We start from the raw sequence: 52,661 nt of genomic DNA on the forward strand, positions 1-52,661 counted from the left end.
CCGCAGGTGGGCATCGGTCATGTTGATCACCGCCGACAGGGCATAACGCGCCTGTTCGAAGCCGTGATGGATAATATCGGGCGGATGGCTCATGCGGCGCAGTATAGCGCAGGTACGGTATGGGCTGGATAAGGGGGTGGAGAGACGCCGTCTGGGCCTCAGGGGGCGGTGGGCACGAGGATGGCGTCGCCGGTAGCGACCAGCTTCTCGACGTCGGCCTTTACTGCAAACAGTTCGGCAGACGTAAAGACCTGCTTGCGGCCCGCTTTCACCACCCGTCCGCGCGCGATGAAGCGCTCGCCAATTGCTGGGGCAAGGCAGTTGACGCTGTAGCGGGAGGCGAGGACGGGGCCGGACAGGGTGAAGGCGGCAAAGCCGCAGGCCGTGTCGATAAGCGCGCCAGCCAGGCCGGCATGGAGAAAGCCCGCATACTGACCGAAATCATCGCGCCATGTGAGGGTGAGATCAATTTCGCCAGGCGCGGCGCGCGCGACGGTGAAGCCTGCCCAGCGGTTGAAGGCGGCGCTATCATTGACGGCGCGGAGTGTGGCGAGGAGATCGGTGGCGGTCATGATGCAGGCGCCTTTTCTGGCATGAAGGCACGGAACGTGGCGTTTGCGCGGGCGCAGAGCGTGTCGTCTGCCTGAACGGTGGCGCTGCAGAAGGAGAGGTTGCGCCCGGATTTCAAGACGACAGGGCGAATTTCGAGCCATTGGCCGAGCCGGGCGGTGGATAGGAAGTCGACCGAGAGGCCGACGGTGACGAGTCCCGACGCGCCGTCCAGCGCGAGGCCACAACTGAGCCCCATCGCATTGTCGGCGAGGGCGGTGATCACGGCCCCGTGGACGAAGCCACGCGAATTGGCATGGGCCGGACCGGCGCGGAGCCCGATAACAATCGCGTCGCCGGTATTACGCGAAAAGAGCGGCTCCCAGGGATCGGTCAGTCCGCTTTTGCGGAAATGGGGGGCAAACCCGTCTGGAACGCCATGGTTCATGGTGTGACCTCACTCTCTGTTAATGGGGCCGCTATAGACGAGTAATGTAGACCGGTCTATATAATTTGTTCGATTGCCGAGGAATCTCCATGCCCGCTCCGCGTAAACACCGTGACGCCATTCTCGCCAGCGCCGTGAAACTGTTTCGCCGGCAGGGCTATGCTGCGACGGGACTTGCCGAGATATTGAACGATAGCGGCGCGCCGAAAGGCTCGCTCTATCATTACTTCCCGGCGGGCAAGGCCGAGATCGGGGCCGAGGCGGTGGCGCTGGCTGGGGCAAAGGTGACGGCGACGCTGCAGGACCTGGCGGCCGAGGCGCAGGATCCGGGCGAGCTCATCGCGCGCTATCTGACATTGTTGGCGGGGTGGATGCGCCAGTCGGGATTCCGGGATGGTTGCCCTATCACGACGACGCTGCTGGAAACCGTGCCGGAGCAGGATGCGATTCGCGCGGCGGGCGTTGCGGCGTTCGCGGGTTGGTCAGACGTGCTGGAAGTGTCGGCGCGGAAGAGCGGGATCGCACCGGAGCGCGCGGCCAAGCTGGCCCGTTTCTCGATCGCGGTGTTGGAAGGCGCGCTGATCCAGTGCCGGGTAGCGGGAGATGAGTCGCCGCTCGCCGAAGCGTCGGCAGAGCTGCGCGCATTGTTCGACGCGGCGCGGCCCTGACCACACTTGCAGGTTCCTATGCGCGCGGCAGGTTCGGGGCCGTTTGGCCTGAGGTCCCGGCGTTATGGCAGATCCGCGAAGTCGGACAGGAGTGCGTGGTAGACGATGTCGTTCGACAAGGTTTGAACTTCCTTAACCGGCGGTACGCTCTGGATCATGGCGATGAACACGATGTCGTTTAAAGGATCAATCCAGAACCAAGTGCCAGCGGCGCCGCTCCAAAAGATGGTTCCGACAGGTGGCCCGTTTCGCCGCATTGTGGGTTCGGTGACAGCGCCGATGCCCAGAGCATAGCCGCGCCCGCGTCCCGGCCCGGAAAACTGGCCGCCGCCTGTCTTGATGGCTGCCGTCGCAAGGTCGCCGAACATCAGGTCGATCGTTTCGGGCTTCAGGAGCGTAACCCCGTCCAGTGTGCCCCGTCCGAGGAGCATGTGGGCGAACCGGTCATAGTCTTTCAAGGTGGAAAGCAGACCGGCCCCGCCGGACGGGAACCTGGTTTCGTGGCTCCGTATCCGTTGGTCACGTGGCTCGGCCAGTGCCAGCGTGTTCGGCTCAGCAGCTTTTCGGGTGATGTCGGCGAGTCGGCCGATGTCAGATTCGTCGATCGAAAAACCCGTGCTTTGCATATCCAGTGTCTGGAATATTCGGGTTTCGAGGAAGGCCTCAAACGTCATGCCTGAGACGCGTACGATCAAGGCGCCCTGAATGTCCGATGCTATTGAATACTCTCAGCCTTCCCCGGGCTGATAGCGTAGCGGAATGCTTCCAACGCGTTTAAGCAGGGTATCAAAATCGGGCGCCCGCTCGACGTTTTTTTTCCGGTACTGCTGGTTCACATAATCGTCCGTCGTGAAGCCGTAGCCGAAGCCGGCGGTGTGGCTGAGCAGTTCACGTACGGTTGGAGCATGGGTGACGGGTGCGAGACCTCGTTTGTCGGCCGCATCTGTTCCCGCGAAGACTTTCAGGGAACCCAGCTCAGGCAGGTACTGGCTGACGGGCGCATCAAGATCGATCTTTCCGTCCTCAGGGAGCATCAGGACCGCGACAGCCGTCACCGGCTTGGTCATGGAATAGATCCTGTAGATCGTGTCTTGGGTCACCGGGTCGCTGCCCGCCGGCGTGCGTATGCCGTGAAACCCAGATGCCTCGACCTGACCGTCTTTCGACAAATGGTAGGCGATATTCAGCAGCCGGCCCTGCGTGACCGGTTTCGACAATTCGCTGTCCAGTCGGCCGATATCGAAACGATCAAAAGCCGGCTGGCGGGCTTCCTCAATGGTGTTGCCCGTTGCCGCGATGGTTGAGCCGGATCGGGCGGGGCTGTCTTTGCCGCATGCGCTCAACGCCAAGGCCATCAAGCCAGCCAAGCCAATAATGACTTTCTTCATTCCCATTCCCCCCGAAGTTTGCGGGTAGAATTATGTGGGTCCTCGCGCCTGTTCAGGCTCTAATCGTGTGGAACGGGCGGCGCTTCGCCGATTGCAACTCACGGCACCCTGTTTGGGCGGGATGACGCCCGGCAGGATCGGCGCTAAGCCGTGCGCCATGCCTGTTGCCCGGATTCTCTTTGTCCTGCCGCTGCCCGAACCGTTCGATTATGCGGTGCCGGAGGGGATGGATGTGCGCGTCGGGAGCTACGTCACGGCGCCGCTGGGGCAGACCGAGCGGCTGGGGGTTGTGTGGGACCTGCTGGGCGATGAAGCGGCGGAGGGGCGCGAGTTGAAGCCGGTCCTGTCTGTCCATGATGTGCCGCCAATGCCGACCGCGATGCGCGAGTTCATCGGCTGGGCGGCGAAATATACCGTGTCACATCCGGGCCATGTGCTGGGCATGTCGCTGCGGGCGCGCGGCGGGCTGTTGCCGTCGCCCACCGAGACCGTGTTCCACCTGACGGAGGAGCAGCCGAAGAAACTGACCGATACGCGGCGGCGCGTTCTGGATGCGGCCGAGGAGGTGGGCGCGGCGAATGCGGCGACGCTGGCGGCGGCGGCAGGGGTGTCGAGCGGGGTGGTGAAAGGGTTGGTGAGTGCGGGGGCGCTCAGGGCCGAGGAGATGGCGGCGGATGCGCCGTTTTCGGTGCCGCAGCCGGACCTGCCGGGCGCTGTCCTGACCGGTGAGCAGGCCGAGGCGGCGGATGCGCTGAAGGCGGCGATGCGGGCCGGGGGCTTTGCGGCCTTCCTGCTGGACGGCGTCACGGGTTCGGGCAAGACGGAAGTGTATTTCGAGGCGATTGCCGAGGCGCTGCGGGTGGACCCCGACGCACAGGTGATGGTGTTGCTGCCGGAGATCGCACTGACGCAGGCGATCCTGTCGCGGTTCGAGGAGCGCTTCGGGGCAGCGCCCGCGCCGTGGCATTCGGGCCTGTCAGATAAAGAGCGCCGCCGGACCTGGCGCGAGACGGCGCATGGGCGGGCGCGGATCGTGATCGGGGCGCGCTCGGCGCTGTTCCTGCCTTATGCCAACCTGAAGCTGATCATTGTCGATGAAGAACATGACGGCAGTTACAAGCAGGAAGACGGCGTCACCTATCATGCGCGCGACATGGCGGTGATGCGGGCGAAGCTGGAGGGGGCAGGCGTGGTGCTGGCCTCGGCGACGCCGGCGCTTGAGACAGTGGTGAATGCCGAGGCCGGGCGCTATGCGCGGCTTATGCTGGCGGCGCGGCCGGGCGCGGCGCGGTTGCCGGATGTCGAGCTGGTGGACCTGCGCAGGGCGCCGCCAGAGAAGAATCACTGGCTGTCGCCGCACCTGATCCATGCCATGCGGGACACATTGGCGGCAGGCGAGCAGACGCTGCTATTCCTCAACCGGCGGGGCTATGCGCCGCTTGTGCTGTGCAAGGCGTGCGGCGAACGTCTGAAGACGCCGGGCACCGAGAACTGGCTGACCGAGCACCGCTATAGCGGGCGGCTGGTGTGCCATGTGACCGGGTATTCGATCCCGAAGCCAACCGTGTGCCCGAGTTGCGGGGCGAAGGATTCGCTGATCGGTGTCGGCCCGGGGGTGGAACGGGTAGCCGAGGAGGTGCGCGTGCTGATGCCGGAGGCGCGGATCGAGATATTCTCGTCGGACACGGCGATGGGCGGCGATGCGACGCGCGGGATTATCCAGCGGATGGAGACGGGTGAGATCGACGTGCTGATCGGCACGCAGATCGTGGCCAAGGGGCACAATTTCCCGAACCTGACGCTGGTCGGTGTGGTCGACGCCGATTCGGGCATGAAGGGCGGCGACCTGCGGGCCGGGGAGCGGACTTACCAGTTGCTGAGCCAGGTGGCAGGCCGGGCCGGACGGGCGGAGCGGCCGGGGCGGGCGCTGGTGCAGACCTATGCGCCGGACAATCCGGCCATGATGGCGCTGGCCGACGGGGACCGGGATGGCTTCTTGCAGATCGAACGGGATGTGCGCGCGGAGCTGGGCCTGCCGCCTTTCGGGCGGCTGGCGGCCCTGATCGTGTCGGCGCCGAGCGCGGAGATGGTGGAAGAGGCCTGCCGCGATATATCTCTGGCAGCGCCGAACGGGGCGGGAATCGAGCTGTTTGGCCCGGCCCCGGCACCGATCACCGTGCTGCGCGGACGCCACCGGCGGCGATTCCTTGTAAAAAGCCCGAGAAACATTGATCTTTCGGCCTATATGGCGGCCTGGATGGCCCGGCTGAAGCTGCCGCGCCCGGTAAGGGTATCGGTGGATATTGACCCATACTCGTTCATGTAAGCGGCGTTCTGCCTGTCACGTGCCATTCCGCCGCAGAAATTGGCGCTGCGGTCGTGTTGTCAGGGTGATTTTCTGGTGCTAAGCGGCGCACAGATCAATGGGGCGCGCGTGTCGGGCACGCTGTTCCTTTAATATAATTCCGGGCCTTACCCGCCCCGACAAGCAACGGATTCTGGACCCTTGGCGGCATCGACACCTACACATGCGAGTGAAGCTGCCCGGCGCTACGCGCGGGCACTGTTCGAACTGGCACAGGACAAGGGCCAGCTGGCCGAGGTCCACAGCGATTTCAAGGCATTCGTCGAGATGGCGAAAAGCTCGAAAGACCTGACCATCCTGCTTGATTCCCCGGCCTTCTCGCGCGGCGAGAAAGTCGACTCGCTGGCCGCGATCATGGCCAAGTCCGGTCTTGGCGCCCTGATGTCGAATTTCGTCGGCGTGATGGCAACGAATGGCCGATCGGGCGAGATTGCACAGGCGCAGATCGCCTTTGACGAACTTTACGCGAAGCAGCGCGGCGTCCAGCGCGCCGTTGTGCGCACCGCAAAAGACATGACGGGCGACCAGCGCGCCCGCATCGAATCGATCCTCGCCAAGGCCGTTGGCGGCGAGGTTGAACTTACAAGCGAGGTTGATGCCTCGCTCATCGGCGGCATCCAGCTGCGCATCGGGTCGAAACTCGTTGATGCCAGCATTGCCGCCAAACTTGATCGCATGAACACCGCCATGAAGGGAGCATAGTCAGCTCGATGGATATCAGCGCAGCAGAAATTTCGGGCATCCTGAAAACCCAGATCGAAAACTTTGGCGTCGACGCCGAAGTCTCAGATGTCGGCCAGGTGCTTTCAGTCGGTGACGGTATTGCCCGCATCTACGGCCTCGACAGCGTGCAGGCTGGCGAACTCGTCGAGTTCGACGGCGGCATCAAGGGCATGGCCTTGAACCTTGAAAGCGACAATGTCGGCGTCGTGATCTTCGGCAGCGACAGCGCCATCAAGGAAGGCGACACCGTCAAGCGTTCGGGCGAGATCGTGTCTGCCCCGATCGGCATGGGCCTGCTGGGCCGCGTCGTTGACCCGCTGGGTGAACCAATCGACGGCAAGGGCCCGCTGAAGGACCTCGCCGGTCGTTCGCGCGTCGACGTCAAGGCGCCGGGCATCATCCCGCGCAAAGGCGTGCACGAGCCGATGATGACGGGCATCAAGGCCATTGATGCCATGATCCCGGTTGGCCGTGGCCAGCGCGAACTCGTCATTGGTGACCGCCAGACCGGCAAGACCGCTGTCTGCATCGATACGATCCTGAACCAGAAGCAAACCAATGACGCGGCCAAGTCCGACAAGGACAAGCTGTTCTGCGTCTATGTCGCCATCGGCCAGAAGCGTTCCACAGTTGCGCAAGTTGTGAAGACGCTCGAAGAGCGCGGCGCGCTGGACTACACGATCGTTGTTTCCGCCACGGCCTCCGAGCCGGCTCCGCTCCAGTACCTTGCGCCGTTCACCGGCTGCACGATGGGCGAATGGTTCCGCGACAATGGCATGCACGCCCTGATCATCTATGATGACTTGTCCAAGCAGGCTGTGGCGTATCGCCAGATGTCGCTGCTGCTTCGCCGTCCTCCAGGCCGTGAAGCCTATCCGGGCGACGTGTTCTACCTTCACTCGCGCCTGCTCGAGCGCGCGGCGAAGATGGGTGATGCGGCTGGTGCCGGTTCGCTGACGGCCCTGCCGATCATCGAAACCCAGGCCAATGACGTGTCGGCCTATATTCCGACGAACGTGATTTCGATCACCGACGGCCAGATCTTCCTGGAAACCGACCTGTTCTACCAGGGCATCCGCCCGGCCGTGAACGTCGGCCTCTCGGTGTCGCGTGTGGGCTCTGCTGCCCAGACCAAAGCGATGAAGAAGGTTGCCGGCTCGATGAAGGGTGAACTCGCCCAGTATCGTGAGATGGCCGCCTTTGCGAAATTCGGTTCCGACCTGGATGTCGCCACCCAGCGCCTGCTGAACCGTGGTGCACGCCTGACCGAACTGCTGAAGCAGCCGCAATACTCGCCGCTGCTGATGGAAGAGCAGGTCTGCGTGATCTATGCCGGTACGCGCGGTTATATCGACAAGGTGCCGGTCAATGACGTGACCCGTTACGAGAAGGAACTGCTGGCCCATATGCGCGGTGCCAAGAAGGACCTGCTCGCAACGATCCGTGACGAGAAGGCCGTGTCTGACAAGTCCGAAGCGCAGCTGAAAGCTGCGTTGGAAGACTTCACGTCGAAATTCGCCTGATCCCGCCCGTCCTGACGCACCGTTTGAACAACCAGAAGGCCTGACATGCCCAGCTTGAAGGACCTCAAGAGCCGGATCGCCAGCGTGAAATCCACGCGGAAGATCACGAAGGCCATGCAAATGGTGGCCGCGGCGAAGCTGAAGCGCGCGCAAGACGCCGCGACGGCCTCGCGGCCCTATGCCTCGCGCATGGCGTCGGTGCTGGCGAACCTGTCGGCATCGGCCGGTGCGGGCGGACCACGCCTGCTCGCGGGTACCGGTGATGACAAGACGCACCTGATCGTCGTGATGACCGCCGAGCGCGGCCTGGCTGGCGGTTTCAACTCCTATGTCGTGAAACTGGCCAAGCTGAAGATTGGCGAGCTGCGGGCCGAAGGCAAGACGGTCAAGATACTGACTGTCGGCAAGAAGGGCCGTGAGCAGCTGTCACGCGACTATGGCGACATGTTCGTTGGCCATGTTGACCTGGCCGATGTAAAAGGCGGCAATTATACCAAATCCGCGATCGGCCTTGGCCTTTCGCTGACCAAGCGTTTCGATGATGGTGAGTTCGACGTTGCAACGCTGGTCTATTCGCAGTTCGAGAACGTTCTGACCCAGGTGCCCACCGCGCAGCAGATCATCCCGGCATCCGCACCAGCCGATGCCGAGACCGTGGACCTCAAGGGTGCGATCTATCGCTACGAGCCTTCGGAAACCGAGATCCTCGAGACACTGCTGCCGCGCTATATCAATACCCAGATCCTGTCGGCCATGCTGGAAAGCGCAGCCGGCGAGCAGGCCAGCCGCATGACCGCGATGGACAATGCCACGCGCAATGCCGGTGACATGATCGATTCCCTTTCGCTGCAATATAACCGCGCCCGTCAGGCGCAGATCACCAAGGAGCTGATCGAGATCATCTCCGGTGCAGAGGCGGTGTAGGAAACAAGATGAGCTTCTGGATCTACGAAAACTTTGGCAGCAAGCGGGCTCGTATCCACGCGTCCGACTGCCGCTATTGCAATAATGGCGCTGGCGTTGGTGGCGATGCCACGAACGACGACGACAAGTGGCATGGGCCCTTTGCCGCGTTCGCTGACGCCGATGCCGGCGCCAAGGCGCTCGGCCAGAAAGACACCCGCGCGTGCGGCGTCTGCAAGCCTGCCCAAGCCAAGACATCATCTTCACCCGCTGCCGCGCCCGTCCCGGCTGCAGCCGCCCCCGTTTCAACACCCAAGACGACATCCGCTCCAAAGGAGACGACCCGCATGAGTACTCCAGCAAACGCAACAGGCCGCGTATCACAGGTCATTGGCGCAGTGGTCGACGTCGAGTTCGACGGCGAGCTGCCAAGCATCCTCAACGCGCTTGAGACCGACAATAACGGCAACCGCCTTATTCTCGAGGTTGCCCAGCACCTCGGCGAGAGCACGGTCCGCACGATCGCCATGGACTCCACCGAGGGCCTGGTTCGCGGCAATCCGGTGGCTGACCTTGGTCGCTCGATCATCGTGCCGGTTGGTCCTGCCACACTTGGCCGCATCATGAACGTTATCGGCGAGCCAATTGACGAGCGCGGCCCGATCGATACCGACATGCGGCGTTCGATCCACGCAGACGCGCCTCCGTTCACCGACCAGTCGACCGAGTCCGAAGTGCTCGTCACCGGTATCAAGGTGATCGACCTGCTCTGCCCCTATGTGAAGGGCGGCAAGATCGGCCTGTTCGGCGGTGCCGGCGTGGGCAAGACGGTCCTGATCATGGAACTGATCAACAATATCGCGAAACTGTTCGGTGGCTATTCGGTGTTTGCCGGTGTCGGCGAGCGGACGCGTGAAGGTAACGATCTCTATCACGAGATGATCGAATCCAAGGTTATCAACCTGGAAGGCGAAAGCCGCATCGCGTTGGTCTACGGCCAGATGAACGAGCCTCCGGGTGCACGTGCCCGCGTCGCCCTGACCGGCCTCGCCCAGGCAGAATATTTCCGCGATGAAGAAGGCAAGGACGTCCTGTTCTTCGTCGACAACATCTTCCGCTTTACGCAAGCCGGCGCCGAAGTATCGGCCCTGCTCGGCCGTATTCCTTCGGCTGTGGGTTACCAGCCAACACTGGCCACCGACATGGGCATGCTGCAGGAACGGATCACATCGACCAACAAGGGCTCGATCACCTCGGTCCAGGCCGTGTACGTGCCTGCAGATGACTTGACCGACCCTGCGCCTGCCACCTCGTTTGCCCACCTTGATGCGACCACGGTTCTGAACCGCTCGATCGCTGAAAAAGGCATCTATCCGGCTGTGGATCCGCTCGACTCGACCAGCCGTATCCTTGATCCGCGCATCGTTGGCGAAGACCATTACAACATTGCGCGCGGCGTGCAGGAAATCCTTCAGAAATACAAGGAACTGCAGGACATCATCGCTATTCTTGGCATGGACGAACTGTCGGAAGACGACAAGCTGGCCGTGGCCCGTGCCCGGAAAGTGGAACGCTTCCTGTCGCAGCCGTTCGACGTGGCTGAAATCTTCACCGGTTCGCCAGGCGTGCAGGTGAAACTCGAAGACACGATCAAGGGCTTCCAGGGCCTCATCGCCGGCGAGTTCGACCACCTGCCAGAGCAGGCCTTCTACATGGTCGGCAATATCGACGAAGCGAGAGCCAAAGCCGCCAAGATGACGGCAGACGCAGCTTAAGACACAGGATCAGCCTTATGGCCGACAAACTGCACTTCTCTCTCGTGTCGCCCGCCAGGGAACTTTTCTCTGGCGAGGTCGACCATGTGATCGCGCCGGGTACGGACGGCGAATTCGGCGTGCTGGTGAACCATGCACCGTTCATGACGACGCTGAAGAACGGGGTCGTGCGCGTTCTTGAAGGCGACGCGGTGAAGATGCGTATCTTCGTGCGCGGCGGCTTTGCCGACATCACGCCTGACGGCCTGACGATCCTCGCCGAAGAAGCGCGCGACCTTGAAGGCGTGAAAGTCGAAGAGGTCCAGGTGGAAATGAATGCAACGCTGCTGAAGATCCAGGCGCTCGACAAGGATGACTCGGCAAAGGCTGCACTTCAGGAACATTTCGACTATCTTGAAAGCCTGAAAGCCGTGCTGGTCCACTAGGACAGCCAGGCCAACCTACCCAAAAATCGCAATCGTCTGGCGGCCGATCACCATCGGTTCGCCAGCTGTGTTCCAAAGGGTCATGGCCTGGCTGGAATAGCCGTCGCGTGCCGTCTCGGCCACGTGGCGCGCGAGGAACCAGCCATCTGTGGTGGTGATCTCGTCGGTCAGGAATTCCGCCATCCATGTCATCGAGCTGATGCGTGCTGGTGCGGTGAACATGGACATCGCTGCCGGAGGCGGTGCGTCGGCAATGGCGAGCAGCGCCACGGCGTCGGTTGGGGCCGCCGGATCGGCATGGCGCATCCAGATCGACACGTCGCCCCTGTTCGATCCCGAGATAGGCCGTGTACCCGCAGCCAGGCGCATGTTGAAATTGCGCGTGAAATTGGGGCGGTTCGGATTATCCCCGAAATAGCTTGCCGTCTCTTCCGGCGAGGTGACGTCGGGAGCCGGCAGGTCTGCGAACCGCAGCGCCGACTCGCGGGCAACACCGAACGCGAAAATGGCCTCGGCGGCCACGCCCTCGGTGCCGATCATGCGGACGGACACGAAAACGGTGTTCTTGCCCCGACGCAGCAAGGTTGGCGTGCAGGTCACTTCGCCGCCAACCGGTCCGACAAAGGCAACCTGCGCCGACCGGATGGGCATGCCGGGTGCCAGTGGCCCAGCGGCCTCGAGACAAAGCGCAGCGGTTAGGCCGCCATAGGTCGTGCGACCCTGCATCCATGTGTCCGGAATGACCACAGTGGCAGCGTTCGCGGCATCATGTGTGATGCCGGCGAGGAGATCTGTATAGGCGGCCAAAGACTAGTGCTGGCTTTCCGGCGTCGTGACCTTGAGGCCGTCGAGTGCATCGGAGATCGTGATCTGGCAGGACAGGCGCGAGTTTTCCTGAACGTTCTCGGCAAAGTCGAGCATCGACTTTTCCATTTCCTGCTGCTCGCCGACCTTGTCCATGAACGAGGCGTCTACATAGACGTGGCAGGTTGCGCAGGCGCAGGCGCCGCCGCAGTCAGCATCAATGCCGGGAATGGAATTTTTCACGGCTGCTTCCATGACGGATTCGCCATTCGTGGCCTCGACGACGCGTTCGGTGCCGTTATTGTCTACATAAATAATCTTGGTCATGGGCTGTATTGTCTCCTTCAGGCGGCAAGGGCTGCCGCTGCAATGTCTTTCATGGATATCGATGTATCGCCAAGCACGTCAGGCGCAAGCTTTGCCCCTGACATGATGAGCTTTTTCGAGGCGAGGAACTCCGGCGGGCTGTTGATGGCATCCACTGCAATCAGGGTGCCATTGCGCAGGTAGAAGGCGGCAAACTTGCGGTCCTTCGGGTCGCCGCGCACGACGATCTCGTCATAGTCCTGGTTGAGGCCCGCGATCTGGAGCTTCAGGTCGTACTGGTCTGACCAGAACCACGGGCAGTCTTCAACCGGGCGCGGCTTGCCCAGGATGGCAGCGGCGGCGAGCTTGCCCTGTTCGATGGCATTGTGGACGCTTTCAAGCCGACCGGAGCGACCGTAATGCACGAGCGGGCGGCTAGCGCAGTCGCCGGCCGCGAACACGCGCGGATCGGAGGTGCGGGCGTCGCGGTCGACCAGGATGCCATCATTGCAGGCGATGCCGGCGTCCCTGGCCAGTTCCTCGTTGGGGAGGATGCCGATGCCGACGAGCACGATGTCGGCGTCAATCCGGGCGCCGTCAGCGAGTATGGCGGCGGTGACTTTGTCGCCGTCGCCGTCGAGATGGTCAAGGCGGGCGCCGGTGAGAATCTGCACGCCCTGGGCGCGGTGTTCGGTTTCGAAGAAATCGCTCATTACGGGGCTTGTGACACGGGCTAGCACACGCGGCGCCATTTCCAGCACCGTGACGTCGAGGCCCATCTGGCGGGCAACGGCGGCCGCCTCAAGGCCGATATAGCCAGCCCCGACAATCACCATCTTGCGGCCGGCGATCATGTTCGGGCGGATGCGTTCGACATCTGACAGGTCGCGCAGGTCGTGAACGCCGTGAAGTGTCGCGCCTTTGGTCGGCAGGACGCGGGGGCGCGAACCGGTCGCGATGATCAGCGCGTCATAGTCGAGGTGGCCGCCATGAGCGAGTTCGACCGTGCGATTGGCCCGGTCGACCCTTTTGGCGGGGGTCGAGAGGATGACTTCGATATTCTGGTCCTGATACCACGGAGCCGGCCGGAAATAGAGGCGCTCCTCGGTCATTTCGCCCTTCATGTAGGCCTTGGAGAGCGGCGGGCGCTGGTAAGGTAAAGCAGGTTCATCGCCGACGAGCGTCAACGCCCCGGCATAGCCGCCCTGGCGCAAGGACTGCAAAGCCTGCGCGCCAGCCTGGCCGCCGCCGATGACGACGATACGTGATGCGCCTGTCAGGTCCAAAGTTCCGCTCCAAATTCGGTTCGTACAAATTATGACGCCTGCGTCAACTTTGCAATACTTTCTCGCACTGGAGTTCCAGCCGCAGGGCCGGGTGTCAAGAACTGCCCCGACGCGCACCGGTAAATGACGATAGCGAATGCGGCCTTATCCTCTATATACCCCGTCATGGAACACGCATTCACCCTTGCGGACGATGCGGCGACGCGGGCTCTCGGCGCGGCGCTGGCCGGCCTGCTGAAGGCGGGAGATGTGATCGCGCTGCATGGCGAACTGGGTGCCGGCAAGACGACCCTGACGCGGGGCCTGATACAGGCGCTGTGCGGCGCGGATGAGGACGTACCGAGCCCGACCTACACGCTGGTGCAGGCCTATGATGGTCCCGGTTTTCCCATATGGCACTTCGATTTGTACCGTCTGAACAGGCCGGATGAGGTGCAGGAGCTTGGCTGGGACGAAACGCAGGCGGGCGTGGCCCTGATCGAGTGGCCGGAACGTGCAGGGCGGCATTTGCCGACGGTGCGACTGGACCTGACGCTTGAAATGCTTGGGGAGCAGCGCCTGGCAAGGCTGGAACCGGTCGGCGAAGACTGGCAGAAGCAGCTGGATGGATTTCGATTCTCGTCACCGTAACGCGCTGATCGATACCTTCCTGGCGAGTGCCGGGTGGGGCGATGCCGTGCGCACGCCGCTTGGACAGGATGCCTCGACACGCCGCTATATCCGGCTGGTGCGGCCAGATGCCGCGCGGGCCCTGCTGATGGATGCCCCGCGCATCGAGGCCGATCCCTGCCCGCCGGACGCCGATGAATCAGTTCGCAACGCCATGGGCTGGAACGCGCAGACCCGTCTGGCGGCCTCGCGGGTGGACGCGTTCGTCCTGCTGGCCGGGCATCTCGCATCGCTGGGTTTTCACCCGCCACGCGTGCTGGCGCACGATACCGAAGCGGGCCTCGCTCTGATCGAGGACTTCGGGGACAGCAGGGAACTCGCCCGCCAGATCGAGCGCGGACTGGTCGATGAGACCGAAGCCTATGTCGCCGCCGCCGACGTGCTGACGAAACTGCACGCCCTTCCCGTGCCGGATCGGCTGGAAGCGCATGGCGAGGTCTGGCCGATCCTGGAATTCGACCGGCTGGCGCTGGCGACCAATGCCGACCTCTATGCCGACTGGCTGCCGCAACAGGCGGGCGGGGCTGCGTTGACGGGGCCGACGCGGGCCCGCTGGGAGCGCGAGCGCGATGCCCTGATCGAGCAGGCCATGGCCTTCCCCCGCACATTTACCCTGCGCGACTTCCACGCCGAGAACCTGCTCTGGCTGGAGGGCGGACGGATCGGCCTGCTGGATTTCCAAGACGCGGTCAAAGGCTGGGATGCCTGGGACATGGCGATGCTGACGCAGGATGCGCGCAGGGCCGTATCGCCTGAGGCGGCGGAGGCGGCGGTCCGGCACTATCTCGACCGGACCGGCAAGTCTCGCACCGAATTCGATGAGCGGCTCGCAGTGATCGGCGCGCTGAATGCCCTGCGCATTGCGGGCGTGTTCGCGCGGCTGATAATCCGTGATGGCAAGCCGCGTTATGGCGATTTCCAGCCGCGGCAACTTTCCATTCTCGCCAGGAACCTGTCGCACCCTTCGCTTGAAGGCATGTCTACCTTTGTGCGCGAGACCACGCCCTTCGTCTTCGAGGCCAAGCCATGAGTGTTCCCGTTCCACACACCGCCATGGTGCTCGCCGCCGGTTTTGGCACCCGCATGCGGCCGCTGACGGATGAGATTCCCAAGTCGCTGATCGCGGTGGCAGGCAAGCGCCTGATTGACCGGATGCTGGATCCGCTCGCCGCCGCCGGGGTCAAGCGGGCGATCGTGAACGTGCACTACCTTCCCGAACAGGTGGAGGCGCACCTGGCGGCGCGGACGGACCTTGAGATCGTGATTTCGGACGAGCGCGGCGAGGTGCTGGAAACAGGCGGGGCGCTGGCCAAGGCGCGGCCATTGCTCGGCGACGACCCGGTCTTCGTGATCAACACGGATGCCTTCTGGGCGCCGGAATCGGGCGCGCCGCTTGTCGCGCTGGCAGACGCGTTCGATCCGGAATATGCAGACGCCTTGCTGATGGTGGCCGATACGGGGCGATGCCTTGGCTTTGACGGCGCGGGCGATTTCTTCCTTGGCGAGGACCACCGCATGGTGCGCCGGGGCGATGCCAATTCGGCACCCTGGGCCTATGCCGGTGCGCGGATCATCAAGCCGGAACTCTATGATGCCGAACCGGTCGAGCGCTTTTCGGCGCTGCGGGTCTGGGACCGGTTGATCGCGGAGCGCCGCTTGATGGGCTGGCCGCTGGACCGGTTCTGGCTGCATGTCGGCGATCCCGGCGCGCTGAAGGATGCCGAGATGTGGCTGCGCTGCCATGGCGAATGAGGCGCAGGTCTTCGGTGCGGGGCGCCCGAAAGTCTGGTCGATCCCACCGGGTGCGAATTTCCTGCGCGTCCTGGCGGAAACGCTGGCGCGAGAGACGGGCCTCTCTGACCGGCCCGATGCCCTGAGTGAAGCGATCATCTATGTGCCCAACAGCCGGTCGGCGCGGGCGCTGATACTTGCCCTGTTCGACGCGGCGGGCGGCAAGCCGATCCTGCCGCCGGACGTGCGTACGCTGGGCGATCTCGAGAGCGAGGAAGCGCCGCCGAACGCGGAGACGGCGCTGGCCGGCCTGCCACCTGCCATGTCGCCTGCGCGGCGGCTGGGCGCGCTCGCCAGCCTCGTGCGGGGCTATTATGCGGCAAGGTACAGGATCGACCTGCCGCCTGCATCGGCGCTGGCGGCGGCGCGCGAACTGTCGCGCCTGCTGGACCAGGCGGCGCTCAGCGAACAAGTGGACTGGTCGAAACTGGACGGACTGGTCGCGGAATCCGATCTCGCCGCGCACTGGCATGGCTCGGTTGAATTCCTGAAAATCATTACCGAGGCGTGGCCGGAATGGCTGGATGCCAACAATGCGATGGACCCTTTCGCCCGGCGTCTCGCTGCGGCCAAGGCGCTCGCCGCAGACTGGGCGGCCAAGCCGCCTGACGCGCCGGTCGTGATCGCGGGTTCGACTGGTGCCACGCCTGCCGGGCGGGTGCTGATGAAAGCGGCGCTCAAATTGCCCAAGGGGCTGATCGTTCTGCCGGGACTCGACATGGATGCGAATGACGCTGCGTGGGACGCGATCCGCGGGTCGGTGAGCCACCCGCAGAACTCGCTGATTGATGCCCTGGACCAGTTGAACGTGCCGCCCGGTGACGTCGGAATCTGGCCCGGCATTTCGCAGAGCGCGATCGATGCCGCCCGCCGCCGGATGATCCACGAGGCGCTGGCGCCTGCCGACGCGACGGCGGACTGGCGCGACACGCTGAAGACGCTGGCCGAATCTACAGGCTCCACGGTTCCCGGATTTGCGACAGATGCGCTGGACGGGGTGGTTGTGATCGAAGCGCCGGACGAGGCCGCAGAGGCCGAGGCCGCCGCCCTGCTGATGCGCGAGACGCTGGAAACGCCGGGCGAGTCGGCAGCGCTGGTCACGCCTGACGCGGGCATGGCGCGGCGTGTGTCAGCCCTGCTGAAGCGCTGGGGCGTGGACGTGCCGCCGTCGGCGGGTGTGCCGCTGGGGCGAACCCCCGCAGGCAGTCTGATCGGCCTGTGCGCGACATGGGCCATCGATCCATCAGAACCGGTCGCGCTGACCTCCGCGATGAAACATGATTTCGTGAAGGACCGCGAAGGGCTGGCGACGCTGGAACGGCATTTCCTGAGAGGGCCACGGCGCTGGCGTGACCTGTCAGGCCTGCGGGAGAGTATCGATACGCGCAACCAGATCGAGCCCTATCCGAGTTTTGACCGCGCCGATCAGGAAAAGGCGATTGCCCTTGTCGACCGTTTGATTGCGGATTTCGCCGAGACAGGCGCGGATTTGTCCGAACAGGCCGAAGTCGATGGCAGTGACGCAGCTGCGCGAATTGCTGCGCTGGCGGGGCGGATCAGCGAAGCGCCGCTGCCTTGGGCGGGCGAGGATGGTCGCAAGGCGTCCGACCTGTTCGTCAGTATAAGGGAAATCTCCGAACAGTTGGGGCCGATGCCGCCGCATGCGCTGGTCGAGCTGATCCATGCGCAGAGTGCGCAGGTTACGGTCAGCGCCGGACTTGTGGAACATCCGCGCCTCGCGATTTGGGGCCCGCTGGAAGCGCGCCTGCAATCGGCCGGCAGGGTGATCCTGGCTGGCCTCAACGAGGATGTGTGGCCACATCGTCCGCCACCCGACGCATTCCTGCCGCGGCGGTTCCGGGCCGAACTTGGCTTGAACGATCCGGAAGACCGCCTCGGCTTGTCGGCGCATGATTTCGCGCAGCTGGCCTGTGCGCCGAAGGTCGTGATGTTGTACGCAGCGCGGCGCGATGATGCGCCAGCGGTCGCCTCGCGCTGGGTCTGGCGTCTGAAGACGCTCGCCGAAGGCGCGTTGGAGGACAAGGCCGCTGCCGCACTGGCACCGGATAATGGGCACCCTTTGGAATGGGTCTCCGCGATGCAATTGCGCGGCACGGGCAGCCTGCCGGCTGAATTCTCTGCCGAACCCAAGCCGACGCGGCACCCGGAAGGGTGGCCGAAGCGCCTGTCCGTGACCCGTATCGACCTGTTGCAGCGCGATCCCTATGCGATGTGGGCTGAGAATGTGCTTGGCCTGTCGCCGCTTGATCCGATGAATGCACCGCTCGGCCCTGCGCCGCGTGGCACGGCGATCCACCATGCGCTGGAATTGCTTGAGGGAGACGGTACGCCCAAGACGGCGGCGCACCTGATGGTGCTACTGGAGCAGGAACTCGCCCGCGTCGGCGAGCCGGAAGAAGACTGGGCCGCGCGCCGCGCCGTGTGGCAGAAGACGGTCGACTGGTACCTGACCTGGCGGGCCGGGCGCGACACAGGCGGGGCCAAGCCGAAGCTGGAAGTGAACGGCCGGCTGGAATTCGACATTGCAGGCTATCCGTTCACGCTTTCGGCCAATGCCGACAGGATTGAGCGCACAGCTCATGGCGAACTGGTGATCGTGGATTTCAAGACAGGCAGTCCGCCATCGGACAAGGAGATCGCGACGGAGCTGAGTCAGCAGATGCCGCTTCAGGCGCTGATCGCCCGCGAGGGCGGCTATAAGGGCATTCCGGCAGCGACCGTCGCTGCGCTGGAATACGTGGCATTCAAGGCCAAGCCGGATGCAAGGCTGGTGGGCGTGTCCAAGGCGCTGACCGCGACGCCGGGAGAACTCGCGGACAAGGCGGAAGCCGGGGTCAAACGCCTGATCGCCAATTATCGCCAGCCCGACACGAATTTCCTGTCGGCGCCGCGCGTGAAGTTCGTGAAATATGACAATGGCTTCAACCGGCTGGCGCGGCGCGCCGAATGGGCGGGCGACACCGAAGACGGGGAGCGCGACAATGGCTGATCCCTTCGAACCGGTCTTCGAAAGCGACGAAGCCGACGCTTTCCTCAGCGCAATTGGCGTACAGGCCGCCGTGGCCAATCCGGCCATCCCGGCCTTCGTGTCGGCCAATGCGGGCAGCGGCAAGACCAAGGTCCTAATCGACCGGGTGGCGCGGCTGCTGCTGCGCCGAGAGGATGGGCGGCCCGGAGCCGCGCCCGATTCCATTCTCTGCATCACCTATACCAAGGCAGCGGCGAGCGAGATGCTGTCGCGCCTGTTCAAGACACTCGGCCGCTGGTCGGTGATGAAGGATGAGAGGCTTCGCGAGGAACTGGCCAAATTGGAAGGGCGGACCGACGCCGCCTACAAGCCCGACGATTTGAAAGCGGCGCGCGCGCTGTTTGCCCGCGCGCTTGAGTCGCCCGGCGGCCTGCGCATCGAAACCATCCATGCTTTCTGCGCACGCATCCTGAGACGGTTCCCGCAGGAAGCGGGCGTGCTGCCAGGCTTTACGGAGATCGAAGAGGATGAGGCCGCCGTCCTTTGGCAAACTGCACGCGGCCGCGCCGTGCTGCAGGCCCGGGACGCGTCGCCTGCGCTTCTCGACCTGCTCGCGCTGGAGGGCGGACATGATGGGGCGATGGCAAGCCTCGACATGCTGCGCTGGTCGGCCAGCGCTGTGCTCGACTTTGTCGAGGCGCACGGTTTTGATTTCGATGCGATGGATTTCGCGCTGCGCGAGGGCCTCAACGCGCCGGAGGTCAGTGCAGTGGAAATGCTGGACCTGGCGATGGGCGAGGCGATGCCGGTGGATGACATCAAAGCGGCCATTCCGGTTCTGCTGGCTGGCGGGGCGACGGACCAGAAGACAGCCGAGGCGCTGATCGCGGTTCTCGAAAGCACCCAGCCGGAAGACCGGTGGGAAATCTATCGCGGCATCTTCACCACGGGAAGTGGCGACTATCGCAAGTCGAACCCGTACACGGCAGCGAGCGTGAAGCAGTCGCCGCTGATCGCCGACCTGTTCCAGATGAAGGAGGGTGAAGGCCGGGAAGTGGCCCGCGTGCGCCAACTGGCCGAATTGCTCGCCCGCGCGAGTGCATTTGAGCGTACGTCAGCCCTGCTGCGCGTCGGCGTTCCAGCCCTGCAAGCGTATCAGCAAGCCAAGGCCGCGCGCGCAGCGCTCGACTTTGACGACCTCATCCATAAGACGCGCCTCCTGCTGACACAGAACGGGATGTCCGACTGGGTGCTCTACAAGCTCGACGGCGGTCTAAGCCATGTCCTGCTCGACGAGGCGCAGGACACGAGCCCGCCACAATGGGAGCTGATCACGGCGCTGACGGAGGAATTCTTTTCCGGGATTGGCGCCGAGCGTCAGCAGGATCCGCGCACCTTGTTCATTGTGGGCGACGAGAAACAGTCGATCTACTCGTTCCAGGGCGCTGACCCGTCAAAGTTCCGGGACAAGGCGCAGGAACTCAGCCTGCGCTCGTCCGATATGCTCCAGCTGTCGATGGACATGTCGTTCCGGTCGTCGCCACAGGTGCTGGAATTCGTCGATCAGGTCTGGAACAGCGCGCCGCCGATTGATGCGGCGCATGCGCCGTCGGCGCCCCTGACAGCCGATATCGTGATGCATACCGCGCGACGGGCGAGCCAGCCGGGCTGTGTCGAGCTGTGGCCGATCGAGCCGATGGCCGAGGATGTTCCCGAGGATGCGTGGGACCGGCCCGTGAATGCGATGCGCTCAGCCTCGCCCAAGGCGCAGCTGGCCAGGCACCTTGCGATCCAGATCAGGGACATGATCGACAGTGGCGAAACGATCTGGGCGGAATTGCCGGACCGGTCATGGGTGCGCCGGCCGATGGAGCCGCAGGACGTTCTGGTGCTGGTGCGCGGACGGACGGGCGGCCTGTTCGATGCGATGATCGGGGCGCTAAAATCGGTTGGCCTGCCGGTTGCGGGCGCCGACCGGCTGAAGCTGCTCGACCATATCGGCGTGCAGGACTGCCTGAACCTGTTGCGGTTTGCCGTGTTGCCGGAGGCGGACCTGACGCTGGCGGAAATCCTGCGGGGGCCGTTCCTCGGCCTGGTGGATGATGATCGCTATCTCTATCCACTCGCTGGCGAGCGCGACAAAGGCGTGTCGCTGTGGCGTCGTATACATGACAGCAAGGATCCCGACATACAGGCAGCAGCTGATTTCCTGAGCGGCCTGCTGGAACGGACGCATCTGCCACCCTACGAATTCCTGTCATCCGTGATGGACCAGGCCGGTGCGGACGGCCAGACAGGCTGGGAAAAGATCAATGCGCGGCTGGGGACCCCGGCGCGCGATCCGGTCGAGGCGCTGATGTCACGGGCGCTGCAACATGATTCGGTGGACCCGGCTTCGCTGCAGGGCTTCCTCGCGGCGATGGAGGCACATGACGCTGAAATAAAACGGGATTTGGCGGCGCCGGAGCGCGAAGTGCGGGTGATGACGGTGCATGGGGCCAAGGGCCTGCAGGCGCCGGTCGTGGTGTTGCCGGACACGACGGCGGGGCCACGTGGCGGTTCTGCGCGCATGTTCGATCTGGACGGCGTACCGGTCTGGTCACCGCGCAAGGATGCCGACACGCCGGAGCTTTTTGCTGCACGATCTATTGCAGATGCCAAGGCGGAGGAGGAGCACTGGCGGCTGCTCTATGTGGCGCTGACACGGGCGCAGGACAGGCTGATTATCGCCGGGCACTGGCATGGCGGCGGCAAGGAAGGCCATCACAAGAAATCCTGGTATGCGCTCTGTGCCGACGCGATGAATGCGTTTGCGCCAGAGGAAAATGAGGGTGTTCGTCGGCATGGGGTGCCGGGGCCTTTGAAGGGTGATGAGGGGGCGGCAAGGGTTCGGCAGGGGGGCGTTCCGGACTGGGCGCTACGCCCGCCGCCAGTCGATGGCCCGGCGCGGCGCCTGAGTGCGCCGACCGGTCTCCTGTCGCGCCGTACGCCTGTGCTGGCCCCGTTCGGCCCGCACCGTGAAGCGCAGATGAAGCGCGGACGGCTGATCCACTCCTTGCTGCAATACCTGCCGGAACTTCCCGAGGCGCGACGTGAAGATGCGGGACGGGAATTCCTCGGGCGGGATGTTGAACTTGACGATGCTCAGCGGACCGAGATGCTGGGCGCGGCGATGGGCGTGCTGGAGGACCCGGCCATGGCCGGGGTATTCGCGCCGGGCGGGCGGGCCGAGGCGGCGGTGATTGGCACAGATCCGGAATTGCTGGGGAATACCATCATCAATGGCCGGGTCGACCGCCTTGTGGTGACGCCCGACCGGGTGCTGGTCGTGGACTTCAAGACCGACCAGCCAGCGCCGGACAAGGTTTCGGAGGTCGCGGCCACGTACATGACCCAGATGGCGGCCTATTGGGCCGTGCTGAAACAGGCTTATTCCGGCCGAAAGGTGGTGGCGGCGCTGTGCTGGACGGACGGGCCGAAACTCATGGTCTTGCCGGAGTCGGACCTATTAGCGGCGCTAAAGCATACGCAGAGTGAGGTTTGACTTCGGCCCTGAGTCCCTATGTATCATCCAGTCAAGCAAGATAGAGGAGCCTGTCATGGCTGCAATTAACGTGACCGACGACGAATTCGACAATGTGATCGCGACGTCCGACGTGCCTGTCGTGGTGGATTTCTGGGCGGAATGGTGCGGCCCGTGCAAGCAGATGGCACCGCATCTCGAAGCCGTATCAGTTGATATGGCCGGCAAGGTGAAAGTCGCCAAGATCAATGTCGACGAGAACCCGATGGTTGCCTCCAAGTATGGCATTCGCGGCATGCCGACCCTAATGGTGTTCAAGGACGGCAAGGTTGCCGCGACCCATCTCGGCGCGATGAGCAAGCAGGCCATCACTGACTGGATCAAAGCGAGCGTCTAGGCCGTCTCCGGCTCACGGGTCAGCGACAAGAACACATCTTCCAGGTCGGGGGCTTCGGTAACGAGGTCCCCGATACTGATTCCAGCGCTGCGGACCTGTTCGAGCAGTCGGCCAATGCCCGTCTCGCTGGTGCGGAACGTGACCGCCAGCGTGCCGTCCGGGCGGATCTGGGCGTCGAGGCCTGCAAGGCTTGCCGGCACGGCGCTGAGTGCTTCTTTCGGGGTTATAACCAGCGTCTTGTAGTCGAGGCGAGCGAGCAGTTTCGATGTCGGTTCGCAGGCGACAATTTCGCCATGGTTCACGATGGCGATCGAATCGCAGAGCTCTTCGGCTTCTTCCAGATAGTGAGTCGTCAGGATGATCGTGGTGCCGCGATCATGCAGTTCGCGTACATAGGTCCAGAGCGAGCGGCGCAGTTCCACGTCGACACCAGCCGTCGGTTCATCGAGAATCAGGACAGGCGGATTGTGGACGAGCGCCTTGGCGACCATAAGCCGGCGCTTCATGCCGCCAGACAGCTGGCGCACATAGGCGTCGGCCTTGTCGTCGAGGCCGAGGGCGGTGAGGATTTCCAAGCTTCGGCGCTCTTTCTTCGGCACACCATAGAACCCGGCCATCAGCTCCAGCATCTCCATGGGCGTGAAGAAAGGGTCGGCGACGATTTCCTGGTTCACGACACCGATGGCGGCGCGGCTCTGGCGCGGATGCTTGTCAATATCGAGGCCCCAGATGCGCGCGGTACCGGATGTCTTGTTCACGAGTCCGGCGAGGATGTTGATGAAGGTCGACTTGCCAGCACCATTGGGGCCCAGCAGGCCGAATACCGAGCCGCGCGGGATGCGCAGGCTGATATCCTGCAGGGCGTGCTTTTCAGGCATCTTGCCGGACGCATGATAGATTTTCTCAAGGTGTTCGACTTCGATGGCGTATTCGGGGGCGGTTGTCGCGTCAGTCATTCGGGCCTCAATGCTATAGCAGGGCGATCTTGCGCAGCGCGGCCCTGCGGACTAGTTAAGTCGATGAAGCAGCGCGAACAAGGACTCGCGCCGTAAACTCCATGGAAAGCCGCGACCGATGGAAAAACCCCGTGATGTCTTCAGCCCACCTGAAATCGTGCTGGCGACCAGCCGCAAGGTGTCCTGCAATGGCGGCGGCGGGGCCCTTGGCCACCCGAAAGTGTGGTACGAGATGGGCGATGAGGACTTTGTCGAGTGCAAGTATTGCGACCGGCGATACATCCTGCTCGGAGGCAAGGAAGATCGTCGTAAAACGCCCAGATGAGGCTCGGCCATGAAAATCCTGATTGCAGGGGGCGGTATCGGGGGACTGACGGCCGCACTGGCGCTCACGCAATTCGGGCATGGTGTAACGGTCCTGGAGCAGGCTGATTCGCTGGGCGAGGTCGGCGCAGGGCTTCAGATCAGCCCCAATGGCATGAAAGTGTTCGAGGCGCTGGGCCTGTCCGACCGGATTGCCGAAAATGCGTTCCAGCCGGAAGGCATCGAAATGCGTCTCGGCGAGAGCGGCCGTGTCGTCTTCGATATCCCGCTGGGCCTGGCTGCGGCTGACCGCTGGGGCGGACCCTATCTCCACCTTCACCGGGCCGACCTGATCACCGCGCTGAGCGATGAACTGGCCGAGCGCGCCCCGAAGGCCGTGAAGCTGGGCGCGAAGTTGGCCCGTTACGTCAAGGATGAAGACGGCGTTACGGTCGAACTCGAAGACGGGACGCGCCTCAGTGCGGACGTGCTGGTCGGGGCCGATGGTATACATTCTGTCGTGCGAGAGCAGATGCTGGGGCCGGACATGCCGCGTTTCACCGGTAATGTCGCGTGGCGCGCCGTTGTGCCGATTGACCTACTGGGCAAGGACCTGCCGCCGCCGACCGCCTGCGCGTGGGTCGGCAAAGGCCGCCATGCCGTGACCTATCGGTTGCGCAGCGGATTGCTCGCGAATTTTGTCGGCGTTGTCGAGCATGATGGCTGGCAGGTGGAATCCTGGTCCGGCGAAGGCGCGAAAGAAGACGCGCTCAACGCCTTTGCCCAATTTCATCCCGTGATCCTGAGCCTGATCCGGAACGCGACCAAGCTGAACCGCTGGGCGCTCTATGATCGCGCGCCGCTGACCCGCTGGAGCGACGGCCGGGTCGTGCTGCTGGGTGATGCCTGTCATCCGATGCTGCCATTCCTCGCCCAAGGCGCTGTGATGGCGGTGGAGGATGCCTGGGTGCTTGCCGCGCGACTGTCCGAGGGAACCGATATCGCAACGTCTGTCGCGGATTACGAAGCGGACCGACAGAGGCGGACAAGTGCTGTGCAGGCGGGCGCACGGGCGAATGCGAAACTGTTTCATCGGCACAATCCGCTGACCCAACTGGCGACGTATGGCCCGATGTGGCTGGCGGGTCGTGCTGCGCCGGGCTTCGTGCAGTCACGCAATGACTGGATCTATGGCCATGACGTAACGGCCACCCAGCGCAGGAAGCCCTTGCCTTAGTAAGCGGCAACGGGCAGGCATTGTCCTTCCTGCCAGCCATTTACGGGCATATTCATGCTTTCGGTCCTCGATCTCTTTCGTATCGGCATTGGCCCGTCGAGCTCACATACCGTGGGGCCGATCCGGATAGCCAACCGATTTGTGGCGTCGCTGAGTGAGGCAGGCGTGTTGGGGCAGGTGGCGCGGATCGAGGTCGAGCTCCAGGGCTCGCTCGCGCTGACCGGTGTGGGGCATGCGACGCCGAAGGCAGTGGTGCTGGGCTTGCTCGGGCTGGAACCAGAGACGCTGGACCCGAATACCGCCGACGCGCAGGTGGCAGACGTCTATACCGGTAAACGCCTCCCTCTCGTCGGTGGGAGACCAATCGATTTCGATCCGGAGGCGGATATTGTATTTGCCTATCATGTGTTGCCGAAATTGCATCCGAACGGGATGAGGCTGCGCGCTTTTTCGGCGAGTGGCGACGTGTTGCAGGATGAGACCTTTTATTCCACCGGCGGCGGATTCATAGCCACGGCAAAACAGCTAAAGGCCCCGCCAGCCGACGATATCGTAAAGACGGGTAATGAGGTTCCGCATCCTTTTGCGTCGGCTGCAGACCTTCTGTCGATCTGCGCTGACAGGAGCGTTTCCATTCACGATGTTATCCTCGCCAACGAAGATGCGATGCGGCCGCGGGTCGAGACGGAAGCGGCGCTCGACCGGATTGCCGATGTCATGCTCGATTGCATCGAGCGAGGGCTGACGCGCGAAGGCGTGTTGCCGGGTGGCTTGAAAGTGCGGCGCAGGGCGCCTGAGATATGGAAGAAACTACAGGCGTCGCCGCAGTCCAATGAGCGCGAGCAGATATTTGACTGGCTGAATGTCTATGCCATGGCGGTGAATGAAGAGAATGCCAGCGGCGGCCAAGTGGTCACAGCGCCGACCAATGGGGCAGCCGGGATCATTCCATCCGTGATCAAACATTATTGCGTCGATGCGGAAGACGCCGCAGTGCGACTGCAAAAATTCCTGCTGACAGCGGGTGGCGTGGGCCTTTTGTACAAGCAGCGCGCCTCCATTTCCGGTGCCGAGATGGGATGCCAGGGAGAAGTGGGCGTGGCGTGCTCCATGGCGGCTGCCGGGCTGGCTGCGGTATGGGGGGGCACGCCGCAACAATGTGCCAATGCTGCCGAGATCGGCATGGAGCATAATCTCGGACTGACCTGCGACCCGGTTGGCGGGCTGGTGCAGATCCCCTGCATCGAGCGCAATGCGATAGGCGCGGTGAAGGCGGTCAATGCCGCACGGCTCGCGCTTCATTCGGTGGAGCAGACCAAGGTGTCGCTCGACCAGGTGATCGAGACAATGCGCCAGACCGGTCTCGACATGTCATCCAAGTACAAGGAAACGAGCCAAGGCGGATTAGCGGTCAACGTCATCGAGTGTTGAGCCTCAGGCCTTGGTGAACATGCCCTTGAGGCCGCCGCTGGTCAGGATGGCAACATCGCCGAGGGCGATGGGCAGGGAGAGGCCCGCCGGGGCGACGAGGTAGAGCGGCTCCCAATCGGGATCGAATTTCTTCTTGTAATTCCTCAGCCCTTCGAAGCCGTAGATCTTGTTGGCGTGTTCATAGACGAAGGCGCCAAGCTTGGATGTGAGCGTTGCGAGGCGATGGCCTTCAAGTCCGGACAGCGGCGCCATGCCGAGGTCGAAAGCCCGCACGCCTTTTTCCTTGCCCCAGAGCATGAGTTCGATGAACAGGAAGTCCATGACGCCCTTGGGCGCCGCATGACCGTATCGCATCAGGTCGATGGCCATCTCGCGCCCGTCAGAAGTCGACATCAGGTTGGCGAAGGCAACTATGTTGCCATCAAGACGGGCGACCGCGATGGGGAAATTGCGGATATAGTCAGGATCGAACCGCCCCAGCGAAAAGCTTTTTTCTGCGCCGCCATGGATGTCGAGCCATTCGTCGGAGATCGTGTGCAGCGTAGGCAGCATGTCGTCGCACGCGCCTTGCGAAATGACGTCGAACGAGAGGCCGTCGCGTAGTGCCCGCTTGTGGCTGGCGCGTAAGCCGGACCGGGCAGGCCCTTCGAGCGAGAATTTCGCCAGCGGCACAAGCGCAGTCTCACCGATCTTTTGCGCCGTGAGGCCAAGGTCGAGCGCGAGCGGGAGGAATTCTTTCCGGACAGAGTAGAATACCGGATCGGCGCCATAGAGGTCTGCCTGCTCGCGGAATGTCCAAAGCAGGGGGGCGATCTCGTCGCGCTTGCCGACCGGTTCGCTCATCGCGATCCAGTGGCGTCCGCGCACACCATACATGATGAAGCTCTGGCCGCTCGGGCTCATCAGGAACTGCTTGTCGCCCAGCAGGGCAAGGGCGCCATCGGAATAGCCGAATTCGGCCGTGGTAAGAATCTGCTTCAAGGTGGCGGGATCGACGGGGTCCGACGGAATGCCTTTGCCGATGGCAGGTTGGAGCCAGCGCCAGAGCGAGACGAGCAGGAGGACGATGGGCAGGGCCGCCGTAGCGCGGAGAAACCGGGACGTCTGGCCGTTGACCGAGAAGCTCCACCAGAGTTCGTCGCGATAGGCGACGTGTTCATAGGAGAAGAAGCCGAGCCAGACAGCCGCGCTAATGGCGCCAAGGATGGCCAAAACCCAAGGCAAGTTGAGTCGGGCCTGGCTGAGCGGAGTCTTGCGATAGAACGCCTTGCGCGATGTTGCGAGGAGCCCGAGCGACACGGCGAGCAGGACCGCCTCGTGTGGGTCGGCACCTTTGAGAAGTGTCAGGCCAATACCGAGCACGAGCAGGATCATGCCGATGGTCCAGGCATGGTCGAGCTTCTGGCGCAGGCCCAGCGCCACGATGAGGAGCAGGACGCCGACAATCGAGGCGAGGAAGTGGGAGAGCTCGATCACCGGCAGCGGCAGGATGCGGCCGGCGGCTTCGAGCGGACCTGCCAGCGTCGGAGTTGTGGCCGAGATCAGCATGAAGGCCCCTGCGACGAAGGCGATCACCGAGAACAGGGTCGGTGCGAATATCTCGGTGATGTCCTGCGCCCTGGCGGCGGCGCCTTTCAGCTGGGCGCCGGCTTGCGGCACCTGATGCATGGCGAGCAGGGTGGCGGCGACGCCCAGCGGGATCAGGTAGTAGAGGACACGGTAGGCGATCAGGCTCGCGGCGAGGGCTTCGTTGCTCTGCGTCGGCACCATCAGCAGGATGACCGCCTCGAACACGCCGACGCCGCCCGGCAGGCCGCTGATGCCGCCGATAAAGCAGGCGGCCACGAAGACTGGCAGGAAGGCGAGGTAGGACAGGCCGGTGTCGGGCGGCAGGACGGCGAACAGGACGAGGCTCGCCCCGGCCCAGTCGGCCATGCTGACGAGGAGTTGCCCCGTGGCGACAGGCAGGCCCGGCGTGGTGAAATCGACCGAGCGGATGTGACGTGTCCGTCCTCGTTGCCCGGCCAGCAAGAGAAATGTGCACACAGCAATGAGGCAGGCGGTGCCGAGCAGGTAGGCCAGCGCGGCCGGGATGTGGAACACGGTTTCGAACCGTGCGGCTTCGACAAGCAGCCCCGTGCCACCGATTGCGAGGGCGCCGACATAAAGTGTGACGCCGGTGATGACGGCAAGGACCCCGATCTCCTGTCCGGTGAGACCCCAGCTTGAATAGAGGCGATAGCGCACGGCACTGCCGGTCAGCAGCGGCAGGCCCAGCGTGTTTGAAAGGGCGTAGGAGGTGAAGGAGGCAAACGCCGTCCTGGCATAGGCGAGCGGTTTGCCGGCGTAGCGAAGGGCCAGCGTGTCATAGCCGGTCACCGCCAGATAGCTGATCGCGACCCCGGCCAAGGCGAGCAGGATCTGTTCTAGGGATAGCGCGCGTAGTTCGGCATAGATCTTGTGCACCGACAGGTGGTGGATTTCGGTGTGGATCGCGACAATTGCGAGAACGAAAAGGACGGCAACCACGGTCAGTATGGCATGGCGCTTCCAGGGCGGGAGAGCTGGCTTGGGTGAGGCGGAGATGAGCGGTGTGGTGGGCTCAGACATCCTTGTGTGCGCCGTCTGTCGATGCGGCAGACAGCTTTTCCAGCAGGGCCAGTTGCGCGGCCTGCGATTCAAGGAGGCTGGTCAGCTGGGTCTGCCGCATCTCGTCCAGTTTCTCGTGAAGCTGCAGGATTTCCAGCTCGGCCTTGAGGTTCACTTCATAGTCGTAATTGGCAGCTGCGCGATCCTTCGCGGCCTGTCGGTTCTGCGACATCATGATGACCGGTGCTTGTATGGCGGCGAGCATCGACAGGATGAGATTTAGGAAGATGAAGGGGTAGGGATCGAAGGCGTGTGCCTTGTCGAGGACCAGAGCCGTGTTGCCGCCGATCCAGATCACGAGGACGAGTCCGAACAGGCTGATGAACATCCACGACCCGCCGAACTCGGCAACCTTGTCGGCCAGCCGGTCCCCGAATGTCGATTCCTTCTCGAGCATCCGGCCGACATTGCTCGATATCCTGCGGCGCTGGACGAACCGTTCGAGGACGCGGCGCTCGCGAGCTGTCAGGTCTTCCAGCCGGGACTGCATCAGGTCACGTGCGAGCGTCGAGATATCCTTCATTGCCGGTCTCCTCGGATTGGCCGTTCAGGCACTATACCCCGATTTCCGGCTGTCCACCCATGTCTGGTCGACGGGGTGATCCGGGACCAGCGGAACCATCATGCGCGTCATGTAGCGCACTTCCCTTGCGATGCGGGCGGCATGGGCCGGGTTCAGCAAGGATGTATGGGTTTCGCCGTCGAGCCCGAACAGGCGCCCATAGCCGCCCTGGTTCGAGACAGACCTGACGAGGCCCGCGTTTTCTCCGCCGGCGGCCTCGCGCGAAAAGACCGATACCGGCGAGTTGACCGTGACGGCCGGGTTGAAATAGGCGGCGGCAGGATCAATTGCGGTGACTTCGCCACGTGCAGCGGTCCAGTGATCGGGCTTGCGGAACAGGTATCGTTTCTCGGTCCGGCGCGCCCGAGGCAGGTCGATGTCGTCACCGGTAAAGGGTGCGACCGCGCGCAGGAGACCGGATTTCGCGAATACGCCGCCGACCCGCAATAGCAGGGCGAACGCATTGAGCAGGCGCATGCCACCTGATTTGCGCAAGTATTTGGGATTCATTGCGTCGATGAAGACGCGGCCGGCCAGTTCGTCGGGATGAAGATTGGCAAAGGTGTGCAGGCGCAAGCCCGCCATGGAGTGCCCGACCAGCACGTAAGGTGGACGGGCGCCGAGCGCCGCGAGCAGGCGGCGCAGGTCGGCGATATGGAATTCGGGTGTCATAGGCGTGCCCTCGGGCGCCGGATCGCTCCAGTCCATGCCTGCCCGGCCGTAGAGGACGACGCGGTGGTCAGCTTTCAATGCTTCCTTGACCCACCAACCGTCGACATAGGACCCGAACGCACCATGGTCGAACACGACCCACGGCGCATCCCCCGGCCCTTCGACCAATACATGGAGGCGGCGGCCAGCTTCAACTTCGACCAGGTCAAATGGGGCGTGCATCGCGAAAAATCTCCGCAGGCAAGTTCGGGAATGGGGGAGGAGAACGGCGTCGTTGAGTCGGGTGGTATATAGAGCCATGTGCCGCAGGCCGTAACCGGTCTTTGCAGGCGGTCAATGCTATTTGCCGCGCTCCGGGACGCGTAAGCGTCCGTCCCAGCGCGGATGCCCTTTGTTCCGGAAAAGAAACGATCACGGCGTTTTGCCGGAGATTGCGGCGGAGAAATTCCGTTGACCATGTAATAGTAAATAAGTGTATTGAAATTTGGCGAATTATATTTGAGATTGCTGGGTCGATGACAAAACAGATGCGGGAAGTGGGCATATTCTGGTTGTCTGGTGTGACTATCCTTGTCGTTGCGCAAGTAATGGTTAACGGGCTGGGCGTCTGGGAGTCGGGTGCGCTGCCCGGTTTTGCGCTCAAGGCGGCCATTCCGCTGGCGATGTGTGTCGCCATCGTCGCCTTGCTCATGATGGTTGGCGAACGCGAGCGGACAGTGATTGCGCCTTATGTCCTGTTCTTCGCCATTTCGGCGACGTCGATATTCGGCCTGACCAAGACGCTGACCGGATCGCACGCCTCGTCGACGAACCTGCTGCTCTATGGATTGTCATTCTATACTGCGTCGCTTGCCTATATCGCGCGGAGCCGGATGTTGACCCCGCGCGCGGCGGTGCTGGCCAGCAACCCGCTGCTGATCATCACGGGCCCGGTCGCCACGCAGTTCAGAGACATTCGCTACCGCGGCCTGCGCAGCCGAGCGGACTATTATCTTCCCTTCGTGTTTCTCGGCCTGTTCCTGCAACAGACGATCGCGACACCGCTGACCAAGACGTTTGATCTTCTCAAAGAGACCGATGTTGTTTCGTCGCTGACCTTTGCGGCGATTTTCGAGCTGTTTGTGTATGCCAATTTCTGCGGCCTATCGCTGATCATATTCGGCCTGGCCGGACTCATGGGGTTCAGGATCCCACTGAACTTCCGGCAGCCTTTCTCGTCGACGAACGTGATCGAATTCTGGCGGGGCTGGCACACGTCGCTGTCGGTGGTGCTGAAAAGCCTATTCTACGCGCCGACCAAGAAGCAGTTCGGCACATCGGCCGCACTTTTTGCCGTCTATATGGGATCGGCCATGTGGCATGGCGTGACCCTCAATTTCGCTTTGTGGGGCCTCTTCCACGCCCTCATGTTCGTGATCACGCTGCGGCTGCTGAAGCGCGGGTTCAAGGTGGCGGCATTCTTTGTACTCGGCATTGCGGTGGTGATCGGACGCATGTTGTTTGCGGATTCCGATTCCGGGCGCCTGTTCGAGAAACTGCACTTCCGCTTCGTCGATTTTTCCGTTGTCTACAAACTGACTCATATGCCCTGGACGACGCTGCTCGCGCTCGGGCTGATAGTCGTGTTCGTCGCTTTGGAAATCCTGCTCCAGACCAAACCGTATTTCTCGCAGCGAAACTACAAGTTCTACCGGCTTCCCGTGGTCCAATTCGCCATGCTTGCGCTGATGCTGGCCACGATCGCAAATGGAGTGGGGATGGATTATGCCGTTTATGGTCAGCGTTAATCGCGTCGTCTGGCGGTTTGGCATTCCGGCGCTGCTGCTGGCTTATGTCGGCTATCTCGTATGGGGCTACACGCAGCAGACGGATGGCGGGCGCACAGCGATCATCCGCCAGCACCTCAGCAATCTCGAAGCCATGGATCATGTCGACGGTCTCATCCTAGGGGGGTCGAATGCCGTCTTCAGCCTATCGGCATCCCAGCTCGACGAACTGAGCGGGATGACCTGGTACAATGCCTCGCTGATGAACGAAGGCTATACCGATCCAAACTATCGCGGCTTTGTCACGCGCGTGGCCGAAACTGTCGACCCGGATGCCATCAGCCTTGTCGTCTATTCCACGGTGTCGCCCCTGCGGGCGCATGAGTTTGATCGGCGGAAGAACTTCAAGGGCGATGTCACCGGGCACCTGCCGCTCAGCATCAAGCCCAGCAGGAGCGCACTCGACTATTTCATCCAGTCGGCATTCGAAGGCGGGGTGAGCAAGTCCAAGGACTACCCTTTGCCGACCCGGGATGGCGACATCGACTTCAGTCATGTGGACTGCGGTGACCTGCCGGCCGAGGGCCAGTTTTTCGAATGGGAAGATGTCACGCTGTCGGCCCAGACGATCGCGATCCAGACAGCCTTCCTGGAGTCCATGTTCCCGAAGGCCAAAGTGGTGATCGTGCTGCCGAGCGAGTATTATTCCCGGCCCGAGGACCTAGAGAACCGCAAGCAGCTGGTCGATTCGCTGTTCGATCAGGTGACCCATGATTTCGGTGATATCGCCACGATAGATGCGTCCCGCGTGAGCCTGGTGGAGCAGTCACCTTATCCGATCTTCGAGTATGTCTGTGATTCCCGCCACCACGCGAACCAGATTGGCCGTGCGTTCCGGACGCAGGACCTGTTTGCGCGACTGGATCCGAGCTGAACGCCTCAACGGGCGTGTTGTGGGGAAGGGGAGTGGCTCCGCGAGTAGGACTCGAACCTACGACCGGGCGATTAACAGTCGCCTGCTCTACCAACTGAGCTATCGCGGATCAGTCGAGAGCGGGTGAATAGCAGACCATAGGGCCGGTTCAAGCCCCAACTTGCTGCTGCTGTCCAAAAACTTCGGCGTCAGGCAAAAAAATGGCGGGAGACAAAAAGCTCCCGCCGAGGCGTTGGGTGATGGTGGGTGTCTCCAAGAGAAGACACCCCAAACATCGCCCGAATTGGTTAATGCGACGTAAACGATTAACCGTGAAACGCCGAAGAATTGCGTAACACCGCGTTAAGCCTGCCGAAAATACTTGGAATGGACTGGGAATGGGTCTGGAGGCTCCACCCGGAATCGAACCGGGGTGCGCGGATTTGCAATCCGCTACGTAACCACTCCGCCATAGAGCCTGACCAGAGGGGCGTCACTAGCAAGCAACGCGCCGGCTTTCAATCGGCCTTTTCACTGGCCGCGCGTTTATCGCGCATTGCGCCCAACGCCGCCCATGCTAAAAGCCGGTGCTACGTTCGTTTTTGCCAGAGAAAGGCGTGCGCCCATGAACTTTGACGCAGCCCGTGAGATCATGGTGGATAGCCAGATCCGACCGAATGATGTGACCGATGCGCCAATCGTCTCTGCGTTCCTACGCACCCCGCGGGAAGTGTTTGTGCCCAATTCGCGCAAATCGGTCGCGTATTCTGAGCTTGAGATCGCCACGTCGCCTGAACGTTCGCTGTGGATTCCGCGCGACACGGCCAAACTGGTCAAGCTGGCAGCGATCAAGTCGAGCGACATTGTCCTCGTGATCGGCGCAGGCGCCGGCTACGAGGCAGCGCTGATCAGTCACCTGTCTGAAACGGTTATTGCGCTGGAAGAGACAACAGCGCTGGTGGACGCCATGGCGGCGCGTTTCGCAGCGCTTGGCCTTGACCGGGCCGTGGCCGTTGACGGCAAAATTGCAGCGGGATTGCCGGATCAGGCTCCATTCGACGCAATCTATGTGTGCGGCATGGTGGAATACGTGCCGGACGCCTGGACCGACCAGCTGGCAGAGGGCGGACGCCTTGTTGCCGTGGTGATGGATCGCGAAGGCCTGGGACGTGGAACCGTGTTCACGAAGTCGGGCGATACCGTAGCCGCGCGTGACGCGTTCGACGCCTGCCCGCCGAAATTTGCGCAGTTCGATTTCAAGCAATCCTTCGTTTTCTGAGGCCGACTGCGCTGAATTGCCAGCATTGTTAAACCATTGGAAAAGTGAACAGTGTTCACTAATGCGTTGGGCGTGGCTATATCTGGCCCAACAAACCGGGACATCAGGGAGTTCAGGATGAGAGTAAAGTATCGTTGCCTGTTGGGATCAGCTGCTATTGCTATGGTGGCAGGGATGCCCGCAGCGGGCGAAACGCTGGATGAGGCCATCGCGTCGGCCTTCGCAACCAATCCCCAGCTTGACCTGCAGCGATATGAAACCGACATCGCCCGCGAAGGCCTTGAGCAGGCCCGGTCCGGTGGTCGGCCGACCGTCAATATCAGCGGCAGCGCCGGTTATGAATATGTCGATACGACTTCGCCGTTCGCCTTTGGCTTGGGTGACCGGCCGATCGCCAGTGCGCAGGTGCAGGCCGTGCAGCCGATCTATACGGGTGGACGTGTCAGCGCGGGCATCCGGCAGGCCAAGGCAGGAATCGATGCGGCCAAGTCGCAGTTTGACGCCGCCGAGCAGAACCTCATCCTTCAGGTTGTAACGGCCTATTTGGATGTGCGCCGCGACCGCGAAGCCGTGGCTATCCGCAAAAACAATGTCGATGTGACGGGCGAACAGGTCCGCGCCGCCGATGACCGTTTCGAAGTGGGCGTGGTGACACGCACTGACGTGTCGCTGGCTATTGCGCGCCTAGAAGGCGCCCGGGCGGCGCTTGCCGGTGCGGAAGCAACGCGCGAAGCCAGCGAGGCCAACTACCAGTTCCTTACCAGCCTCAGGCCCGGTGAGCTTGCGCCGCCGCCGCCTGTGCCGCCTCTGCCGGCATCGCTTGAAGATGCCGTCGCCATTGCGCTGGACGGAAACCCGGATATCGAAGCGGCGCGCCATTCCGAGCGCGCAGCCAGCGAAGCGATTGAAGTGGCGCGTGCGCAATACCGACCGCAGATCAATCTTGTCGGCACTGCTGGCGTGCAGGAAACCTATGGCGACGTGACCCAACGCGATACCAGCGTGTCTGCTGTTGCGCAGGGCACGATCCCGCTGCTGTCGGGTGGCCTGATCAAGAGCCAGGTCAGTTCGGCGCGCCTTCGCCGCGATCAGGCGCGCAACCAGATTGACGTTCTGGAGCGCCAGATTCGCGCACAGGTCGCGCAGGCCTGGTTTGGCTATGATGCGTCGCTGCGTTCAATCGAGGCATCGAGTCGCCAGGTAGACGCCGCCGAAATCGCCTATGAGGGCGCCAAGGAAGAACTGGCGGTAGGCGTTCGCACCACGCTGGACGTCCTGGATCAGGAACAGCAACTATTCGAGGCCCGCCTCACGCTCGTCCAGTCGGAGCGTGACGCCTATGTCGCGGCGTTCCGCTTGCTAAGGGCTGCCGGCGAGCTCGACCAGCCAGTGCCGACAGGGGCTGCGCCCTTCGCCGAATGACAAAGTTGTGGCTGTGTTCAAGGTTAATGACGTCAAGCGGTTGTTAACCCATACATTCTAACCATTAATCAATAGTGATTCTGATGGGTAGAGAGTGAGGGGCTGACATGGCCAACGAAGCGCACAAGGAGCCGACGATGGAGGAAATCCTCGCGTCGATCCGCAAGATCATCTCTGAAGATGATGCCAGCACGACCCGTCGTCCCGGTGCACCGGCCGCTGTGCGTGCAGAAGCTGTGGCCGAGTCGCATGATGCAGAGCTCTCCGATTTTTCCGAGACGGCTTTCGATGCTGCGGAGGAAGATATCGACGAGGCGATGTTCGACGTCGGGTCTGATGATAATTACGAAACCGTCGATGCCGCTGACGAGTCGGATGAGGCGGAATCCTTCGAGGGCTTGCTCGATGCGGCGCGCGCCGTTGATCAACCCGAGCCTGCACCGATTTTCCGGCACCAGCCTGAACCTGCACCGGTTTTCCAGCAGGCGCCTGAGCCTGCTCCGCGTCCCGCACCACAGCCTGCCCCGCGTCCTCAATCTCACGCTCCAACGGAGACCGACATGCCTGCCAGCGCACGCTACCAGAACACTGTCCTGACCGATGATAAGACATCCGACGCCGCCGCCGGATCTCTCGGCAAGCTGATGTCCAAAATGGACACCGGCAGCGACAATACGATCGAAGGGCTCGTCCGCGAGCTGCTGAAGCCGATGATCAAGGAATGGCTCGACACCAACCTGCCCGGCATCGTCGAGGAAAAGGTCGAAGCCGAAGTCCAGCGCATCGCCCGCATGGCGCGCTAGCCTCACCTGACAAATTCGTTATAGGGAAGGGCGCGCCGTAACAGGCGCGCCCTTCCTTTTTGCCCTGCACCCACCGGAACCCTTTTTCCCCATGCTCGACCAACGATTTGACCCCGCCGAAGCCGAAACCCGCCTGTACAAGGCCTGGGAGGATAGCGGTTGCTTCAAACCCTCCGGCGATACCAGCGCGCAGGCCTATTCCATCGTCATCCCGCCGCCGAACGTGACCGGCGTGCTGCACATGGGCCACGCGCTGAACAACACGCTGCAGGACGTGCTGGTCCGGTTCGAGCGGATGCGAGGCAAGAACGTGCTGTGGCAGCCCGGTACGGATCATGCCGGCATTGCGACGCAGATGGTTGTCGAGCGCCAGATGGCGGCTGAAGGCAAGAATGAAAGCCGCGCCAGCCTTGGCCGCGAGGCCTTCGTCGATCGTGTCTGGGCGTGGAAAGAGGAATCCGGCGGCGCGATTGTCGGCCAGCTGAAGCGCCTTGGCGCCTCGTGCGACTGGTCGCGCGAAGCCTTCACGATGGGCGATCGGAACGACCCCGACAACAACATGATGCGCGCCGTGACCAAGGTGTTCGTCGAACTCTACAACAAGGGCCTGATCTATCGCGACAAGCGGCTGGTGAACTGGGACCCGCATTTCCAGACGGCGATTTCGGACCTTGAAGTCGACCAGCGCGAAGTCGCAGGTCACTACTGGCATCTGCGCTATCCGCTGGCGGGCGGCGTAACCTATGAGCACCCGGTCAAGGACGAGGACGGCAACGTCACCGGCACCGAGACGCGCGACTATATCGTGGTCGCCACGTCGCGCCCCGAGACCATGCTCGGCGATACGGGCGTTGCGGTGCATCCGGACGACGAACGTTATGCGGGCTTGGTCGGCAATTTCGTAACCCTGCCAATTGTAGGCCGCCGTGTGCCGATCATCGCAGACGCGTATGCCGATCCGACAAAGGGCTCGGGCGCAGTGAAGATCACGCCGGCGCATGATTTTAACGACTTTGAGGTCGGCAAGCGGGCAGGACATACGCCGCTGAACATCCTGAATGCAACGGCGCATATCGTGGACGGCGCGGACGCGGATGCAGCGGGCATTCCGGCGGACTATCAAGGGCTCGAGCGGTTTGATGCGCGCAAGAAGGTCGTCGCAGCCTTCGAGGCGGCGGAACTGTTGCAGGAGATCGAGAACCTCAAGATCGAACAGCCCTTCGGCGACCGCTCCAATGTGGTCATCGAGCCGTGGATGACCGACCAGTGGTATGTCGAAGCCAAGACCATGGCCCAGCCCGCCATCGCGGCCGTGAAAGACGGCAAGACCTGTTTCGTGCCCGAGACCTGGGAGAAGACGTATTACAACTGGATGGAAAACATCCAGCCCTGGTGCATTAGCCGCCAACTTTGGTGGGGGCATAGGATTCCGGCATGGTTTGCGGAAGACGGAACAATCTATGTTGCTCAATCCGAAGATGAGGCACAGGCGCAGGCTGGCAAGGGTGTTCAGCTGAAGCAGGACGAAGACGTCCTCGACACATGGTTCTCGTCCGCCCTCTGGCCGTTCTCGACCATGGGCTGGCCGGACAAGACGCCGGACCTGGAGACCTTCTACCCGACCGCCACGCTAGTCACGGCGTTCGACATCATCTTCTTCTGGGTCGCCCGGATGATGATGATGGGGCTCGAATTCACCGGGCAAGTTCCGTTCAAGGATATTTACATCCACGCCCTCGTTCTCGACGAGAAGGGCCAGAAGATGTCGAAGTCCAAGGGCAACGCAATGGACCCGCTGGAACTGGTCGATGAATACGGCGCCGATGCGCTGCGCTTCACGATGGGCCGCATGGCCGGGCAGGGACGTAACATTCGCCTGTCGAAACTGGCCGTTGAAGGCAATCGCAACTTTGCCACCAAGCTCTGGAACGCGGCTCGTTTTGCCGAGATGAACGAGTGCGGCGCGCCGGGCGAGATCGATTTCGCCAAGGTGACGAGCCCGGTGAACCGCTGGATCCTCGGCGAACTCGCTGCCTGCGAGGCCGAGGCGACCAAGGCGATCGAGGATTACCGCTTCAATGATGCCGCTGGCGCGCTCTACAAGTTCGTCTGGAATGTGCTGTGCGACTGGTATCTCGAACTGATCAAGCCGCTGCTCATGGGCATGGACGATGCCGCCAAGCAGGAAACACGTGATGTCTGCGGCTACGTGCTCGACGAGACGCTGAAACTGCTGCACCCGTTCATGCCCTTCGTCACCGAGGAGTTATGGGACCGGCGTGCCGCAGGGCGCGTCGAGGAACAGGGTTTCCTGATGGGCCAGACATGGCCGAAATACGCGATCACCCGCGATGCCGACGCCGACACGGAAATCCAGTGGGTGCTCGACCTCATTTCCGAAATCCGTTCACTGCGGAACGATCTCGGCGTGCCGGCGGGTTCGAAGATCCCGCTGTCGCTCGTGAATGCGGGACCGGTCATCGAAGACATGGCCGTTCGCCATGAGGATATCCTGAAACGCCTTGCGCGGCTGGAGGATATTATCGTGTCCGACACCGTGCCGGTTGGAGCTGTCTCCACGGTTGTAGGTGAAACGGTGGTTGCGCTGAACATTGCCGACCAGATCGACGTGGCCGAGGCGCGCAAACGGCTCGACAAGGAAATTGCCCAACTCGACAAGGACATCATGTCGACCGAGAAGAAGCTCGGCAACGAGGCCTTCGTCGCCAAGGCACCGCCCGAGATCGTCGAGGAGAACCGCGAACGTATCGTAGACTGGACTGATCGCCGCGAGAAATTGAAAGCGGCCCGGAAAAGCCTTGAAGGCCTCTAGATAAAGGGTCCATCCTGATTCCAGACCTGCTGGAGACGCTGATGACCCTGAAACCCCTCACCGCCCTGGCGGCGACCGTCCTGCTGATTGGCGCCTGCGCCACGCCTGTCTCAGTGAGCGACCCGGTTCCGGCGGGGCCTGAATGGCATCTCGCGATCCATGGCGGGGCCGGGGTAATCCTGCGCGAGAGCCTTTCGGCGGAACAGGAAGCGGAATTTGTCGCCGCGCTGAATATGGCCATGGAGGCTGGGGCCGCTGTACTGCGCGAGGGCGGTAGCGCCGTCGATGCCGTACAGGCCGCCGTCCTGCCAATGGAAAACAGCCCTTTGTTCAATGCCGGCTATGGCGCGGTCTATGCGGCCAATGGCACGCATGAACTTGATGCCTCGATCATGGACGGGCGCGACCGCAATGCCGGGTCCGTCGCAGGCGTGATGCACGTGAAGAACCCGATCCTTGCTGCCCGCGCCGTGATGGACAAGTCCGAGCATGTAATGTTCGCCGGCGCGGGCGCTGACGCTTTTGCCGAAAGCCAAGGCCTCGACATGGTCGACAATACCTATTTCGATACTGAGCACCGACGGATATCCCTCGAGAAAGTGCTGGAACGACGGGCGCGGACAGCGGCCGAGCGGCACGGGACCGTCGGCGCCGTTGCTATCGACAACCAGGGCAATCTTGCCGCCGCCACGACGACGGGTGGCATGACGGCCAAGGCGCCGGGCCGGGTCGGCGATGCCCCCCTCGTGGGTGCTGCCACCTATGCCGAGAATGGCGTATGCGCGGTGTCGGCGACCGGTCACGGCGAGTATTTCATTCGCGTCGGCGTCGCCAAGACGATCTGCGACCGGGTGAAGTTTTTGGATGAGACGGTGGGCCAAGCGGCACTGGTCGCGCTGAACGAAGTGGCATCCCTTGGCGGCGATGGCGGCGTGATCGTCATAGATGGTGTCGGCAATGTCGACTTCGTGTTCAATTCCGCCGGCATGTACCGGGGAGAGATCAGTGCCGATGGTGCCACCACCGCGATCTTTCGCGATCAGACAGAAGGAGCCGAATAGATGCAGATGCGAGACCTGGGAAAATCAGGCTTGAAAACGGCCCCGCTCGTACTTGGTGGCAATGTGTTCGGCTGGACAGCTGACAAGGCCACCTCGTTTGACATCCTCGATGCCTTTGTCGATGCCGGGTTCAACGCGGTTGATACGGCGGATGTCTATTCGCGCTGGGTGCCGGGTCATACGGACGGGGAATCCGAGACCGTGATGGGCGAATGGTTCGCCGCGCACGGCAAGCGCGACAAGACGCTGCTGATCACCAAGGTCGGCTCCGACATGGGCGAAGGGCGCAAGAGCCTGAAGGCGGAATGGATCATTGCCGCGTGCGAAGCCTCGCTGAAGCGCCTGCAGACCGACCATATCGACCTCTACCTCTCTCACTTTCCGGACGCCGACACACTGATCGAGGAGACGCTCGAAGCCCACCAGCGTCTGATCGATGCGGGCAAGGTGCGTGCGGTCGGTGGCTCGAATTATGACGGGCCGGGACTGGAAGCGGCGCTCGCCGCAGCAGGCAATGGCCGGGCCCGCTACGAGGTTCTGCAGCCGCACTACAATCTTCTCGTTCGCCACGAATATGAGGGAGCCCGGGCCAAGATCTGCAAGCGCGAAGGCCTCGGCGTCATCCCGTATTTCTCGCTCGCCAGCGGCTTTCTTACCGGCAAGTACCGGACAGAGGCCGACCTCAAGAAGAGTCCGCGCGGCGGCCAGATGAAACCGCTGCTGGAAGGGCGTGGCCCGAAAGTGCTCGCGGCGCTCGATTCGGTCGCGGCCCGTCATGGCGCAACGCCGGCACAGGTCGCGCTTGCCTGGCTGATGGCGCGCCCGTCGATCACGGCGCCCATCGCCAGCGCTACCAGCGTCGCCCAGCTGAAAGAGATACTGGCGTCGGCATCGCTCACCCTTTCCAGCGACGATATGGCAATGCTCGACATATGAGCGAGCTCAGCAAACGTTGAACTGAAATCGTGGTCGCCGGGGCAGGAATTGCCGGTCGCGGCGACGATTCGCCCCTTTTCCGCATGAGCTTTGCGCGCTAATGCGGGTGCCTGACTTCACGAAAGACCTGACATGACCAAAACCTGGGACAAATCCAAGCTGCCATCGCGCCACGTGACCGAAGGTCCGGAACGTGCGCCGCACCGCTCGTATTATTACGCGATGGGTCTTTCGACGAAGGACATCAAGAAGCCGTTCGTCGGCGTGGCGTCCTGCTGGAATGAGGCAGCGCCCTGCAATACGGCGCTGATGCGCCAGGCGCATGCGGCCAGCGAGGGTGTGAAAGCGGCTGACGGCACGCCGCGCGAGTTCTGCACGATCACGGTCACTGACGGCATTGCGATGGGCCATGAAGGCATGCGCTCGTCGCTGGTCAGTCGCGAAGTGATCGCGGACTCGGTCGAACTCACAATCCGGGGCCATTCCTATGACGCGCTGGTCGGCGTCGCGGGCTGCGACAAGTCGCTGCCGGGTATGATGATGGCCATGCTGCGCCTTAACGTGCCGTCGGTCTTCATCTATGGCGGCTCAATCCTGCCCGGCCGGTTCGAGGGCAAGGACGTGACTGTGATGGATGTGTTCGAGGCGGTTGGCGCCAATGCGGCCGGATCGAACGACATGACCGAGGAAAAGCTGACCGCGCTCGAAAAGCTCGCCTGTCCGGGCGAAGGCGCCTGCGGTGGCCAGTTCACAGCCAATACGATGGCGTGCGTTTCAGAAGCCATTGGCCTCGCCCTGCCACTCTCCTCGGCCCTGCCAGCGCCCTACCTTGAGCGTGACCAATATTGCGTCGAAAGCGGCAAGGCAGTGATGCGCCTGATCGAGAAGAATATCCGGCCTCGCGACATCTGCACGCGCAAGGCGTTCGAGAATGCCGCCGTTGTTGTGGCGGCCACGGGCGGATCAACCAATGCCGGCCTGCACCTGCCGGCCATGGCGCATGAGTGCGGCGTCCAGTTCGACCTGAAGGACGTTGCCGAAATCTTCGCCAGGACCCCCTACATTGCCAGCCTGAAGCCGGGCGGCGAATTCGTTGCCAAGGATTTCGGCGAGGCGGGCGGCGTGCCGATGCTGATGAAGACGCTCTACGATGCGGGCCTGATCCACGGCGACTGCATGACCGTTACAGGAAAAACTGTTGCGGAAAACCTGAAGGACGTCGTCTTCAATAAGGGCCAGAAAGTGATCCGCGAAGCCTCCGATCCGATCTCGCCGAATGGCGGCGTGGTGGGGCTCTGGGGATCGCTCGCCCCGAATGGCGCGATCGTGAAGGTCGCCGGCCTCGAGAACCTGAAATTCACCGGCCCCGCGCGCGTGTTTGATGGCGAGGCGGCCTGCTTCAAGGCCGTCACCGAACGCGACTACCAGGAAGGCGATGTCTTGGTCATCCGGTATGAGGGACCAAAAGGAGGCCCCGGCATGCGCGAGATGTTGTCGACCACGGCGGCCCTCTATGGCCAGGGCATGGGCAACAAGGTGGCGCTGATCACGGATGGTCGCTTCAGCGGCGCGACACGCGGCTTCTGCGTCGGCCATGTCGGCCCCGAAGCGGCCGATGCCGGCCCGATCGGCCTGATCGAGGATGGCGACGTGATCATTCTTGATGCCATTGCCGGCACGATCGACGTTCGCCTGACGCCCGCCGAACTGGAAGATCGCAAACGCAACTGGAAGCCACGCAACACGATGTACGGTTCCGGCGCCTTGCAGAAGTTCGCGAAGCTGGTGGGTCCGGCACATGAAGGCGCCGTCACGCATCCGGGCTTCGAGGGTGAACGCCACGTCTATGCCGATATCTGAAGCTGTTTGAGCCCCGGGCAGGCTCGGTCTAGTATCCGGTCATATTCAGCCGGAGACGCGTGCGAATGACAGACCAGACGTCTGACCTGCCCGGTGGAGAGCCTGACCCGGTCGATCCGGATATCACCAAGGCTCTGTCCGGCCTGCCGGACGGCTTTGGCGATTTTGCGCGCATATTCCAGGATGAGATCCGTCCGGCCCTGCAAGCGCGGGAGGGGGACCGCCTTGCCGCCATCGCAAAGGCGCGGGAGGCGGGATATGTCGGTGGCGGCATCGGCATTGTCGGCGTCCTGATCGGACTGTTCGTTGCCAAGCTGCCCATTCTGGCGATCGTCGCAGCCATGGTCGGGTTCGGCTATGCCTGGTGGGGAGCACGCGATGTTACGAAGCTGGGCAAGGAAGCGAAGACATTGCTGGTTGCGCCCATCGCACGCCAGTTTGAGCTGAGCTTCAACGAGGCCCCGGGACAGGTCGCGTCGATCTACAGGCACCACGACGTCGGCATCGTGCCTGACTGGGACCGGGACAGTTACGAAGACCTGATCACCGGCACACGCAAGGGCGTCGATTTCGAGCTGTTCGAAGCGCACCTGGAAGAACGTCGTCATTCGACCGATTCCAAAGGTCGCACGCAGACCCGCTGGGTCACGGTGTTTCGTGGCCAGTGCCTGCGCTTTGCCTTCCACAAGTCTTTCCATGGCCGCACGCTGGTGACGCGCGATGCTGGTTTCTTCAACCGGTTCGGCGGTGGCAAGGGCATGCAGCGGGCAATGCTCGAAGACCGGGAATTCGAGCGCATCTTCGAAGTCTACACGACTGACCAGGTCGAGAGCCGTTATCTGCTGACCCCGGACCTGATGCAGAATCTGGTCGATATGGAAAAGACCTTCCATGGCGGCAAACTGAAATGCTGCTTCGACGATGGCGAACTCTTGATCACGCTCCAGGGCAGTGACTTGTTCGAACCTGGCAGCATGTTCAAGCGGCTCGACGACCCGGAACGGGTGCGCGAATTGTTGAGCGATTTTGCTGCCGTGTTCAACATCATCGATGCCGTGATGGCCAATCGCCGTGCCCAGGACCCTGGCAGGGACGCCTGACGCTCACGCCGTGCGGGCTGGCAGCGTAAAGGCGGCCAGCAGAGCGATCGGCAGGGTCAGCGTCCATTTCGGTGCCCACCGGGCTACATGCAGTTCGGCAGGAATTTCGAGCGGCGCCACGAGCTGGTCGAGTGTCACAGCGACATCGGGCGAAGGGCCGGTCGAACGGGGAATTGTATGCGTTTCGGGCGTGAAGGCGGTCATCTCTGTTCTCCTTGTGTGCTCACAATGTGAGCGAACGATTACAAATGTACCTCCAATCATGGCAAAAATCCGGCAAAGTGAGCGATTGATCATTTTTAATATTGTGCGGCGGTTCGCTGGCACGCCCCGGCGCGGGCTGTGAGCAATTGGGGCCGCCGTGTGGCACGTCTATTCAGGTTTGCTTCAGCCGCGTTCCGGCATTAGGCAGGCAAGCTGAAAAAAGAGACGTCTGTCCATGTTCCGTATTTTATTCGCCTCCGCTGCCCTGATGGCGGCCATGCCGGCCGCCGCTGACACCTTGTCGCCAAAGCAGGTTCAGCGGTGCAAGGCCATGCAGTCGACGCTGGCGCCGAAACAGGCCGAGATTGAAGAGGCGACAGCCTCGCGCGATGAACTGGCAGCAAGGGCCGAGGCGCTCGGCGACCAGTATGAGGATGCGCAGGTCATGCGCCTCGCCTCATCTTCGAATGCTGAGGCTGCAGATTCGGCCAAGGCAGAGTTCGATGCCGCCCGGCGCGCATTCGCCCAAGCGGAGTTCGCGCTGCAGGCGAACGCACGGCAGTTCAATCAGGATGTCGCTGACTATAATCGGTCCTGTACGCCCAAAAAATAGGCGTCAGTCCTCAAAAATGCCGATGACCGGCACATGGTCTGACGGCTTTTCCAGTTCACGCGCCTTGCGGTAGATTTCGACGCCAGTCAGCCGGTCGGCGGCCTGCGGCGAACAGAGCAGATGGTCGATGCGGATGCCGTGATCCTTCTGGAACGCGCCGCCCTGATAATCCCAGAACGTGTATTGGTGCGCGCGGCCGTCGCAGGTTTCGAACACATCCGTGAGGCCGAGATTCTTGAGGCGCCGGAAGGCTTGCCGCGACTCCGGCAGGGCGAGGGCATCATCGGCCCAGACGCTTTCATCCCAGCTGTCATTGACGCCCGGGATGACGTTATAGTCGCCGCACAGGACGAAAGCCTCTTCCGTTTTCAGCAATGCGCGCGCGTGTCCCTCAAGGGCCTCCATCCATTCCAGCTTGTAGTCAAATTTCTGGCCCGGCGCGGGGTTGCCGTTCGGCAGGTAGATGCCGCCCACGCGGATCGGCGTGTCGGCCATGACCAAAGCCTCGATATAGCGTGACTGGTCGTCCTCCATGGTCGACAGGCCCTTGCGGACATCGTCCAGCGGGTATTTCGACAGGATGGCCACGCCATTATAGGATTTCTGCCCGTGGACGGCGCAGTTCCAGCCCAGTTCTTCCAGTTCCATATAGGGAAAGCCGTCGGTCTCACATTTGAGTTCCTGCAGGCAAACGACGTCACAATCGATTGCGCCGAGCACTTCCAGCACGGTGGGAAGGCGGGCCTTGATCGAGTTGACATTCCATGTGGCGATACGCATGCCCCTCCTTTAACAGCTTCGCCCCATTGTTCCAGCCGGAACGCAAGGCTATGCTGCATTGCGAAACACGTAATCAGGAGGCCCCCATGGGCTCAGTCGGACCACTCCAGATCGTCCTCGTCATCGTGGTAGCTTTGCTCCTGTTCGGTGGCCGTGGCCGTATTTCTTCAATCATGGGCGACATGGCCAAGGGCGTGAGATCGTTCCGGAAGGGCCTCGCTGATGACGATGAGCCCAAGGCCGTCGACAAGGAAGACCTTGTTGACGTGACCCCGAAGAAGAAAGACGAGACGAAAGCCTCGTCATAATGTTTCTGGTGGAGGGCGCATAATGCTGCCCGGAATCGGTTTTTCCGAACTTCTTATCCTTGCCCTCGCGGCCCTCATCATCGTGGGTCCGAAAGATTTGCCATTGATGATGCGCAAGGCCGGCCAGATGGTGGCCAAGGCGCGGTCGATGGCGCGCGAATTCCAGGCTGCCTTTGAGGACATAGCCCGACAGAGCGAACTGGAAGACCTGCGCAAAGAGATCGAAGACCTCAAGCGCAACAATGCCATGACCGAGGCCCAGGATGACCTGGCCAATATGGAAAGCGATCTCAACGCTGCCGTCATGCACAAGGAAGCTGCCGAGGCCGGAGCCCCTGCGCCTGAGCCCAAGCCCAAGGACGACGCTGCGTGAACAAGGTCCCGCCGAAAGACGAACAGCCTGAAATCCTAGACGAAGTGGAAGCCAGCCGGGCGCCGCTGCTGGAGCATCTCACCGAGCTGCGCTCGCGGCTGATCATCTCGCTGGCCGTGCTGGGCATCTCCTCGCTCGGTTGTTTTTTCGTGGCCCAGCCAATCTATGATTTCCTGCTCGCGCCTTTTGCCCAAAAGGCAGAGGCCCTGCGCGGCGCGCCGCTGGAGCTGATCTTCACGGCGCCAATGGAATTCTTCTTCGCCAAGGTGAAGCTCGCGTTGTTCGCGGGCATTTTCTTGGCCTTTCCGGTCATTGCCTGGCAGATCTATGCCTTCGTTGCACCGGGGCTTTACAAGACCGAGCGCGGGGCCTTCTGGCCCTTCCTCGTGATCGCCCCGGCCCTGTTCGCGACAGGGGCGGCGTTCGTTTACATCCTGATGTTGCCGATGCTGGCGCGCTTCTCGATCTCGCAGGAACAAATCGACAGCGGTGTCGCGACGATCAAGCTGTTGCCGAAAGTGTCGGAATACCTGTCGCTGGTGATGGCGCTGATGCTGGCGTTCGGGATTTCCTTCCAGCTACCGGTGATCCTGACCTTGCTCGCCAAGATCGGACTCGTCTCGGCCCAAACCCTGATCAGCGGCCGCAAATATGCGATCGTTCTGATCCTGGGCTTTGCGGCCGTGTTTACCCCGCCGGACATCATTTCCCAGCTCGTCCTGACCGGACCGGTCTATTTTCTCTACGAAATTTCGATCTTTTGCGTGAATCTCATCGAGAAGAAACAGGACGCCGAGGACGCGACACCTGCTGACGAATAGGCAGAATTGATGCGGTGCACGGTTGCATTCGCGCGGCGAATGTTGAACATCGGGGCCTCGCTCAATCCGCGAATCAGGGAGAACCGTTTTGTCACGCGTGAACAGCGTTCTTCTTGTCGATTTCGACAATATCTACGCGGCAACCGGCGTAGGCTTTACCGAAAACGTGGCCAATTGGGTCCTTTGGCTTGAAGATGGCGCGCTGTCTGAACGGCAGAAACGGCGCAAGTTCGTGTCCAAGCGTGTCTACTGGAACCTGCAATACGACGTGCACAGGCCAGTGTTCGAGGCGGCGGGTTTCGAGGCTTTCAACTGCCGCGCCTTCGCCAAGAACAAGATATCGGCCGGCAAGAGCTCGGCCGATATCGTCCTCACCATGGACGCCATCGAGATGGCCATGCAGGTCAAGAATCTCGACGAAGTCATCGTGCTGACGACCGATTCAGATTTCGTGCCTGTGGTGAATCGAATCCAGTCGCCCCGGCTGCATGTTGTGACGGGGGGCAAGGAAACCGACCCGACCTACGAACTCTACAGCCAGCATGCCGATGCCGTGGTCCACATGTCGGCCTTGAAGGCGGCGTGCGACTATGAGCGCACGCCGCGCAAATGGTACCGTTTCCGCAGCCCGCCGCCCGAAGTGGTTGCGCCGCGGCTGGTCCAGGAGCGCCGCTCGCCCTTCATTATGAAGGTGCGCAACGCCGTCATGGACGAGATGGACACGCATACGTCCCGTCCGGCGGACGAACATCCGCACCTCACCCGCGCCGTCGAACTGGTCATGCAGCTTGGTGCCCGCACACCCGACCAGCCAATTGCCCGCGAAAAGATCGTCAAGGCGCTGTCGGCCATTCCGGATTTCACTACGGTGCCGCACAAGGGCCAGCCGGCCTGGTTCGGACTGCGCAACTATGCCGTCATGATGATGCGCCTGCGCGCGCTCGAGCCTTCCATCGAGGTTCACCCGCAAAAGCGTAACGGCACGAAGGTCATTTGCCGAGTGCCCAAGACGGCTGCGCCTGCGGCATTGCAGGCGAGCGCCGACGCCACCGCATAGTGGACGCCGCCCGCGGGGCGCATTAGAGCCTGTAGCAACAGCCATTGCAGGACCTTTCCATGTTCGATATCCGCGCCATCCGAGATAATCCGGACGCCTTCCGCGCCGCCTGGAACCGCCGCAAGCCGGGGCTTGGCGATATCGTCGACCAGATCCATGCGCATGACGGCGCGTTGCGCAAAGCCGTTACCGACAAGCAGGATGCCGAAAAGGTCCGCAACGAGAATTCCAAGTTGATCGGGCGGGCGAAGGCAGAAAAGAACGAGGAAGAGGCCGCGCGCCTCATGGCCCTCGTCGCGGAAGCCAAGCTGACCATCGAGGCCGCTGGCGAACAGGAAGCCGCCGCCAAGGCGCTGCTGGACGACATACTTATGGGTCTGCCCAACTTGCCACTGGCTGAAGTGCCGGAAGGCCAGGATGAAGAGGGCAATGTCGAGCAAAGCCGCTGGGGCGAACCCAAGCGCATCAACAATCCGAAAGACCATGCCGATATCGGCGAGGCGCTGAAAAGCGATCTCGGGTTTTCCCAGATGGATTTCGACAGCGCCGTGAAGATGAGCGGCGCGCGGTTTGTGGCCCTGCGCGGCAAACTCGCCCGCATGGAACGGGCGCTGGCGGCCTTCATGCTGGACCTGCAGACGGGTGAGCATGGCTATGAGGAAGTCAGTCCGCCGCTGCTGGTGCGCGACAATGCACTCGTGGGCACGGGGCAGTTGCCGAAGTTTGCTGGGGATCTTTTCGGAATTGAACTTCCAAAGCACATGTTGGTCGATCAGATAACAGCTCATATCAACGAAATGTTCGACGAGCATAAGCAGCGATTTCGAGGTGAAGACTACGAGTTCAAACTCGACGAAATTGATGAATTCCTAGACTCGGAAAGATACGACATGCTCGAAAGAGCAAAATCGTTGGATTATGGGGAACGCGAACTTTCGCTCTTTAGAATGAGGTTGATTCCCACCGCCGAAGTCCCGCTTACGAACCTCGTCCGTGACCAAATCCTCGATGCCTCGCGCTTTCCGCTCCGCTTCACCGCGCATACGCCTTGCTTCCGCTCGGAAGCCGGCAGCGCGGGGCGCGATACGAAGGGCATGATCCGCCTGCACCAGTTCAACAAGGTCGAACTCGTCTCCATCGTGGAGAATGAGGAACAGGGCCTTGGCGAACTCGAACGCATGACGGGCTGCGCCGAGGAAGTGCTGAAACGCCTCGACCTGCCGTTCCGTCGCATGCTGCTCTGCACCGGCGACATGGGGGCAGGGGCCCGCAAGACCTATGATCTCGAAGTCTGGCTGCCGAGCCAGAACACCTATCGCGAGATCAGTTCCTGTTCCTATTGCGGCGACTTCCAGGCCCGTCGCATGGACGCGCGCTTCCGCAAGGAGGCGGGTGCGAAGCCCGAATTCGTCCACACGCTGAACGGTTCCGGTCTCGCCGTCGGCCGCACGCTGGTTGCCGTGATCGAAAATTACCAGAACGAAGACGGTTCCATCACCGTGCCGGATGCGTTGCGCCCCTACATGGGCGGGCTGGAGACCATCGCATGAGAATCCTGCTCACCAATGATGACGGCATCAATGCGCCGGGCCTGTCGGTGCTGGAAGACATTGCCAAGGAATTGTCTGACGATATCTGGATCGCGGCCCCCGAAGAGGAGCAGTCAGGCAAGGGGCGCGCCATCTCGCTGACCCAGCCTGTGCGAACGCGCAAGGTTGGCGCCAAGGCCTGGGCCATTGCAGGCACGCCATCCGATTGCGTGCTGCTGGCCATGCAGGACCTGATGCCGGACGCGCCGGACCTTGTGCTCTCCGGCGTCAATCGCGGCCAGAACATTGCCGAGGACACCAGTTTTTCCGGCACCATCGCGGCGGCCATGTTCGGCATGCAGCTGGGCATTCCTTCGATCGCCCTCAGCCAGGCGCAAAGCTTTCGCGAGCGCGGCTCGCTGCCATGGGAAACCGCCCGGGCATGGGGCGCGAAGACGTTGCGGCCGCTGCTCAAGCAGGGCTGGCCTTCGGATGTCGTGATCAATGTGAACTTCCCGGACCGTGAACCGGAAGACGTTGCTGGCATCCAGATCACCCGTCAGGGGTTCCGGGACGAGAGCATCATCCATACTGACCGCCGCGAGGACCTGCGCGGCAATGATTATTACTGGATCGGCTACAAGGGAAAGCTGTCCAAGCCCGATGCCGGGACCGACCTGCGGGCCATCTATGATGGCTATGTCTCGGTTTCGCCCCTGCATGTCGACCTGACGCACGAAGCCTATCTCAAGGAATTGCGCGAGACATGGCCGACCTGATCGCCGATCCCTTCCGCGCCGCGCGCCTTGTCCTGCATCTGCGGCAGGAGGGAATTACCGATGGCGGCGTGCTGAAGGCGATGGAGACGATCGACCGGGGTGCGTTCGTCTATACGCCGGGCCTCGAAAAGCTCGCCTTCGAAGACTGCGTCCTGCCGATCCCCTGCGGCCAGATCGTGCCGCGTCCGGCAGTGACCGGCCAGCTGTTGCAGGCCCTCCAGATCAAGCAGATGCGTGAGGCGCGCATCCTGCTGATCGGCGTCGGCAGCGGGTATACGGCCGCGCTCGCGGCCCAGCTCGGCGCCGATGTCTTCGCAATGGACCGTTTCCGCCGTCTTTGTGACGCCGCCCGGCGGCGCATGCTCGACCTCGGCCTCGGCAACGTTGCCGTCCGGCATGGTGACGGTCTCACCGGGTGGCCTGAGCGTGGCCCCTATGACCGGATACTTCTCACGGGCGCGGTCGACGAGGTGCCGGACGTCCTGTTGCAGCAATTGGCCAAGGGCGCAGTTCTGATTGCGCCGCTGCAAACCGCCGATTCGCAGGTCCTGCTGAGAATGGGCGCGGATGGCACGCAACAGCGTCTGGCCATCGCCCATCCGCTTCCGGCGCTGGTCGAGGGACGCTCACGCGCCCTCTAGGACAGATTCGCACGGCCTGCAGGGCTTGTTTGCCAAGGCCTGCGCCCACCGCTATAGGGGCATGACTTTCGCAGGCACCCTGAGGGGGCTGCCGCGATGCAGGGTTACAGGGAGTTGACCACAATGCAGAACAAATTCGCCGCGGTATTCGCCATTTTCGCGGGTCTTTCCCTTCCAGCACTTGCGCAAGCTGCGCCGGCAGCGGGTCCGGGCGTCCTGACGCAAGTCATGTTCTTCCTGCCGCTGATCCTGATTTTTTACTTCCTGCTCATCCGTCCGCAGCAGCAACGCGCCAAGAAGCACAAGCTGATGGTCGAGAACGTCAAGCGCGGCGACGCTGTCGTCACGTCGGGTGGCCTGATCGGCAAGGTCACCAAGGGTGGCGACACCGAAGTCACCGTCGAGCTGGCCGAAAATGTCCGGGTGCGCGTGATCAAGGCCATGGTCGTTGAAGTGCGCGGCAAGAGCGAGCCGGTCGCCGCCAACGACTAGGTCTACCGCGCTCGGCCGCTTTCCCGCCTAAGGACGAATACATGCTTCAGTTTCCGCTCTGGAAGATCTGCCTGATCCTCGGCATCATGCTGTGGGGCATCATAATGGCCCTGCCGAACGTCGTGAACATGTCCGGTGCGCCCGCCGGCGTGCCCAAGCAGGGCGTCAATCTCGGCCTCGATCTTCAGGGCGGCGTCTATCTGATGATGGAAATCAACCCGGATGAAGTCGTTGCCAACCGGCTGGAAGTCTTCGCCATCGACGTGCGCAACGCGCTGGGCAACAAGGACGGAAAGACGCTGATCGGCCACCTGCCGACCATCGATGGCCGCACACTTAACATCAATCTGACGCGCCCCGATGCTGACGGCAATTTTCCGATGGATGAGGCGCTCGCCCGCGTTCGCAAGCTGAATGGCAGCGTCGAAGGCGCTATCGGCGGCGCGAAGACCTATGACATCGAAGCGGCCGGTCCCGCTGTGATCAAGGTCACGGTCCCGGCGACATCGGAAGAAACCCTGATGAAAGACGCCCTCGCCAAGACGATGACCATCGTGCGGCGCCGCGTCGACCCAGAAGGCGTCAGCGAGATTTCCATCACGCCGCAGGGCAACAGCCGCATCATCCTCGAAGCGCCGGGCGAACCCGATGCAACGCGCCTGAAGAGCCTGCTCAGCCGAGACGGCAAGATGACGTTCAACCTGGTCGAAAGCAGCCCTTCAGCGATCGCGGCTGCCGAGAAAGGCGTC

General features: G+C 62.4%; 45 protein-coding genes, 2 tRNA genes and 3 pseudogenes. 36 read left to right on the forward strand and 14 right to left on the reverse strand.

The genetic code is table 11. The features are described 5' to 3' along the window. Window positions 1–158 precede the first annotated feature (158 nt). Both ACESNB_RS06060 and ACESNB_RS06065 read right to left on the reverse strand, forming a co-directional pair. Window positions 159–572, reverse strand: coding sequence for a PaaI family thioesterase (locus ACESNB_RS06060; protein ID WP_373005346.1), 414 nt, complete (start codon window positions 570–572; stop codon window positions 159–161). Further along, window positions 569–997 (reverse strand): PaaI family thioesterase, encoded by a 429-nt coding sequence (locus ACESNB_RS06065; protein ID WP_373005349.1) that lies wholly within the window; start codon window positions 995–997, stop codon window positions 569–571. The genes ACESNB_RS06060 and ACESNB_RS06065 overlap by 4 nt, the downstream gene beginning before the upstream one ends. Window positions 998–1,086: 89 nt before the next feature. Between ACESNB_RS06065 and ACESNB_RS06070 the strand changes: the two genes are divergently transcribed. After that, window positions 1,087–1,665 (forward strand): TetR/AcrR family transcriptional regulator, encoded by a 579-nt coding sequence (locus tag ACESNB_RS06070; protein WP_373005352.1) that lies wholly within the window; start codon window positions 1,087–1,089, stop codon window positions 1,663–1,665. A gap of 62 nt (window positions 1,666–1,727) precedes the next feature. On the opposite strand, the pseudogene ACESNB_RS06075 reads toward ACESNB_RS06070, so the two are convergent. Beyond that, window positions 1,728–3,059 (reverse strand): annotated as a pseudogene (locus ACESNB_RS06075) (serine hydrolase). 151 nt (window positions 3,060–3,210) lie between these two features. Between ACESNB_RS06075 and ACESNB_RS06080 the strand changes: the two are divergent. The 6 genes from ACESNB_RS06080 to ACESNB_RS06105 all read left to right on the forward strand — a co-directional run bounded on the left by ACESNB_RS06080 (window position 3,211) and on the right by ACESNB_RS06105 (window position 10,767). Next, entirely contained in the window at window positions 3,211–5,379 is a 2,169-nt protein-coding gene (locus tag ACESNB_RS06080) for a primosomal protein N' (RefSeq protein WP_373005355.1), read from the forward strand. Between the two features lie 180 nt (window positions 5,380–5,559). Further along, complete coding sequence (gene atpH, locus ACESNB_RS06085) at window positions 5,560–6,120, forward strand: ATP synthase F1 subunit delta (RefSeq protein ID WP_373005357.1); 561 nt, start codon at window positions 5,560–5,562, stop codon at window positions 6,118–6,120. Window positions 6,121–6,128: 8 nt separating this feature from the next. Next, a complete protein-coding gene (atpA, locus tag ACESNB_RS06090) occupies window positions 6,129–7,664 on the forward strand; it encodes a F0F1 ATP synthase subunit alpha (RefSeq protein WP_373005360.1) in 1,536 nt (511 codons plus the stop codon). 45 nt (window positions 7,665–7,709) lie between these two features. Further along, the gene (locus tag ACESNB_RS06095) at window positions 7,710–8,588 is read left to right on the forward strand and encodes a F0F1 ATP synthase subunit gamma (protein ID WP_373005364.1); all 879 of its coding nucleotides are present in this window, start codon (window positions 7,710–7,712) and stop codon (window positions 8,586–8,588) included. A gap of 326 nt (window positions 8,589–8,914) precedes the next feature. Beyond that, a complete protein-coding gene (atpD, locus tag ACESNB_RS06100; protein WP_373005443.1) occupies window positions 8,915–10,342 on the forward strand; it encodes a F0F1 ATP synthase subunit beta in 1,428 nt (475 codons plus the stop codon). Between the two features lie 17 nt (window positions 10,343–10,359). Continuing rightward, on the forward strand, window positions 10,360–10,767 hold the full coding sequence (locus ACESNB_RS06105; protein WP_373005367.1) for an ATP synthase F1 subunit epsilon: 408 nt from the start codon (window positions 10,360–10,362) through the stop codon (window positions 10,765–10,767). A gap of 15 nt (window positions 10,768–10,782) precedes the next feature. On the opposite strand, the gene ACESNB_RS06110 is transcribed toward ACESNB_RS06105, so the two are convergent. Genes ACESNB_RS06110 through ACESNB_RS06120 form a run of 3 tightly spaced genes read right to left on the reverse strand, consistent with a single transcriptional unit; the run spans window position 10,783 to window position 13,163 of the window. After that, window positions 10,783–11,574: a thioesterase family protein gene (locus ACESNB_RS06110; RefSeq protein ID WP_373005370.1), complete on the reverse strand. Its 792-nt coding sequence runs from the start codon at window positions 11,572–11,574 to the stop codon at window positions 10,783–10,785. 3 nt (window positions 11,575–11,577) lie between these two features. Next, window positions 11,578–11,898: a 2Fe-2S iron-sulfur cluster-binding protein gene (locus tag ACESNB_RS06115; RefSeq protein ID WP_373005373.1), complete on the reverse strand. Its 321-nt coding sequence runs from the start codon at window positions 11,896–11,898 to the stop codon at window positions 11,578–11,580. Window positions 11,899–11,915: 17 nt separating this feature from the next. Further along, a complete protein-coding gene (locus ACESNB_RS06120) occupies window positions 11,916–13,163 on the reverse strand; it encodes an NAD(P)/FAD-dependent oxidoreductase (RefSeq protein WP_373005375.1) in 1,248 nt (415 codons plus the stop codon). 165 nt (window positions 13,164–13,328) lie between these two features. On the opposite strand from ACESNB_RS06120, the gene tsaE reads away from it, so the two are divergent. Genes tsaE through trxA form a run of 6 tightly spaced genes read left to right on the forward strand, consistent with a single transcriptional unit; the run spans window position 13,329 to window position 22,532 of the window. Beyond that, complete coding sequence (tsaE, locus tag ACESNB_RS06125) at window positions 13,329–13,793, forward strand: tRNA (adenosine(37)-N6)-threonylcarbamoyltransferase complex ATPase subunit type 1 TsaE (RefSeq protein WP_373005378.1); 465 nt, start codon at window positions 13,329–13,331, stop codon at window positions 13,791–13,793. Continuing rightward, entirely contained in the window at window positions 13,768–14,862 is a 1,095-nt protein-coding gene (locus ACESNB_RS06130; RefSeq protein ID WP_373005381.1) for an aminoglycoside phosphotransferase family protein, read from the forward strand. The genes tsaE and ACESNB_RS06130 overlap by 26 nt, the downstream gene beginning before the upstream one ends. Continuing rightward, window positions 14,859–15,584 carry a nucleotidyltransferase family protein gene (locus tag ACESNB_RS06135; RefSeq protein ID WP_373005383.1) on the forward strand — a complete coding sequence of 242 codons (726 nt, stop codon included), beginning with the start codon at window positions 14,859–14,861 and terminating at the stop codon, window positions 15,582–15,584. The genes ACESNB_RS06130 and ACESNB_RS06135 overlap by 4 nt, the downstream gene beginning before the upstream one ends. Then, entirely contained in the window at window positions 15,574–18,633 is a 3,060-nt protein-coding gene (addB, locus tag ACESNB_RS06140; protein ID WP_373005385.1) for a double-strand break repair protein AddB, read from the forward strand. Before ACESNB_RS06135 ends, addB begins: the two co-directional genes overlap by 11 nt. Next, window positions 18,626–22,156, forward strand: coding sequence for a double-strand break repair helicase AddA (gene addA, locus ACESNB_RS06145; RefSeq protein WP_373005387.1), 3,531 nt, complete (start codon window positions 18,626–18,628; stop codon window positions 22,154–22,156). The genes addB and addA overlap by 8 nt, the downstream gene beginning before the upstream one ends. Window positions 22,157–22,211: 55 nt before the next feature. Next, window positions 22,212–22,532 (forward strand): thioredoxin, encoded by a 321-nt coding sequence (trxA, locus tag ACESNB_RS06150; RefSeq protein WP_373005389.1) that lies wholly within the window; start codon window positions 22,212–22,214, stop codon window positions 22,530–22,532. Here the strand turns inward: trxA and ACESNB_RS06155 are convergent. Beyond that, window positions 22,529–23,488 (reverse strand): ABC transporter ATP-binding protein, encoded by a 960-nt coding sequence (locus ACESNB_RS06155; RefSeq protein ID WP_373005391.1) that lies wholly within the window; start codon window positions 23,486–23,488, stop codon window positions 22,529–22,531. The genes trxA and ACESNB_RS06155 overlap by 4 nt on opposite strands. 118 nt (window positions 23,489–23,606) lie before the next feature. Here ACESNB_RS06155 and ACESNB_RS06160 point away from each other — a divergent pair, with 118 nt between their 5' ends. Genes ACESNB_RS06160 through ACESNB_RS06170 form a run of 3 tightly spaced genes read left to right on the forward strand, consistent with a single transcriptional unit; the run spans window position 23,607 to window position 26,459 of the window. Continuing rightward, entirely contained in the window at window positions 23,607–23,813 is a 207-nt protein-coding gene (locus ACESNB_RS06160) for a zinc-finger domain-containing protein (RefSeq protein WP_373005393.1), read from the forward strand. Between the two features lie 9 nt (window positions 23,814–23,822). Continuing rightward, window positions 23,823–25,028, forward strand: a complete 1,206-nt coding sequence (locus tag ACESNB_RS06165; protein WP_373005395.1) for an FAD-dependent monooxygenase — start codon at window positions 23,823–23,825, stop codon at window positions 25,026–25,028. A 54-nt stretch (window positions 25,029–25,082) separates the two neighbouring features. Beyond that, the gene (locus ACESNB_RS06170; protein WP_373005397.1) at window positions 25,083–26,459 is read left to right on the forward strand and encodes an L-serine ammonia-lyase; all 1,377 of its coding nucleotides are present in this window, start codon (window positions 25,083–25,085) and stop codon (window positions 26,457–26,459) included. A gap of 3 nt (window positions 26,460–26,462) precedes the next feature. Here ACESNB_RS06170 and mprF read toward each other — a convergent pair whose 3' ends face one another. Genes mprF through ACESNB_RS06185 form a run of 3 tightly spaced genes read right to left on the reverse strand, consistent with a single transcriptional unit; the run spans window position 26,463 to window position 30,564 of the window. Further along, complete coding sequence (mprF, locus tag ACESNB_RS06175; RefSeq protein ID WP_373005399.1) at window positions 26,463–29,069, reverse strand: bifunctional lysylphosphatidylglycerol flippase/synthetase MprF; 2,607 nt, start codon at window positions 29,067–29,069, stop codon at window positions 26,463–26,465. Then, window positions 29,062–29,631, reverse strand: a complete 570-nt coding sequence (locus ACESNB_RS06180) for a DUF1003 domain-containing protein (protein ID WP_373005401.1) — start codon at window positions 29,629–29,631, stop codon at window positions 29,062–29,064. The genes mprF and ACESNB_RS06180 overlap by 8 nt, the downstream gene beginning before the upstream one ends. A gap of 24 nt (window positions 29,632–29,655) precedes the next feature. After that, window positions 29,656–30,564, reverse strand: a complete 909-nt coding sequence (locus tag ACESNB_RS06185; protein WP_373005403.1) for an alpha/beta fold hydrolase — start codon at window positions 30,562–30,564, stop codon at window positions 29,656–29,658. A gap of 293 nt (window positions 30,565–30,857) precedes the next feature. Between ACESNB_RS06185 and ACESNB_RS06190 the strand changes: the two genes are divergently transcribed. Beyond that, entirely contained in the window at window positions 30,858–32,129 is a 1,272-nt protein-coding gene (locus tag ACESNB_RS06190) for an MBOAT family O-acyltransferase (protein ID WP_373005405.1), read from the forward strand. Further along, window positions 32,116–33,042 (forward strand): hypothetical protein, encoded by a 927-nt coding sequence (locus ACESNB_RS06195; RefSeq protein WP_373005407.1) that lies wholly within the window; start codon window positions 32,116–32,118, stop codon window positions 33,040–33,042. The genes ACESNB_RS06190 and ACESNB_RS06195 overlap by 14 nt, the downstream gene beginning before the upstream one ends. 33 nt (window positions 33,043–33,075) lie before the next feature. Here ACESNB_RS06195 and ACESNB_RS06200 read toward each other — a convergent pair. Further along, window positions 33,076–33,151 (reverse strand) — tRNA-Asn (locus ACESNB_RS06200). A 275-nt stretch (window positions 33,152–33,426) separates the two neighbouring features. Further along, window positions 33,427–33,500 (reverse strand) — tRNA-Cys (locus tag ACESNB_RS06205). A gap of 146 nt (window positions 33,501–33,646) precedes the next feature. On the opposite strand from ACESNB_RS06205, the gene ACESNB_RS06210 reads away from it, so the two are divergent. The 8 genes from ACESNB_RS06210 to ACESNB_RS06245 all read left to right on the forward strand — a co-directional run bounded on the left by ACESNB_RS06210 (window position 33,647) and on the right by ACESNB_RS06245 (window position 44,315). Beyond that, entirely contained in the window at window positions 33,647–34,300 is a 654-nt protein-coding gene (locus ACESNB_RS06210; protein WP_373005409.1) for a protein-L-isoaspartate O-methyltransferase, read from the forward strand. 174 nt (window positions 34,301–34,474) lie between these two features. Next, a complete protein-coding gene (locus ACESNB_RS06215) occupies window positions 34,475–35,722 on the forward strand; it encodes a TolC family outer membrane protein (protein WP_373005411.1) in 1,248 nt (415 codons plus the stop codon). 107 nt (window positions 35,723–35,829) lie between these two features. Beyond that, entirely contained in the window at window positions 35,830–36,525 is a 696-nt protein-coding gene (locus tag ACESNB_RS06220) for a DUF2497 domain-containing protein (protein WP_373005413.1), read from the forward strand. Between the two features lie 91 nt (window positions 36,526–36,616). Further along, window positions 36,617–39,358, forward strand: a complete 2,742-nt coding sequence (locus tag ACESNB_RS06225; protein ID WP_373005415.1) for a valine--tRNA ligase — start codon at window positions 36,617–36,619, stop codon at window positions 39,356–39,358. Window positions 39,359–39,399: 41 nt separating this feature from the next. Beyond that, a complete protein-coding gene (locus tag ACESNB_RS06230; protein ID WP_373005417.1) occupies window positions 39,400–40,419 on the forward strand; it encodes an isoaspartyl peptidase/L-asparaginase family protein in 1,020 nt (339 codons plus the stop codon). Beyond that, on the forward strand, window positions 40,420–41,355 hold the full coding sequence (locus ACESNB_RS06235; RefSeq protein WP_373005419.1) for an aldo/keto reductase: 936 nt from the start codon (window positions 40,420–40,422) through the stop codon (window positions 41,353–41,355). Between the two features lie 132 nt (window positions 41,356–41,487). Continuing rightward, a complete protein-coding gene (ilvD, locus tag ACESNB_RS06240) occupies window positions 41,488–43,215 on the forward strand; it encodes a dihydroxy-acid dehydratase (protein ID WP_373005421.1) in 1,728 nt (575 codons plus the stop codon). Window positions 43,216–43,280: 65 nt separating this feature from the next. Next, a complete protein-coding gene (locus ACESNB_RS06245) occupies window positions 43,281–44,315 on the forward strand; it encodes a DUF3137 domain-containing protein (protein ID WP_373005423.1) in 1,035 nt (344 codons plus the stop codon). Between the two features lie 3 nt (window positions 44,316–44,318). Here the strand turns inward: ACESNB_RS06245 and ACESNB_RS06250 are convergent, their stop codons facing one another. Beyond that, a complete protein-coding gene (locus ACESNB_RS06250; protein WP_373005425.1) occupies window positions 44,319–44,519 on the reverse strand; it encodes a hypothetical protein in 201 nt (66 codons plus the stop codon). Between the two features lie 235 nt (window positions 44,520–44,754). On the opposite strand from ACESNB_RS06250, the gene ACESNB_RS06255 reads away from it, so the two are divergent. Then, on the forward strand, window positions 44,755–45,132 hold the full coding sequence (locus ACESNB_RS06255; protein WP_373005427.1) for a hypothetical protein: 378 nt from the start codon (window positions 44,755–44,757) through the stop codon (window positions 45,130–45,132). Window positions 45,133–45,135: 3 nt separating this feature from the next. On the opposite strand, the gene xth is transcribed toward ACESNB_RS06255, so the two are convergent. Beyond that, window positions 45,136–45,912: an exodeoxyribonuclease III gene (gene xth, locus ACESNB_RS06260; RefSeq protein WP_373005429.1), complete on the reverse strand. Its 777-nt coding sequence runs from the start codon at window positions 45,910–45,912 to the stop codon at window positions 45,136–45,138. Between the two features lie 86 nt (window positions 45,913–45,998). On the opposite strand from xth, the gene ACESNB_RS06265 reads away from it, so the two are divergent. The 9 genes and pseudogenes from ACESNB_RS06265 to ACESNB_RS06305 all read left to right on the forward strand — a co-directional run. Beyond that, window positions 45,999–46,220, forward strand: coding sequence for a twin-arginine translocase TatA/TatE family subunit (locus ACESNB_RS06265; RefSeq protein ID WP_373005431.1), 222 nt, complete (start codon window positions 45,999–46,001; stop codon window positions 46,218–46,220). A gap of 22 nt (window positions 46,221–46,242) precedes the next feature. Then, a pseudogene (gene tatB / locus ACESNB_RS06270) lies at window positions 46,243–46,441 on the forward strand (Sec-independent protein translocase protein TatB); the annotation flags it as partial. Window positions 46,442–46,589: 148 nt separating this feature from the next. After that, window positions 46,590–47,414, forward strand: a complete 825-nt coding sequence (gene tatC / locus ACESNB_RS06275) for a twin-arginine translocase subunit TatC (protein WP_373005433.1) — start codon at window positions 46,590–46,592, stop codon at window positions 47,412–47,414. A 97-nt stretch (window positions 47,415–47,511) separates the two neighbouring features. Continuing rightward, complete coding sequence (locus ACESNB_RS06280; protein WP_373005445.1) at window positions 47,512–48,471, forward strand: NYN domain-containing protein; 960 nt, start codon at window positions 47,512–47,514, stop codon at window positions 48,469–48,471. Window positions 48,472–48,530: 59 nt separating this feature from the next. Continuing rightward, complete coding sequence (gene serS, locus ACESNB_RS06285) at window positions 48,531–50,021, forward strand: serine--tRNA ligase (RefSeq protein ID WP_373005435.1); 1,491 nt, start codon at window positions 48,531–48,533, stop codon at window positions 50,019–50,021. Beyond that, entirely contained in the window at window positions 50,018–50,779 is a 762-nt protein-coding gene (gene surE, locus ACESNB_RS06290) for a 5'/3'-nucleotidase SurE (protein WP_373005437.1), read from the forward strand. Before serS ends, surE begins: the two co-directional genes overlap by 4 nt. Beyond that, window positions 50,767–51,420 (forward strand): protein-L-isoaspartate O-methyltransferase, encoded by a 654-nt coding sequence (locus ACESNB_RS06295; protein WP_373005439.1) that lies wholly within the window; start codon window positions 50,767–50,769, stop codon window positions 51,418–51,420. Before surE ends, ACESNB_RS06295 begins: the two co-directional genes overlap by 13 nt. Before the next feature lie 123 nt (window positions 51,421–51,543). After that, the gene (gene yajC / locus ACESNB_RS06300; RefSeq protein WP_373005441.1) at window positions 51,544–51,912 is read left to right on the forward strand and encodes a preprotein translocase subunit YajC; all 369 of its coding nucleotides are present in this window, start codon (window positions 51,544–51,546) and stop codon (window positions 51,910–51,912) included. A 41-nt stretch (window positions 51,913–51,953) separates the two neighbouring features. After that, window positions 51,954–52,661, forward strand: a pseudogene (locus ACESNB_RS06305) (protein translocase subunit SecD); the annotation flags it as partial.

It is taken from the genome of Hyphomonas sp. (genome assembly GCF_041689225.1).
GTDB lineage: Bacteria > Pseudomonadota > Alphaproteobacteria > Caulobacterales > Hyphomonadaceae > Hyphomonas.

What these genes read in the sequence shown, in the direction of transcription:
- ACESNB_RS06080 (WP_373005355.1), top strand. Translation starts at nt 3,211, where the DNA reads ATGCCTGTTGCCCGGATTCTCTTTGTCCTGCCGCTGCCCGAACCGTTC.
- addA (WP_373005387.1), top strand. Translation starts at nt 18,626, where the DNA reads ATGGCTGATCCCTTCGAACCGGTCTTCGAAAGCGACGAAGCCGACGCT.
- ACESNB_RS06135 (WP_373005383.1), top strand. Translation starts at nt 14,859, where the DNA reads ATGAGTGTTCCCGTTCCACACACCGCCATGGTGCTCGCCGCCGGTTTT.
- ACESNB_RS06265 (WP_373005431.1), top strand. Translation starts at nt 45,999, where the DNA reads ATGGGCTCAGTCGGACCACTCCAGATCGTCCTCGTCATCGTGGTAGCT.
- ACESNB_RS06180 (WP_373005401.1), bottom strand. Translation starts at nt 29,631, where the DNA reads ATGAAGGATATCTCGACGCTCGCACGTGACCTGATGCAGTCCCGGCTG.
- yajC (WP_373005441.1), top strand. Translation starts at nt 51,544, where the DNA reads ATGCAGAACAAATTCGCCGCGGTATTCGCCATTTTCGCGGGTCTTTCC.
- ACESNB_RS06230 (WP_373005417.1), top strand. Translation starts at nt 39,400, where the DNA reads ATGACCCTGAAACCCCTCACCGCCCTGGCGGCGACCGTCCTGCTGATT.
- ACESNB_RS06060 (WP_373005346.1), bottom strand. Translation starts at nt 572, where the DNA reads ATGACCGCCACCGATCTCCTCGCCACACTCCGCGCCGTCAATGATAGC.
- ACESNB_RS06130 (WP_373005381.1), top strand. Translation starts at nt 13,768, where the DNA reads ATGGATTTCGATTCTCGTCACCGTAACGCGCTGATCGATACCTTCCTG.
- surE (WP_373005437.1), top strand. Translation starts at nt 50,018, where the DNA reads ATGAGAATCCTGCTCACCAATGATGACGGCATCAATGCGCCGGGCCTG.
- serS (WP_373005435.1), top strand. Translation starts at nt 48,531, where the DNA reads ATGTTCGATATCCGCGCCATCCGAGATAATCCGGACGCCTTCCGCGCC.
- ACESNB_RS06210 (WP_373005409.1), top strand. Translation starts at nt 33,647, where the DNA reads ATGAACTTTGACGCAGCCCGTGAGATCATGGTGGATAGCCAGATCCGA.
- ACESNB_RS06220 (WP_373005413.1), top strand. Translation starts at nt 35,830, where the DNA reads ATGGCCAACGAAGCGCACAAGGAGCCGACGATGGAGGAAATCCTCGCG.
- ACESNB_RS06095 (WP_373005364.1), top strand. Translation starts at nt 7,710, where the DNA reads ATGCCCAGCTTGAAGGACCTCAAGAGCCGGATCGCCAGCGTGAAATCC.
- ACESNB_RS06235 (WP_373005419.1), top strand. Translation starts at nt 40,420, where the DNA reads ATGCAGATGCGAGACCTGGGAAAATCAGGCTTGAAAACGGCCCCGCTC.
- ACESNB_RS06295 (WP_373005439.1), top strand. Translation starts at nt 50,767, where the DNA reads ATGGCCGACCTGATCGCCGATCCCTTCCGCGCCGCGCGCCTTGTCCTG.
- mprF (WP_373005399.1), bottom strand. Translation starts at nt 29,069, where the DNA reads ATGTCTGAGCCCACCACACCGCTCATCTCCGCCTCACCCAAGCCAGCT.
- ACESNB_RS06195 (WP_373005407.1), top strand. Translation starts at nt 32,116, where the DNA reads ATGGTCAGCGTTAATCGCGTCGTCTGGCGGTTTGGCATTCCGGCGCTG.
- ACESNB_RS06190 (WP_373005405.1), top strand. Translation starts at nt 30,858, where the DNA reads ATGACAAAACAGATGCGGGAAGTGGGCATATTCTGGTTGTCTGGTGTG.
- ACESNB_RS06165 (WP_373005395.1), top strand. Translation starts at nt 23,823, where the DNA reads ATGAAAATCCTGATTGCAGGGGGCGGTATCGGGGGACTGACGGCCGCA.
- ACESNB_RS06160 (WP_373005393.1), top strand. Translation starts at nt 23,607, where the DNA reads ATGGAAAAACCCCGTGATGTCTTCAGCCCACCTGAAATCGTGCTGGCG.
- addB (WP_373005385.1), top strand. Translation starts at nt 15,574, where the DNA reads ATGGCGAATGAGGCGCAGGTCTTCGGTGCGGGGCGCCCGAAAGTCTGG.
- ACESNB_RS06250 (WP_373005425.1), bottom strand. Translation starts at nt 44,519, where the DNA reads ATGACCGCCTTCACGCCCGAAACGCATACAATTCCCCGTTCGACCGGC.
- ACESNB_RS06170 (WP_373005397.1), top strand. Translation starts at nt 25,083, where the DNA reads ATGCTTTCGGTCCTCGATCTCTTTCGTATCGGCATTGGCCCGTCGAGC.
- ACESNB_RS06105 (WP_373005367.1), top strand. Translation starts at nt 10,360, where the DNA reads ATGGCCGACAAACTGCACTTCTCTCTCGTGTCGCCCGCCAGGGAACTT.
- tsaE (WP_373005378.1), top strand. Translation starts at nt 13,329, where the DNA reads ATGGAACACGCATTCACCCTTGCGGACGATGCGGCGACGCGGGCTCTC.
- atpD (WP_373005443.1), top strand. Translation starts at nt 8,915, where the DNA reads ATGAGTACTCCAGCAAACGCAACAGGCCGCGTATCACAGGTCATTGGC.
- ACESNB_RS06155 (WP_373005391.1), bottom strand. Translation starts at nt 23,488, where the DNA reads ATGACTGACGCGACAACCGCCCCCGAATACGCCATCGAAGTCGAACAC.
- trxA (WP_373005389.1), top strand. Translation starts at nt 22,212, where the DNA reads ATGGCTGCAATTAACGTGACCGACGACGAATTCGACAATGTGATCGCG.
- ACESNB_RS06115 (WP_373005373.1), bottom strand. Translation starts at nt 11,898, where the DNA reads ATGACCAAGATTATTTATGTAGACAATAACGGCACCGAACGCGTCGTC.
- ACESNB_RS06185 (WP_373005403.1), bottom strand. Translation starts at nt 30,564, where the DNA reads ATGCACGCCCCATTTGACCTGGTCGAAGTTGAAGCTGGCCGCCGCCTC.
- ACESNB_RS06255 (WP_373005427.1), top strand. Translation starts at nt 44,755, where the DNA reads ATGTTCCGTATTTTATTCGCCTCCGCTGCCCTGATGGCGGCCATGCCG.
- ACESNB_RS06065 (WP_373005349.1), bottom strand. Translation starts at nt 997, where the DNA reads ATGAACCATGGCGTTCCAGACGGGTTTGCCCCCCATTTCCGCAAAAGC.
- ACESNB_RS06225 (WP_373005415.1), top strand. Translation starts at nt 36,617, where the DNA reads ATGCTCGACCAACGATTTGACCCCGCCGAAGCCGAAACCCGCCTGTAC.
- ACESNB_RS06245 (WP_373005423.1), top strand. Translation starts at nt 43,281, where the DNA reads ATGACAGACCAGACGTCTGACCTGCCCGGTGGAGAGCCTGACCCGGTC.
- xth (WP_373005429.1), bottom strand. Translation starts at nt 45,912, where the DNA reads ATGCGTATCGCCACATGGAATGTCAACTCGATCAAGGCCCGCCTTCCC.
- ACESNB_RS06215 (WP_373005411.1), top strand. Translation starts at nt 34,475, where the DNA reads ATGCCCGCAGCGGGCGAAACGCTGGATGAGGCCATCGCGTCGGCCTTC.
- ACESNB_RS06070 (WP_373005352.1), top strand. Translation starts at nt 1,087, where the DNA reads ATGCCCGCTCCGCGTAAACACCGTGACGCCATTCTCGCCAGCGCCGTG.
- ilvD (WP_373005421.1), top strand. Translation starts at nt 41,488, where the DNA reads ATGACCAAAACCTGGGACAAATCCAAGCTGCCATCGCGCCACGTGACC.
- atpA (WP_373005360.1), top strand. Translation starts at nt 6,129, where the DNA reads ATGGATATCAGCGCAGCAGAAATTTCGGGCATCCTGAAAACCCAGATC.